General features: G+C 69.3%; 56 protein-coding genes (1 of these 56 cut by a window edge). 28 read left to right on the plus strand and 28 right to left on the minus strand.

Going from position 1 to position 54,798, the window contains the following annotated elements; all coding sequences use genetic code 11:
- Both secB and EDC22_RS06460 read right to left on the minus strand, forming a co-directional pair.
- Positions 1-48 carry the 5' end (the start) of a protein-export chaperone SecB gene (secB, locus tag EDC22_RS06455; RefSeq protein WP_132805799.1) on the minus strand. It extends 444 nt beyond the left edge of the window, so only the first 48 of its 492 coding nucleotides appear in the window; its start codon is at positions 46-48; the stop codon falls past the left edge of the window.
- A gap of 108 nt (positions 49-156) precedes the next feature.
- Positions 157-699 carry an FxsA family protein gene (locus EDC22_RS06460; protein WP_207903718.1) on the minus strand — a complete coding sequence of 181 codons (543 nt, stop codon included), beginning with the start codon at positions 697-699 and terminating at the stop codon, positions 157-159.
- A 139-nt stretch (positions 700-838) separates the two neighbouring features.
- On the opposite strand from EDC22_RS06460, the gene EDC22_RS06465 reads away from it, so the two are divergent.
- From EDC22_RS06465 to EDC22_RS06480, 4 genes are all read left to right on the plus strand, one after another.
- The gene (locus EDC22_RS06465; protein ID WP_132805800.1) at positions 839-1,540 is read left to right on the plus strand and encodes a Tim44/TimA family putative adaptor protein; all 702 of its coding nucleotides are present in this window, start codon (positions 839-841) and stop codon (positions 1,538-1,540) included.
- Between the two features lie 67 nt (positions 1,541-1,607).
- Positions 1,608-2,762 (plus strand): murein transglycosylase A, encoded by a 1,155-nt coding sequence (gene mltA, locus EDC22_RS06470; protein ID WP_245499661.1) that lies wholly within the window; start codon positions 1,608-1,610, stop codon positions 2,760-2,762.
- Positions 2,763-2,790: 28 nt separating this feature from the next.
- Entirely contained in the window at positions 2,791-3,420 is a 630-nt protein-coding gene (locus EDC22_RS06475; protein ID WP_132805801.1) for a Smr/MutS family protein, read from the plus strand.
- Positions 3,417-3,782 (plus strand): helix-turn-helix domain-containing protein, encoded by a 366-nt coding sequence (locus EDC22_RS06480; protein ID WP_132805802.1) that lies wholly within the window; start codon positions 3,417-3,419, stop codon positions 3,780-3,782. Before EDC22_RS06475 ends, EDC22_RS06480 begins: the two co-directional genes overlap by 4 nt.
- A gap of 145 nt (positions 3,783-3,927) precedes the next feature.
- Here EDC22_RS06480 and hslU read toward each other — a convergent pair whose 3' ends face one another.
- The 3 genes from hslU to hslV all read right to left on the minus strand — a co-directional run bounded on the left by hslU (position 3,928) and on the right by hslV (position 6,535).
- The gene (gene hslU, locus EDC22_RS06485; protein ID WP_132805803.1) at positions 3,928-5,235 is read right to left on the minus strand and encodes an ATP-dependent protease ATPase subunit HslU; all 1,308 of its coding nucleotides are present in this window, start codon (positions 5,233-5,235) and stop codon (positions 3,928-3,930) included.
- Positions 5,232-5,789, minus strand: a complete 558-nt coding sequence (locus EDC22_RS06490; RefSeq protein WP_132805804.1) for a GNAT family N-acetyltransferase — start codon at positions 5,787-5,789, stop codon at positions 5,232-5,234. Before EDC22_RS06490 ends, hslU begins: the two co-directional genes overlap by 4 nt.
- 176 nt (positions 5,790-5,965) lie before the next feature.
- Entirely contained in the window at positions 5,966-6,535 is a 570-nt protein-coding gene (gene hslV / locus EDC22_RS06495) for an ATP-dependent protease subunit HslV (protein WP_132805805.1), read from the minus strand.
- Positions 6,536-6,760: 225 nt separating this feature from the next.
- On the opposite strand from hslV, the gene hisB reads away from it, so the two are divergent.
- The 7 genes from hisB to coaA all read left to right on the plus strand — a co-directional run bounded on the left by hisB (position 6,761) and on the right by coaA (position 11,532).
- Positions 6,761-7,387, plus strand: a complete 627-nt coding sequence (gene hisB, locus EDC22_RS06500; protein WP_245499662.1) for an imidazoleglycerol-phosphate dehydratase HisB — start codon at positions 6,761-6,763, stop codon at positions 7,385-7,387.
- 9 nt (positions 7,388-7,396) lie between these two features.
- Positions 7,397-7,885, plus strand: coding sequence for a DUF2628 domain-containing protein (locus EDC22_RS06505; protein WP_132805806.1), 489 nt, complete (start codon positions 7,397-7,399; stop codon positions 7,883-7,885).
- A 13-nt stretch (positions 7,886-7,898) separates the two neighbouring features.
- Complete coding sequence (hisH, locus tag EDC22_RS06510; protein ID WP_132805807.1) at positions 7,899-8,549, plus strand: imidazole glycerol phosphate synthase subunit HisH; 651 nt, start codon at positions 7,899-7,901, stop codon at positions 8,547-8,549.
- Positions 8,550-8,559: 10 nt separating this feature from the next.
- The gene (gene hisA, locus EDC22_RS06515) at positions 8,560-9,294 is read left to right on the plus strand and encodes a 1-(5-phosphoribosyl)-5-[(5-phosphoribosylamino)methylideneamino]imidazole-4-carboxamide isomerase (RefSeq protein WP_132805808.1); all 735 of its coding nucleotides are present in this window, start codon (positions 8,560-8,562) and stop codon (positions 9,292-9,294) included.
- A 107-nt stretch (positions 9,295-9,401) separates the two neighbouring features.
- Entirely contained in the window at positions 9,402-10,175 is a 774-nt protein-coding gene (gene hisF, locus EDC22_RS06520) for an imidazole glycerol phosphate synthase subunit HisF (RefSeq protein WP_132805809.1), read from the plus strand.
- Between the two features lie 44 nt (positions 10,176-10,219).
- A complete protein-coding gene (locus EDC22_RS06525; RefSeq protein WP_132805810.1) occupies positions 10,220-10,546 on the plus strand; it encodes a phosphoribosyl-ATP diphosphatase in 327 nt (108 codons plus the stop codon).
- Positions 10,543-11,532: a type I pantothenate kinase gene (gene coaA, locus EDC22_RS06530; RefSeq protein ID WP_132805811.1), complete on the plus strand. Its 990-nt coding sequence runs from the start codon at positions 10,543-10,545 to the stop codon at positions 11,530-11,532. Before EDC22_RS06525 ends, coaA begins: the two co-directional genes overlap by 4 nt.
- 73 nt (positions 11,533-11,605) lie before the next feature.
- Here coaA and EDC22_RS06535 read toward each other — a convergent pair whose 3' ends face one another.
- The 11 genes from EDC22_RS06535 to EDC22_RS06585 form a co-directional block, all read right to left on the minus strand.
- Positions 11,606-12,607, minus strand: coding sequence for an adenosine kinase (locus EDC22_RS06535; protein ID WP_132805812.1), 1,002 nt, complete (start codon positions 12,605-12,607; stop codon positions 11,606-11,608).
- Positions 12,608-12,856: 249 nt separating this feature from the next.
- On the minus strand, positions 12,857-13,777 hold the full coding sequence (locus EDC22_RS06540; protein WP_132805813.1) for a dihydrodipicolinate synthase family protein: 921 nt from the start codon (positions 13,775-13,777) through the stop codon (positions 12,857-12,859).
- Between the two features lie 298 nt (positions 13,778-14,075).
- Complete coding sequence (locus EDC22_RS06545) at positions 14,076-15,050, minus strand: 3-hydroxybutyryl-CoA dehydrogenase (protein ID WP_132805814.1); 975 nt, start codon at positions 15,048-15,050, stop codon at positions 14,076-14,078.
- A complete protein-coding gene (locus EDC22_RS06550; RefSeq protein WP_132805815.1) occupies positions 15,050-16,135 on the minus strand; it encodes an NAD/NADP-dependent octopine/nopaline dehydrogenase family protein in 1,086 nt (361 codons plus the stop codon). The genes EDC22_RS06545 and EDC22_RS06550 overlap by 1 nt, the downstream gene beginning before the upstream one ends.
- A 228-nt stretch (positions 16,136-16,363) precedes the next feature.
- On the minus strand, positions 16,364-17,653 hold the full coding sequence (locus tag EDC22_RS06555; protein WP_165926815.1) for a TRAP transporter large permease: 1,290 nt from the start codon (positions 17,651-17,653) through the stop codon (positions 16,364-16,366).
- Complete coding sequence (locus tag EDC22_RS06560) at positions 17,646-18,200, minus strand: TRAP transporter small permease (RefSeq protein WP_132805816.1); 555 nt, start codon at positions 18,198-18,200, stop codon at positions 17,646-17,648. Before EDC22_RS06560 ends, EDC22_RS06555 begins: the two co-directional genes overlap by 8 nt.
- A 20-nt stretch (positions 18,201-18,220) precedes the next feature.
- Positions 18,221-19,249, minus strand: a complete 1,029-nt coding sequence (locus EDC22_RS06565; RefSeq protein WP_207903719.1) for a TRAP transporter substrate-binding protein — start codon at positions 19,247-19,249, stop codon at positions 18,221-18,223.
- Positions 19,250-19,300: 51 nt separating this feature from the next.
- Positions 19,301-20,815 (minus strand): class I adenylate-forming enzyme family protein, encoded by a 1,515-nt coding sequence (locus EDC22_RS06570; protein ID WP_132805817.1) that lies wholly within the window; start codon positions 20,813-20,815, stop codon positions 19,301-19,303.
- Between the two features lie 8 nt (positions 20,816-20,823).
- A complete protein-coding gene (locus EDC22_RS06575) occupies positions 20,824-22,095 on the minus strand; it encodes an acyl-CoA dehydrogenase family protein (protein WP_132805818.1) in 1,272 nt (423 codons plus the stop codon).
- Positions 22,092-22,844, minus strand: coding sequence for an alpha/beta fold hydrolase (locus EDC22_RS06580; RefSeq protein WP_132805819.1), 753 nt, complete (start codon positions 22,842-22,844; stop codon positions 22,092-22,094). The genes EDC22_RS06575 and EDC22_RS06580 overlap by 4 nt, the downstream gene beginning before the upstream one ends.
- On the minus strand, positions 22,841-23,887 hold the full coding sequence (locus EDC22_RS06585) for a 2,5-dihydroxypyridine 5,6-dioxygenase NicX family protein (protein ID WP_132805820.1): 1,047 nt from the start codon (positions 23,885-23,887) through the stop codon (positions 22,841-22,843). The genes EDC22_RS06580 and EDC22_RS06585 overlap by 4 nt, the downstream gene beginning before the upstream one ends.
- Before the next feature lie 148 nt (positions 23,888-24,035).
- On the opposite strand from EDC22_RS06585, the gene EDC22_RS06590 reads away from it, so the two are divergent.
- The 6 genes from EDC22_RS06590 to EDC22_RS06615 all read left to right on the plus strand — a co-directional run bounded on the left by EDC22_RS06590 (position 24,036) and on the right by EDC22_RS06615 (position 30,338).
- On the plus strand, positions 24,036-24,980 hold the full coding sequence (locus tag EDC22_RS06590) for a flavin reductase (RefSeq protein WP_132805821.1): 945 nt from the start codon (positions 24,036-24,038) through the stop codon (positions 24,978-24,980).
- 93 nt (positions 24,981-25,073) lie between these two features.
- Entirely contained in the window at positions 25,074-25,496 is a 423-nt protein-coding gene (locus EDC22_RS06595; protein WP_132805822.1) for a GlcG/HbpS family heme-binding protein, read from the plus strand.
- Between the two features lie 13 nt (positions 25,497-25,509).
- Entirely contained in the window at positions 25,510-26,478 is a 969-nt protein-coding gene (locus EDC22_RS18015) for a flavin reductase (protein ID WP_207903720.1), read from the plus strand.
- Positions 26,479-26,695: 217 nt separating this feature from the next.
- A complete protein-coding gene (gene kynA, locus EDC22_RS06605; protein WP_132805823.1) occupies positions 26,696-27,514 on the plus strand; it encodes a tryptophan 2,3-dioxygenase in 819 nt (272 codons plus the stop codon).
- A 339-nt stretch (positions 27,515-27,853) separates the two neighbouring features.
- Entirely contained in the window at positions 27,854-29,008 is a 1,155-nt protein-coding gene (locus EDC22_RS06610; RefSeq protein WP_132805824.1) for an aminotransferase class V-fold PLP-dependent enzyme, read from the plus strand.
- 148 nt (positions 29,009-29,156) lie between these two features.
- A complete protein-coding gene (locus EDC22_RS06615; protein ID WP_132805825.1) occupies positions 29,157-30,338 on the plus strand; it encodes a lytic murein transglycosylase in 1,182 nt (393 codons plus the stop codon).
- A 110-nt stretch (positions 30,339-30,448) separates the two neighbouring features.
- On the opposite strand, the gene EDC22_RS06620 is transcribed toward EDC22_RS06615, so the two are convergent.
- The 8 genes from EDC22_RS06620 to dnaK form a co-directional block, all read right to left on the minus strand.
- A complete protein-coding gene (locus tag EDC22_RS06620) occupies positions 30,449-31,072 on the minus strand; it encodes a 2,3-bisphosphoglycerate-dependent phosphoglycerate mutase (RefSeq protein WP_132806010.1) in 624 nt (207 codons plus the stop codon).
- Between the two features lie 31 nt (positions 31,073-31,103).
- Positions 31,104-31,907, minus strand: coding sequence for a 4-hydroxy-tetrahydrodipicolinate reductase (gene dapB, locus EDC22_RS06625; RefSeq protein WP_165926830.1), 804 nt, complete (start codon positions 31,905-31,907; stop codon positions 31,104-31,106).
- Positions 31,908-32,235: 328 nt separating this feature from the next.
- Positions 32,236-32,541: a DUF1330 domain-containing protein gene (locus tag EDC22_RS06630; protein ID WP_132805827.1), complete on the minus strand. Its 306-nt coding sequence runs from the start codon at positions 32,539-32,541 to the stop codon at positions 32,236-32,238.
- Between the two features lie 47 nt (positions 32,542-32,588).
- Complete coding sequence (gene pyrF, locus EDC22_RS06635) at positions 32,589-33,299, minus strand: orotidine-5'-phosphate decarboxylase (RefSeq protein ID WP_132805828.1); 711 nt, start codon at positions 33,297-33,299, stop codon at positions 32,589-32,591.
- A 90-nt stretch (positions 33,300-33,389) separates the two neighbouring features.
- Positions 33,390-33,971, minus strand: coding sequence for an NADPH-dependent FMN reductase (locus EDC22_RS06640; protein WP_132805829.1), 582 nt, complete (start codon positions 33,969-33,971; stop codon positions 33,390-33,392).
- Positions 33,972-34,068: 97 nt separating this feature from the next.
- Positions 34,069-34,662 (minus strand): class I SAM-dependent methyltransferase, encoded by a 594-nt coding sequence (locus EDC22_RS06645; protein ID WP_132805830.1) that lies wholly within the window; start codon positions 34,660-34,662, stop codon positions 34,069-34,071.
- A gap of 125 nt (positions 34,663-34,787) precedes the next feature.
- Complete coding sequence (gene dnaJ, locus EDC22_RS06650; RefSeq protein WP_132805831.1) at positions 34,788-35,924, minus strand: molecular chaperone DnaJ; 1,137 nt, start codon at positions 35,922-35,924, stop codon at positions 34,788-34,790.
- A gap of 135 nt (positions 35,925-36,059) precedes the next feature.
- Entirely contained in the window at positions 36,060-37,970 is a 1,911-nt protein-coding gene (gene dnaK, locus EDC22_RS06655; protein ID WP_132805832.1) for a molecular chaperone DnaK, read from the minus strand.
- Positions 37,971-38,219: 249 nt separating this feature from the next.
- Between dnaK and EDC22_RS06660 the strand changes: the two genes are divergently transcribed.
- Entirely contained in the window at positions 38,220-38,870 is a 651-nt protein-coding gene (locus tag EDC22_RS06660) for an alpha-ketoglutarate-dependent dioxygenase AlkB family protein (protein WP_132805833.1), read from the plus strand.
- Positions 38,871-39,002: 132 nt separating this feature from the next.
- On the opposite strand, the gene EDC22_RS06665 is transcribed toward EDC22_RS06660, so the two are convergent.
- The 3 genes from EDC22_RS06665 to hrcA form a co-directional block, all read right to left on the minus strand.
- Positions 39,003-40,622: a hypothetical protein gene (locus EDC22_RS06665; protein WP_132805834.1), complete on the minus strand. Its 1,620-nt coding sequence runs from the start codon at positions 40,620-40,622 to the stop codon at positions 39,003-39,005.
- Positions 40,623-40,839: 217 nt separating this feature from the next.
- On the minus strand, positions 40,840-41,505 hold the full coding sequence (gene grpE, locus EDC22_RS06670) for a nucleotide exchange factor GrpE (protein WP_132805835.1): 666 nt from the start codon (positions 41,503-41,505) through the stop codon (positions 40,840-40,842).
- 127 nt (positions 41,506-41,632) lie between these two features.
- Positions 41,633-42,739, minus strand: coding sequence for a heat-inducible transcriptional repressor HrcA (hrcA, locus tag EDC22_RS06675; RefSeq protein ID WP_132805836.1), 1,107 nt, complete (start codon positions 42,737-42,739; stop codon positions 41,633-41,635).
- 143 nt (positions 42,740-42,882) lie between these two features.
- Between hrcA and rph the strand changes: the two genes are divergently transcribed.
- From rph to hemW, 3 genes are read left to right on the plus strand one after another with little or no spacing between them, the layout of a single operon-like run.
- The gene (gene rph, locus EDC22_RS06680) at positions 42,883-43,596 is read left to right on the plus strand and encodes a ribonuclease PH (RefSeq protein WP_132805837.1); all 714 of its coding nucleotides are present in this window, start codon (positions 42,883-42,885) and stop codon (positions 43,594-43,596) included.
- Entirely contained in the window at positions 43,596-44,249 is a 654-nt protein-coding gene (locus EDC22_RS18070) for a non-canonical purine NTP pyrophosphatase (RefSeq protein WP_132805838.1), read from the plus strand. Before rph ends, EDC22_RS18070 begins: the two co-directional genes overlap by 1 nt.
- Positions 44,239-45,417, plus strand: coding sequence for a radical SAM family heme chaperone HemW (gene hemW / locus EDC22_RS06690; protein WP_132805839.1), 1,179 nt, complete (start codon positions 44,239-44,241; stop codon positions 45,415-45,417). The genes EDC22_RS18070 and hemW overlap by 11 nt, the downstream gene beginning before the upstream one ends.
- Before the next feature lie 82 nt (positions 45,418-45,499).
- On the opposite strand, the gene EDC22_RS06695 is transcribed toward hemW, so the two are convergent.
- On the minus strand, positions 45,500-46,708 hold the full coding sequence (locus EDC22_RS06695) for a penicillin-binding protein activator (RefSeq protein WP_245499663.1): 1,209 nt from the start codon (positions 46,706-46,708) through the stop codon (positions 45,500-45,502).
- Between the two features lie 227 nt (positions 46,709-46,935).
- Here EDC22_RS06695 and rsmI point away from each other — a divergent pair, with 227 nt between their 5' ends.
- The 7 genes from rsmI to EDC22_RS06730 all read left to right on the plus strand — a co-directional run bounded on the left by rsmI (position 46,936) and on the right by EDC22_RS06730 (position 54,642).
- Positions 46,936-47,877: a 16S rRNA (cytidine(1402)-2'-O)-methyltransferase gene (gene rsmI, locus EDC22_RS06700; RefSeq protein WP_132805841.1), complete on the plus strand. Its 942-nt coding sequence runs from the start codon at positions 46,936-46,938 to the stop codon at positions 47,875-47,877.
- 37 nt (positions 47,878-47,914) lie between these two features.
- Positions 47,915-48,253: a YraN family protein gene (locus EDC22_RS06705; RefSeq protein ID WP_245499664.1), complete on the plus strand. Its 339-nt coding sequence runs from the start codon at positions 47,915-47,917 to the stop codon at positions 48,251-48,253.
- A gap of 13 nt (positions 48,254-48,266) precedes the next feature.
- Complete coding sequence (gshB, locus tag EDC22_RS06710; protein WP_132805843.1) at positions 48,267-49,220, plus strand: glutathione synthase; 954 nt, start codon at positions 48,267-48,269, stop codon at positions 49,218-49,220.
- 252 nt (positions 49,221-49,472) lie between these two features.
- Complete coding sequence (locus EDC22_RS06715) at positions 49,473-50,063, plus strand: HdeD family acid-resistance protein (protein ID WP_165926816.1); 591 nt, start codon at positions 49,473-49,475, stop codon at positions 50,061-50,063.
- Positions 50,064-50,081: 18 nt separating this feature from the next.
- The gene (locus EDC22_RS06720; protein ID WP_132805845.1) at positions 50,082-50,522 is read left to right on the plus strand and encodes an ion channel; all 441 of its coding nucleotides are present in this window, start codon (positions 50,082-50,084) and stop codon (positions 50,520-50,522) included.
- A 162-nt stretch (positions 50,523-50,684) separates the two neighbouring features.
- The gene (locus tag EDC22_RS06725; protein WP_132805846.1) at positions 50,685-52,217 is read left to right on the plus strand and encodes a YifB family Mg chelatase-like AAA ATPase; all 1,533 of its coding nucleotides are present in this window, start codon (positions 50,685-50,687) and stop codon (positions 52,215-52,217) included.
- Between the two features lie 133 nt (positions 52,218-52,350).
- Positions 52,351-54,642: a PAS domain-containing hybrid sensor histidine kinase/response regulator gene (locus tag EDC22_RS06730; RefSeq protein ID WP_132805847.1), complete on the plus strand. Its 2,292-nt coding sequence runs from the start codon at positions 52,351-52,353 to the stop codon at positions 54,640-54,642.
- Positions 54,643-54,798: the final 156 nt, after the last annotated feature.

Below are 54,798 nucleotides of genomic sequence, written 5' to 3' on the forward strand. Positions count from 1 at the left end.
CTGCGCCTGTGCCGCCGCCGCGTTGCCGTTGCCGTTTTCGTTCGCCATGCAGTGGTCCTCGGTCTGGGAAGGGTCTCGGCCCGTTTCGGGGAGGCTGGCTAGCACGTCGCCCCGTCCCCGGCAAGTTCGTGCGCCGGATCGCGATCCGCCCGGGCGTCAGCCCTTCCGTTCGCGCCAGGGCGAGGGCGCCCGCGGCTGGCCGTTGCCCGCGCCGGTCCGGTCCGTGTCGTCGATCTCGCAGGCGTCGAGCTCGATGATGTCAGGTCCGTAGCGTGCGCCGCTCCGGCGGTCGGCAGCCCGCTGCATCATGCCGTCCGGGCCGATGACGATGGCATGCCGTACCAGCCACCCACCGACTGCGGTGACGAGGCGCGCTCTCAGCGCGGGGATCAGCAGCGCGAAGCCGATTGCATCGGTGAGGAAGCCAGGCGTCAGCAGCAATACGCCGGCGAACAGGATCGCCAGCCCCTCCGCCATCGGGCCGGCGGGTATGCGCCCGGCGTCGAAGTCGGCGCGCGCCCGCTGCAGCGTCGCGAGTCCCTGTCGACGGACAAGTGTGGCGCCCGCGATCGCGGTGAGCACGACGATGGCGATCGTCGCCAGCACGCCGATCTGGCCGCCCACCAGGATGAACAGGGCGATCTCGCAGAGCGGCAACGCAATGAACAGGCTGAGCAGCACAAGCGGCATGGCGGACATCTGTCTCTCCTGGCGCATCCGGATGGCTGCGTCGCAGCGATCGTACTGGATTGCCGGACACTCTAACTTACATAGTGGACAGAGGCGTCGGGCGTATTCATCCTTGGCGCGGGCACCGATTCCCGATAGACGGGTCGCGATGAACGGCTTTTTCGATTTCTACACGATCCTCTTCCTGGTGCTCGCCGTGGTCATCTTCCTGCGGCTGCGCAGCGTGCTGGGCCGTCGCACCGGCAGCGAACGGCCGCCATTCGACCCGTATTCGCCGTCGAAACCGAACGGTGCCGCCTCCGACAAGGTGATCGCGCTGCCGCAGCGCGATTCCGCCGACGCGCCGCCGGCTTCCGAACCGGAGCCCGACTTCTCCGAGATCGCCAAGGCAGATTCCGATCTCGGCAAGGCCCTCGCTGCCCTGCGCGCGGCCGACCGCAGCTTCGATCCGAAGCGGTTCATCGAAGGTGCCAAGCTTGCTTACGAGATGATCGTCACGGCCTTTGCCGAGGGCGATCGCAAGACGCTGAAGAACCTGTTGAGCCGCGAGGTCTATGACGGCTTTGTCGCTGCGATCGCCGATCGCGAATCGCGCGGCGAGACGGTCACCTCGAACTTCGTCGCCATCGACAAGGCCGAGATCACCGAAGCGGCGCTGCGCGGCCGTACCGCCCAGATTACGGTGCGCTTCGTCTCGCAGCTGATCACCGCGACCCGGGACAAGGACGGCACCGTCATTCAAGGCGACCCGAATGCCGTTGCGGAGGTTACCGACATCTGGACATTCGCCCGCGACGTCGGGTCGCGGGATCCCAACTGGAAGCTTGTTGCCACAGAGTCGGCCGAATAGCCGCGCCGCGAGCGGCCTGGCGCCGCCGTCGCGCCGTCGGCAGGCGCCGCTCATCGCGGCGGCGGTCATGGCGGCGGCCGGTATTGCGGGCCTGGTGGCGTGGTGGTGGAGGGCAGCCGATCCGATGTCGGCCCATCCGATCGTGGCCGCCGGGCACCGGCTCATTCCGGTTGCTTTTCGCGATATCCCCGGCTTTGCGGACGACCGCTTTGGTCCGGCCTTCACGGCCTTCCTGAGGTCGTGCGGGCAGGCGCGGCAGACCCGTCCCGAATCGTTCGACGCGGTCTGCCTCAGGGCGCTCGCGGCCGGCACGGCCGTCGACGACGCGGCGGCGCGCACCTTCTTCGAGGCCGAGTTCCTGCCCCATCGGGTCGAGCCGTCCGACGGCGCGGGACTGGTGACCGCCTACTACGAACCGGTCGTGCCGGGTTCGCGCGTGCCGACCGCACGCTTTCGCGAACCCCTCTACCGGCTGCCCGACGATCTGGTGCCGGTCAACGACGCCAACCGGCCGGAGGGCTGGGACGAATCGCTGAGCTGGGGTCGCAGGACGGAGGCCGGCCTCGAGCCGTTTCCGACGCGTGCAGAGATCGATGCGGGGGCGCTCGACGGCGTGGTCGAACCGCTCGCCTATGTCGAGGACGCCGTCGAGGCGTTCTTCATCCACATCCAGGGCTCGACACGGATCGCCCTGCCGGACGGCTCGACCATGCGCATCGGCTTCGCCGGCAAGAACGGCTGGCCCTATACCTCGGTCGGACGCTACATGCAGGACAACGGTCTCGTGCCGCCGCAGGGCCTATCCATGGACGGGCTGCGCGCCTTTTTCCGCGAAGATCTCGCGCGGGCGCGGTCGCTGATGCAGGTGAACCGGTCCTACATCTTCTTCCGCGAGATCGCTGGCCTCGACCTGGAGCTCGGACCGATCGGCGGCGAGGGCGTTCCCCTGACCGCAGGGCGTTCGGTCGCCGTCGACACGGCCTTTCATCGCTACGGCACGCCGGTCTTCGTCGATGCCGCGATCCAGACCGGCCCGGAACGCTCGCTCGAGCCGTTTCGGCGGCTGATGATCGCCCAGGATACCGGTTCGGCAATCAGGGGTCCTGCGCGTCTCGACCTGTTCTGGGGCACCGGGGCGGAGGCCGGATCGGTTGCCGGCGGCATCAAGGCGCCGGCGGATGTCTACGTGCTGCTGCCACGCGGCGGCAGACCTGGCGACTGACCGGTCCAGGGCGAGCGAGTGCCGTGCCATGGGGGACAAGCGCCGCCGACACGATCTGAGCCCCGAAGATCGCGCGCTGTGGCAGCGGGTCACCGAAGGCGTGGCGCCGCTGCGCCGTCCGGGACGCAAGACGCCCGCCGTGCCCAGGCCGGATGACTCCTCCTCGTCTCCTCCTGCTTCGGGATACGCCGGCGGTCAGGACGACGCGGCGCCGCCGCGGATGCTCGCCGCCGGGCCGCCTGCCCCGAAGCCGGCAACGGCGGTGCGTCCGCCCGAGCGCGAGCCGGGCCTGCCGGCACTGGACCGCAAGCTCGCCCGCCGCATCGGCCGAGGCACCCGCCCGGTCGATGCGATCATCGACCTGCACGGGCTGACCCAGCAGGAGGCGCACGCCCGCCTCCTCGCCTTCCTCAGGAACGCGCGGGCCAGCGGCCACCGGCTGGTACTGGTCGTCACCGGCAAGGGCGAGCCGGCGCCGTTCGCCGACTGGTGGGCACCCGGCAGCCGCGGCGTGCTGCGCCGCGCCGTCCCGGACTGGCTCGCGACGCCGGCCTTCCGCCCGCTTATCGTCGCCTATGAGCGCGCGCACCGGCATCGCGGCGGCGATGGCGCGATCTATGTGCAGCTGCGCCGGCCGGAGCGGGAGCGCGGGACATGACCCCGTTCGGCGCCAGGCTGCGGGCGCTGCGCCAGGCGCGCGGGGTGAGCCTGGCGCGCATGGCCGCCGACCTTGGCGTCTCGCCGGCCTATCTGTCTGCCCTCGAGCACGGCCGGCGCGGCAGGCCGCCCTTTGCCTTCGTTCAGCGAGTGATCGTCTATTTCAACGTCATCTGGGACGAGGCGGAGGAACTGACGCGCCTCGCCGAGCTGTCGCATCCGCGTGTCGTCGTCGATACCGCCGGCCTGTCGCCAGAGGCGACGGAACTCGCAAACGTCCTCGCCCGCGACATCTCGAGGCTCACCCGCCAACAGGCTGCCGATCTGTTGAGGCGGGTGAAACGCGAGATCGAGGGACGGTGAAGGCCGAAGGGAAGGGGTTCGCTGCATCCCGCCCGGGCGCGGCCCGGGCCGGGGTCGGAACGTGTCCGCGTCCCTTTCCTTGCCGATCCCCGCGCCTTGCGCATTTCGACAGCCATGACGCGGGCGACCCGATGATCGCCGCGCGCTACAGCACATACCGGCTCAGATCCGCGTTCCTTGCCAGATCGCCGATATGCGCCTGCACATAGGCGCGGTCGACCACCACGGTCTGCCCGCTGCGGTCGGTCGCCTCATAGGATATCTCGTCCAGCACCCGCTCCATCACCGTCTGCAGGCGCCGCGCGCCGATGTTCTCGACCGCCGCGTTCACCTCCACCGCGATCCTGGCGATCTCGGCGATCGCGTCGTCGGTGAACTGCAGGGTGACGCCTTCGGTGCCCATCAGCGCCACGTACTGCTTGATCAGATTGGCCTCGGTCTCGGTAAGGATGCGGCGGAAATCCTCCTCGGTCAGTGCCCTGAGCTCGACCCGGATCGGCAGGCGGCCCTGCAGCTCCGGCAAGAGGTCGGACGGCTTTGCGACATGGAAGGCGCCGGAGGCGATGAACAGGATGTGGTCGGTCTTCACCGGCCCGTGCTTGGTCGAGACGGTGGTGCCCTCGATCAGCGGCAGCAGGTCGCGCTGGACACCCTCGCGGCTGACATCGGCGCCGATTCGCTCGGAGCGGGCGGTGATCTTGTCGATCTCGTCGAGAAACACGATGCCGTGGTTCTCGGTGAGCCGGATCGCCTCCTGCACGACCTTCTCGTCGTCGAGCAGCTTGTCGGATTCCTCGGCGATCAGCAGATCGTAGGACTCCCGCACGGTGACCCGGCGTGTCCTGGTCTGCCCGCCGAACGCCTTGCCCAGTATGTCGCCGAGATTGATCATGCCGACCGAGGCGCCGGGCATTCCCGGCACCTCGAACTGCGGCATCGACAGGCTGGTCTGGCGCAGTTCGATCTCGATCTCCTTGTCGTCGAGCTCGCCTGCCCGCAGCTTGCGGCGGAAGGCCTCGCGCGTCTGCGGACCGGCACCGGGACCGACCAGCGCGTTGAGCACCCGCTCCTCGGCGGCCAGATGCGCCTTGGCCTCCACCTCCTTGCGGCGGCGGGCACGCACCAGGGCGATGGCCGATTCGAGCAGATCGCGGATGATCTGCTCGACATCACGGCCGACATAACCGACTTCGGTGAACTTGGTCGCCTCGACCTTGATGAACGGCGCGTCGGCGAGCTTCGCCAGCCGGCGCGAGATCTCGGTCTTGCCGACACCGGTCGGCCCGATCATCAGGATGTTCTTCGGCAGCACCTCCTCGCGCAGCGACTCGTCGAGCTGCTGCCGCCGCCAGCGGTTGCGCAGCGCGATGGCCACCGCGCGCTTGGCGTCGCGCTGGCCGACGATGTAGCGGTCGAGTTCGGAAACGATCTCGCGGGGTGAGAAATCGGTCATGGCGCCTCGTTGGCGTTGGGGTCGAACTGCATGATCAGCGTCGCGCCGGTCCGGCCCTGAAGGGACGGGACCGGCCGGAATCCGGCCTTGTAGCAGGCGCGCACCGCCCGCGTATTGGCGGGGTCCGGGTCGATGATGATGGTGCGGTAGCCCTGTGCGTGCAGCCCGCGCACGAAGGCTGCGAGCGCCATCGAGCCGATCCCCTGCGACAACAGCTCCGCCTCGCCGATCGACAGATCGACGCCGACCGCGTCGGCAGGCAGCTCGGCAAGCCAGGCATGATCGACGATCCAGGTCTCGTTCTGGTGGTGGCCGATGAACCAGCACTCGATCAAACCGACCGGCCGTCCGTCCAGCGCGATGATGAACGGGCGGGTGCTGTCGCGGCCTTCTACCATATCGCGGATGTAGCCGAATTCCTCGTCGGGATCGCCCCACCAGTCGCGCATGTGCGGGGCCGCGAGCCAGCTGCGCATCAGGTCGTAATGCTCCGGCCCCAGCGGGACGAAGGCCATTTCGTCAGGCTGGGTCGACACCTGGCCGTCTGATCGCATGACGCTCCATCACGTCCCGCACGCCATGTCGGATGCGCGGCCGTCGGGGCGGGCGAGCCACGACCGCGGGCCGCGGGGCATCGGCGATTGCGGCGAACCGATCGCGGACATGCGCGACGTTGCGGGCCTGGATGACGGGGGCATACCCGGAGCGCCTCCACGTCGGCAAGTTGGCCCTATGCGGCATCGAGCGTTTCGACAACGATCTTGTCGTTGGTGTAGATGCAGATCTCGGCGGCGATCGCCATTGCCTTGCGGGCGATCGCCTCCGCATCGAGATCGCTGTCGGCGAGCGCCCGCGCGGCGGCCAGCGCGTAGTTTCCGCCCGATCCGATCGCGGCGAGCCCGTTCTCCGGTTCGAGCACGTCACCGTTGCCGGTGACCACCAGACTCACATCCCTGTCGGCGACGATCATCATCGCCTGCAGGTGCCTGAGATAGCGGTCGGTGCGCCAGTCCTTGGCGAGTTCGACGGCGGCGCGCATCAGGTTGGATGGATACTGCTCGAGCTTCTTCTCGAGCCGCTCGAACAGGGTGAAGGCATCCGCGGTCGCGCCGGCGAAGCCGGCGATCACCTCGCCGCCGCCGATGCGGCGCACCTTCCGGGCGGTGTGCTTCATCACCGTGTCGCCGACCGACACCTGCCCGTCGCCGGCGATCACCACCTTACCGCCCTTGCGGACCGACAGGATGGTGGTCGCGTGCCACTCGCCGTGCCGCCGTCCGTCCGTCTGGCTGGAATCCATGAACACTCCTCGGGCCGGGAGGCCCCTGCGGCGGGGCCGGCCGATCGCTCATGTATGTCTTTGCGGCGCCGATTCAACGCCCGGGCGCGGCGGCCCGGACCCGCAGCCGCGCATCGTCCGGCATCGCGATCGGCTGGCATCGCGGGCGCGCGCCTGATACAACCCGCCACCTGTCGGCCTGCCACATGTCGGGCCGCCACCTGTCGGCAACGAGCAGCCCGAACGATGAGCCCAGCCACCATGCCAGCCAACGACAAGCCCCGCGCCGCCGAGCTGTCGCGCAAGACCGCCGAGACCGAGGTGCGGGTGAGGCTCGTCGTCGATGGCCAGGGTCGCGCCGATGTCTCGACCGGGATCGGCTTCCTCGATCACATGCTGGACCTGCTCGCCCGCCATGCGCTGATCGACATCGAGGTGAAGGCCACGGGCGATCTCCACGTCGATATGCACCACACGACCGAGGATGTCGGCATCGTGCTCGGCCAGGCCCTCGCCGAGGCGCTGGGCGCGCGGGCCGGCATCGTGCGCTACGGCAGCGTCCATCTGCCGATGGACGAGACGCTGAGCCGGGTTGCGATCGACGTCTCGGGACGGCCGTTCCTCGTCTGGAAGGTCGCGTTCCCGACCCAGAAGATCGGCGAGATGGATACCGAGCTGATGCGCGAATGGTTCCAGGCCTTCGCCCAGAACGCCGGCATCACGCTGCATGCCGAATGCCTGTATGGCGAGAACTCGCACCATATCGCCGAGAGCCTGTTCAAGGGCCTTGCCCGCGCGCTGCGCCAGGCCGTGGCGGTCGATCCGCGCGAAGCGGGGCGCGTGCCCTCGACCAAGGGCTCGCTGAGGGGCTAGGCTGCAGGGATGAAGGTTTTCACCGTACACGAGCCGCCGGCGCCGACAGAGGGCTCTGCCCGCTTCGACCGTCATGCCTTCGTCCGGGAGGGCTTCTCCTGGGCGGCGCTGTTCTTCCCCTTCCTCTGGCTGCTGTGGCACCGGATGTGGTGGGTGCTGTTCGGCTGGCTGGCGGTGGCTGTTGCCACCACGCTGATCGCCGAACTCATTCCGGGCACGGAGGTCGCGGTCGGCATCTTCTCCGTGCTGTTCACCCTGTGGTTTGCGCTCGAAGCCAACGAATTGCGCCGCTGGAGCCTCGAGCAGAAGGGCTGGCGGATGGTCGGCATCGCTGCGGGACGCGATCTCGTCGAGGCCGAGCAATCGTTCTTCCGGCGCCAGGAGCATGCCCGGCCGGCTGCGGGGCCGGCGCGCGTGCCGTCGGTAAACGCCGGCCTGGCCGTCCGGACGGTTGGTGTCGGCGAGCCGGTGATCGGCGTCTTTCCACACGCCAACTGAAGACCGAAGGTCCATGCGCGTCGCCATCATCGACTACGGATCCGGCAATCTGCGCTCGGCCGAGAAGGCCTTCGAGCGAGCAGCGCGCGAGCGCGACCTCAGCCTGGAAATCCGGGTGACCGACGATCCCGAGATCGTCCGCCGCTGCGATCGCATCGTGCTGCCGGGTGTCGGCGCCTTCGCCGACTGCCGGCGCGGGCTCGCCCGGGTCGAGGGCCTCGCCGAAGCCCTCGTCGAAGCGGTCGAGGCGAAGGGCCGCCCGTTCCTCGGCATCTGCGTCGGCATGCAGCTGATGGCCGAGCGCGGCCTCGAATACGAGACGTCCTCGGGCTTCGGCTGGATCGCCGGCGACGTGGTGCGGCTTACCCCGTCCGATCCGGGGCTGAAGATTCCGCACATGGGCTGGAACACGCTCGAATTGCGCGGCCCGCATCCGCTTCTGGAGGGAATCCGCACCGGCAGCGACGGCCTGCACGCCTATTTCGTGCACTCCTACCACCTGGCCGCCGCCGATCCCGGCGATGTCGTGGCGACGGCCGATTATGGCGGCCCCGTCACCGCGATGGTGGCGCGCGGCAACGTCGCCGGCACCCAGTTCCATCCCGAGAAGAGCCAGAAGCTCGGCCTGGCGCTGATCGGCAACTTTCTCGAATGGGCGCCGTGAGGATGCTGCCATGATCCTCTTCCCCGCCATCGACCTGAAGGACGGTGCCTGCGTGCGCCTCGTGAAGGGCGACATGGACGCGGCGACCGTGTTCAGCCTGTCCCCCGCCGATCAGGCGAAAGCCTTCGAGGCGGCCGGTTTCCGCTGGCTCCACGTCGTCGATCTGAATGGCGCCTTCGCGGGCCGCAGCGTCAACGGACCGGTCGTGGAGGCGATCCTCAAGGCCGTTTCGCTGCCGATTCAACTGGGCGGCGGGATTCGCGACATGGCCGCGATCGAAGGCTGGCTCGGCAAGGGCATTCGCCGAGTGATCCTCGGGACCGTGGCTGTCCGCGATCCGGATCTCGTCCGTTCCGCCTGCAAATCGTTTCCTGGCCGAATCGTTGTCGGCATCGACGCGCGCGACGGCCGGGTCGCGGTCGAGGGCTGGGCCGAGACGTCAGAGATGACGGCGGTCGATCTTGCCCGCCGCTTCGAGGACGCCGGCGTCGCGGCGATCGTCTACACCGACATCGACCGTGACGGTCTCCTGACGGGCCTCAACATCGAGGCGACGCTGGCGCTTGCCCGTTCGGTGTCGATCCCGGTCATCGCCTCCGGCGGACTTGCCTCCATCGCCGACATCGAGCGGCTGACCCAACCGGATTGTGCTATTCTGGAAGGTGCGATCTGCGGACGCGCGCTCTATGACGGCCGGCTCGATGCGCGTGAGGCGCTGGCGATGATCGCAGCGCGGGCGGCATAGCGGGGGCGGGGTGCGCGGCGCCTGGCGGAGCATGTCGTTGCCACTGAACGAAATGCTGCCGGCCCGTCGGTCGCCTGTCGGCCGGTCGGCGCAACCGAAGGAAAGCAATGCTGAAATCCCGCGTCATTCCCTGCCTCGACGTCAAGGATGGCCGCGTCGTCAAGGGCGTCAGGTTCGTCGATCTGCGTGATGCCGGCGATCCGGTGGAGGCCGCGCGCGCCTATGATGCGGCGGGTGCGGACGAATTGTGCTTCCTCGACATCACTGCCAGCCACGAGGATCGCGGCATCCTGCTCGATGTCGTCCGCCGGACGGCCGAGCACTGCTTCATGCCGCTGACCGTCGGTGGCGGCGTGCGCAGCGTCGAGGATATCCGGATCCTTCTGAAGGCGGGCGCCGACAAGGTGTCGATCAACACTGCCGCCGTTCGCAACCGCGCCTTTGTCCGGCAGGCGGCGGAAAAGTATGGCAATCAGTGCATCGTCGTCGCCATCGACGCCAAGCGGGTGTCGGGGGACGGCGAACCGGGCCGATGGGAGATCTTCACCCATGGCGGTCGCAATGCCACCGGCCTCGACGCGCTCGACTTTGCCGAGGAGGTTGCAGCGCTGGGAGCCGGCGAGATCCTGCTGACCTCGATGGATCGCGACGGCACGAGATCCGGCTACGACATCGCGCTGATCCGCGCGGTCACCGACCGGGTGCCCGTGCCGGTGATCGCCTCCGGTGGCGTCGGCAGCCTCGACCACCTGATCGAGGGCATCCGCGACGGCGGGGCCAACGCTGTGCTTGCGGCCTCGATCTTTCATTTTGGAGAGCATACGATCCGCGAGGCCAAGCACCACATGGCCACCGCCGGAATTCCCGTGCGACTCGACTGACCGGGATGGCGGCCGCCATTGATTCCCCAACCGACCAGTGAGCCATGTCCCGACAGAGTCTGACGATCGAGGAGCTCAATGCCGTCGTCGTGTCGCGACGCGGCGGCGATCCGGCCGCGTCCTACACAGCCCGGCTGTTCGAACGCGGCGTCGCGCAGTGTGCCAAGAAGCTCGGCGAGGAGGGCGTCGAACTCGCCATCGCCGCAGTCGCCGGCGATCGCGACGCGGTACGCGGCGAAGCGGCGGATCTGTTGTATCATCTGGTGGTCCTGCTCGCCGCATCCGGTGTCACGCTCGAGGAGGTCTATGCCGAGCTGGGCCGGCGCGAAGGCATGTCGGGGCTGACCGAAAAGGCGAACCGCCACACATGACGACACGTCCCCAGATCGTTCACAGCCGGGCGACGCCGGACAAGCCGGTGGTACCCTCGCCCTATCGCGTCTTCACTCGCGCCGAATGGGCGGAGCTGCGCGCCGACACGCCGATGACGCTGACCGAGGCCGAAGTGCTGCGCCTGCGCGGCCTCAACGAGCGGCTCTCGATCGAGGAGGTCATCGAGATCTACCTGCCGCTGTCGCGCCTGCTCAGTCTCTATGTCCACGCCACCCAGGATCTGTTCAAGGCGACGCGCTACTTCCTCGGCGCCAAGGACGGCAAGGTGCCTTACATCATCGGGGTGGCCGGCTCCGTCGCGGTCGGCAAGTCGACGACGGCCCGCGTGCTGCAGGCCCTTCTGACCCGCTGGCCGAACACGCCGAAGGTCGATGTGGTGACGACCGATGGCTTCCTCTATCCCAACGCCGTGCTGCAGCGCGAGAACCTGATGGAGCGCAAGGGCTTTCCCGAAAGCTACGACATTCCGGCACTGCTCAACTTCCTGTCGCGCATCAAGTCCGGCGAGCGCAACGTCGCCGCGCCGCTCTACTCGCATTTCATCTACGATGTGCTGCCGCCCGACCAGCAGGTCATCGTCGACCGGCCCGACATCCTGATCGTCGAGGGCCTCAACGTCCTGCAGACCGGCCGTCCGCCGCGCGACGGCAAGGCGGTGCCGTTCGTCTCGGACTTCTTCGATTTCTCGATCTACGTCGATGCCGAGACCGACGACCTGGAGACCTGGTACGTCGATCGCTTCATGACGCTGCGGCGCACCGCCTTCCGCGATCCCGGTTCGTACTTCCACCGCTACTCGACGCTCAGCGACGAGGAGGCGGTCGAGACGGCGCTGTCGATCTGGCGGCGGATCAACCTGGTGAATCTCGAGGAGAACATCCTTCCCACCCGCCAGCGCGCCGACCTGATCCTCACCAAGGGCGACCTGCACCGCATTGACGAGGTCTGGCTCAGGCGGCTGTAGCGACGCCGCCGGCGCGGCCTTCTCCTGTCTCCGGCATACCGGCCGGCGCCAGGGCAGGATGGCAGCGCCGGCGCTACACCCGCAGTCCTGACTGGGCGGCCAGGTCCCTCAGGTCGGCCAGCGGCCGGGCGCCGATATGCGAGATCACCTCGGCGGCGGCCAGTGCGCCGAGCCGCGCGCAGTCGGCGGCGTCGAGGCCGCGGGCGTGGCCGGTGAGGAAACCGGCGGCGAACAGGTCGCCGGCCCCGGTCAAGTCGATGATCGTCTCGACCGGGGCGGCGGGAACCTCGATGATGGTCCCGGATTTCAGGATCGTCGCGCCCTTCTCGCTGCGGGTGATGACCGCGAAGCCGCAGTCCTGTGCGAGCGCCGCCGCCGCTGAGCCGAAATCGGCGGTCTCGTACAGCGATTTCAGCTCGGATTCGTTGCCGAACAGCAGCGTCACCTTGCCGGAGCGGATCAGATCGAGGAATTCCCCGCGGAAGCGATCGACGCAGAACGCGTCCGACAGGCTGAGCGCCACCTCGCGGCCGTTCGCCCGCGCGATCTGCGAAGCGTGCAGGAAGGCCTGCTTCGCCTGCGGCGGGTCCCACAGATAGCCCTCCAGATAGAGGATGCGCGAGGCAGCGATCACGTCCGCGTCGACATCGGCTGGGGTGAGCTCGCGGCTCGCGCCGAGGAAGGTGTTCATGGTCCGCTCGCCGTCCGGCGTCACCAGAATCAGGCAGCGCGCGGTCGCGGGGCCATCTTCCAGCACCGGCGTCGCATAGGCGACGCCGGCGGCACGGATGTCGTGGCCGAATACGGTGCCGAGCCCGTCGGCTGCCACCTTGCCGATGAAGGCGCCGCGCCCGCCCAGCGAGGCGACGCCGGCGATGGTGTTGGCGGCAGAGCCGCCTGAAACCTCGGTCGCCGGCCCCATCGCGGCGTAGAGCCGCTCGGCCTCGGCTTCGTCGATCAGCCGCATCGAGCCCTTGGCGAGACCTTCGCGGACAAGGAAGTCATCCTGGGCGCGGGCGATCACGTCGACGATGGCATTGCCGATGCCGACGACGTCGTAGCGGGTTTCGGGCATGTCGGTGGCTGTCCTTCTGGCGGGCCGGCTCGGCGATCGGCCCGCACTATACGGACGCGCCCCGCGCCGGCAACCCCGGGGCGCGGCAGGATCTGCCGTCGCCGGGCCGGCCGCTGCAGGAGCCGCGATCGGCACGCGGGGGCGAGGCGCTGCGCGGACCGTAGAGCATATCCGCCGGCAGGGCCTTGCGCAGCGCGGGGAGAAGGCGGACAACGCGCCGCCGGGATGGCGGGGCGAACGCGGCGACGCCTACCTTCCCCACCGCAGCGCCAGGACATCCAGTTCGCGGGCCAGCTCCAGCAGGCCGGCCCGCGTCTCCGGGGCGAGCGGGCTGAGCGGATGGCGCACCGCATCGGAGGCGATCACGCCGCCTTCCATCATCACCGTCTTGCAGGCCCTCAGGCCGCACTGGCGGTTCTCGTAGTTGATCAGCGGCAGAATGCGCGCATAACCTGCCATCGCCTCCTTGCGCCGGCCGGCCTTGTGGTCTGCCAGCACCGGCTTGATCAGTTCGGGCAGCAGCGCGCTCGACATGGTGCCGGTTGCGCCCGCATCGAGATCGGCCATCAGGGTGATCCCCTCCTCGCCGTCGAACGGGCCGACGATCGCGTCCCCACCGGCCGCGATCAGCGCCCGCAGCTTGGCCGCGGCGAACGGGACCTCGATCTTGAAGTACGAGGCCTGCGGCACCTCGCGGGCGAGACGGACGAGAAGCGGGACGGGCAGTTCAACGCCGCTCAGCGGCGCATCCTGCACCATGATCGGAATGTCGATCGCCTCGGCGACGCGGGCGAAATGCTCGATCAGCAGGGCCTCTGGCGCCCGCAGCGTGGCGCCGTGATAGGGCGGCATCATCATCACCATCGCCGCCCCGCGCTCGGCCGCGCGCTTTGCCCGCGCCGCGGCGATCCGCGTCGAGAAGTGCGAGCAGGTGACGATCACCGGCACCCGGCCGGCGACATGCTCGAGACACACATCGATGAGCGTGTCACGCTCCTCGTCGCTGAGCAGGAACTGCTCGGAGAAGTTCGCCAGGATGCAGATACCGTCGACGCCCTGGTCGATCATGCAGTCGAGCGCCCGGCGCTGGCTGTCGAGATCGAGATCGCCGTTGTCGTGGAAGGTGGTCGGGGCGACGGGATAGACCCCGGCGTGAACGCGGCTCGACATCAGCGAATTCTCCCTGTGCGCTTGGTCCTCGGCCCGCTGCCGGGCCTGCCATTATCCGGCGATCCTATGGGCGGGGCAGCCGCGCGCAAGCGCGGCGGCGGCAAGGCAGTTTCATCGCGCGGGAGAGAGTCGGGCAGGATCGAGGGTGCCTGAAGCCTGCACGAACCCGTCGCCGTCGTCCGTCCGTGCCCGCCCGTCTCTGCGCTTCGCCGGAGTCCGGCCCGGCAATCCGGCATCAGGCCCGGCAATGACGTCAGCGGGGCGGCGACGAGCAGGCCCGATCCGGATGCCCTGTCCGCTAGACCACCGGCGGCCGCGCCGCGCCCATGTGCTTCAGAAGGCCGACGAAGGCCGCCAGCCGCTCCCGCTGGTAGGTCGGGATGTCGATCTGCGAATAGTCGAGGAAGCCCTGCCGTGTCCGCAGCCCGATGCGGCCGGCGGCCATGTTGTCCTCGATGATCTTCGGAGCCGCGTAACGGTCGGTCGCAAGCGCCTGCGACATGTAGCGGTCGGCGTGGAACAGGATGTCGCCGCCGCCCCAGTCGATGAATTCCAGCACGCCGAGGATGGCGAAGCGGAAGCCGAGGCCGAATCGGGTCGCCTTGTCGATTTCCTCGGCGCTGGCGACACCCTCCTCGACCAGACGCGCCGCCTCGTTCATGGCCAGCGCCTGCAGCCGCGGCACGATGAAGCCGGGGCTCGCCTTGCACACCACCGGAACCTTGCCGATACCCTCAAGCAGCGCCACCAGCCGGCCGGTGACGGCAGGATCGGTGTCCCGTCCCGGCGAGACCTCGACGAGTGGCACCAGGAAGGCCGGGTTCAGCCAATGCGCATTGAGGAAACGTTGCGGAGGCGAAACGAACGCCTGCAACTCGTCGGACAGCATGGTCGACGTGGTCGAGGCGATGATCGCGTCCGGCCGCGTCATGGTGGACAGCGCCGCGAAACAGGCGCGTTTCGCCTCCAGCGTTTCCGGTACGCCCTCGAACACGATGTCGGCGCTGGCCAGTGCGGCTGGGGCCGCCTCGCAGGCCGCGAACGACACGCGTGCGAGGATCGGCGCGACGGCGCTTTCCGCCATCAGGCCGATGCCTGCCAGCATCTTCAGCGTGGCTTCGATCTCGCCGAGCGCCTCCGCCTTCAGCCTGGCCGCGTCGTCGGACGGGCGATCCTTCAGATCGACCAGAGTCACCGGATGGCCTGCATAGGCGAAGACGACGGCGATGCCGCGACCCATCCGGCCAGCACCGACGGCGGCGATCGTCTCCATCACACGCCCTCCGCCAGCAGCCGGGTCATGCCGGCACGGTCGAGACCGGCCAGGCCGAGACCGCCGAGCGTGCGACCGGTCTTCAGGAAATCCTCGCCGCAGATTGCCGAACCGATGGCAAGAAGGCCGGTCGCGACGGGCGCGCTGACACCCGCCCATTGCGCCACGGAGACGAGGAAGGCGAGTCCCTGCTGCACGTCCTCGCGCATGTAGCGGTGCTGGGTGAGGACGATGTGCTCGCGCCAGTCGCCCGAATCGACAAGCCGCTCGTGGCCCTTGCGGCCATACATCCATTCCTCGCCGTCGCGCGCATAGTGATCGGCGAGCGGGAAATGCGGCGCCCCGTAGCCGAGGGCTTCGCGCACCGCCACCCGCTCCGCATCGAGCGCGTCGGTGACGCGGCGGATCGAGGGCTGCGTACCCTCGTTGTGAATGTCCCAGTGCTCGAAATGTTCGAGCGGTCCGGCGTTCATGATGATCAGCGGCGGATGGATGATCGGGCCGGCATTCATCAGCGCCCCCGACAGGCCGTCTCCGCAGTCCTCGACGCTCGGATAGACGCGGGCGATCACCCGAAGCGCATGGTCGTGCAGCGACAGCGGGAACACACCGGTCGGCAAGCGGGTTGCACGCACGGTGATGGCGACCGTCTCGGGGCCGTGCTTGCGGGTCAGATAGGGCAGCGTGCCGGTCTCGGCGAAGGCGACCGTCGCGCCCGAACCCGCCTCCCGCACCGTCTTTGCCATCAGGTAGCAGCCGAAGGTCCCGGGGGCAAGGAATACCACCTGACCGTCGCTCAGATGCGGCGCCAGGGCTGCGGCGATGTCGGCCTGCGCGAAGGCTGGCGCCGGGCAGACGATCAGCTCGGCGCCGCGGACGGCCTCGCCGATGTCGGCGGTGACCAGCGGGATCGTGACCGCGCGCGACCCCCTGAAATCCTTCAGCGTCAGCCGGTTGCCGGCCGCCTTGAGCGCCGCGACGCCTGCGGCATCGCGGCGCCAGAAGCGCACCTTGTGGCCCTGTTCGGCGAGATCGGCGGCGGCGGCGTGCGAGCCGTTGCCCCCGCCCAGTACGGCAATTTCCATGAATTCCGGTTCCCTGCTCTCATGCAATGGTGGACATGCTGGCTCCTGCGTCATCCCGGACGGCGAAGCCGATCCGGGATCGGGGCGACGGAACATCGTCCGTCTGCGCGACCCGGTTCCGGTTGTCCTTGCCTAGCGCCGGGAGGACGGCCGGAACGATGGGATGACGCCCCGGGGAGCGATGACGGGGATGACTGCGATGCGGGTTTGGCACGATCACGCGGTCCCTCACATCGTCGCCGGCAGCACCAGCGCCATCCATGGCAGCGCGATCAGCAGCATGATGCGCACGATGTCCATGGCGATGAACGGCACCACGCCGCGGAAGATGGTGCCGGTCGGCACCTCCGGCACGATCGACTTCAGCACGAAGACGTTGAGGCCGACCGGCGGCGTGATCAGGCTGATCTCGATCGCCACCACGACGAAGATGCCGAACCAGATCGGATCGACGCCGAGGCTGACGATGACCGGGAAGAACACCGGTACGGTCAGCAGCATCATCGAGATCGATTCGAGCACCGCCCCGAGCAGCAGATAGATCATCAGGATCACCAGCAGCACCGCCGTCGGATGCGCGCCGAGCGCGGTGATCCAGGAGCGCAGATCGCCCGGCATGCCGGCGAGGTTGACAAAGTTCGAGAACAACAGCGCCCCGAACAGGATGAAGAACAGCATCGCCGTCATCCGGCCGGTCTCGACCAGCACCTCGTAGAGCGTCCGGAGGCTGAGCCGGCGACGCACGAGCGCGATCAGGAACGCGCCGAAGGCGCCGATGCCGGCGGCCTCGGTGGCGGTGAAGATGCCGAGATAGATGCCGCCCATGACACAGGAGAACAGCGCGAGGATGCCGGCCACGCCCCTGGTCGCCTTGATCCGCTCGATCAGCGGCAGCGGATCGGCGTGACGGGCCTGGTCTGGTCTGAGCAACAGCGAGAGGCGGACCGCGATCAGATAGCCGAGCACGCCGACGAGGCCCGGAATGATGCCGGCGAGGAACAGCTTGCCGATGTCCTGCTGGGTGATGACGCCGTAGAGCACCAGCACGATCGACGGCGGGATCAGGATGCCGAGCGTGCCGCCGGCGGCGATCGAGCCGGTTGCCAGCGCCTCGGTATAGCCGTAGCGGTGCATCGAGGGCATCGAGACGCGCGCCATCGTGGCGGCCGTGGCGAGCGAGGAGCCGCAGACCGAGGAGAAACCGCCACAGGCGACGATGGTCGCCATCGCGAGTCCGCCGCGATAATGCCGCAGCCACGCATTGGCCGCGGCATACATGTCGTCGGCAAGCCCGGCCTCGAGCACGAAATTGCCCATCAGCACGAACAGCGGCATCACCGAGAGCGTGTAGCTCATGCCGTTGTCGTAGAAGACCTGGCCGAGCATCGACAGGGCTGGAGACATGCCGATCTCGGCGATGATGCCGACCAGCGCGACCGCCGTCATCGCGAAGGCGATCGGCACGCCGGCAGCGATCACCGCCAGCAGCACGACGATGCCGGTGATCCAGTCAATCATCGCGGATGCCGCCGGCCGGTGGGACCGTTTGCGCGGACCGGGCCGCGGCGATGTGCTCGCGCGCCACCACGAGCAGCGCCAGCGCGCCGAGCAGGGTGAAGCCCGCCATGGTGTAGCCGATCGGCCCCTTCGGCATCCTGAGGAAGATCGTCACATCGCCGTAGGAGGCGAGCTGCAGCGAATGCCTGACCAGCCGCCAGGCGATGACGAGCAGGACCCCGGCGCAGGCCAACGAGACGATCGCCGCGTGGACATTGCGCAGCCGCGGCCGGAACCGCTCGGTGAGAAGCGTCACCGCGACGTGTTCCTCCTTCAGGCAGACCAGTGGCAGGCCGATGAAGATCGTCATCGCCAGCATGATCTCGGTGATCTCGAAGGCGCCCGGCAGCGGCCGTGACAGCAGGTAGCGGCCGAACACGTCGATGGTGGTGACGAGCATCATCGCCATCAGCAGCACGACGATCATCAGGCCGAGCACGAATTCTGCCGCACGCAGGGCGCGGCTGCGCCCCGCGTGCGGGCCGCCCGGATCCGGCAGGCCGGACATCGCGGTTCAGCCGGGGCCGGTCAGTTGCCGGCCTTGACCTTGGCGATCTCGGCGACCAGCGCGTCGTAGACCTCCTGGCCGTTGACGCCCTTGGCGGTGATCTTGGCCAGCACCTGCTCCTGATAGGGCTTGATCGCTGCCTTGATGGCGTCGAGCTCGCCAGGGGTCGGCTCGTGCAAGGTGATCCTGCCCTTCTGCTTGATCAACGCGATCGCTGCCGCGTCGGCCCGGTCCCATACCTCGCCGGCCATCTTGGCCAGCGCCTCGCCGGAAACGCTCAGGATCGCGTCCTGATCCTCCTTCGGCAGGGCGTCCCACTTGGCCTGATTCATCACCAGGAACATAGAGGCGGTATAGAGCCCGCCCGGCACGATCAGGCCCTGGTCGAGCACCTCGTCGATCTTGAAGGCAGTCACCGATTCCGGCGGGAACTGGATGCCGTCGGCGACGCCGCCCGACAGGATCTCGTAAGCCTTGGTCACCGGTGCCTGGATCGGCACCAGCTCGAGCGCGTTGGCGACGGACTGGGCGAAGCCGCCGCCGATGCGGATCTTCGCGCCCTTGATCTTGTCGAGCGAGGTGACGTCACGGCCGCGCGTCCACAGCTGGCCGGGACCGTGCGTCCAGACGCCGAGCAGCTTGGCACCGCGATGCTCGTCGAGCTTCTCGAGATACTGCGAGTGGATCCGCCACCAGGCCGGCGACAGATAGGCCGACTTCTCGCACAGGAACGACATCTCGGCGAGTTCCGTCACCTCGAAGCGGCCGGGCGTGTAGTTGTGGACGCCGAAGGTGACGTCGGCGACGCCGTTGACCGCGAAGTCGAAATGCGCCGGCGGCGGGCCGAGCGGTGCGTCGAGGATCTGCATGACGACGCGGCCCTGGGTCGCCTCCTCGACCTGCTTGGTCCACGGCACGATGATCTCGGCGAACAACGGATGCTGCGGCGGCAGCCAGTTGGCGACGCGCAGCGTCGTCTGGGCGGAGGCGGGCAGGCCCGTCAGGGCGACGCCCGCGGCCATCAGCAGAGCAGCGAAAGTCTTCTTCATCAGAACCATCCCCTCTTGTTGGATGTGTGACGCGAAAGCGCCGTTCCCCCGTCAGGCGGGGGTTTGGGTCGCCTCCAAGACCAGTCTGGAAACCTCCTCGACGCGAACCTTGCCGAGCGCGCTCTTCGGCAGCTCGTCCACGAATATCACGTCGCGCGGCTGCTTGAAGCGGGCGAGACGGCCCTGGAAGTGGGCGATCACCTCCTCCCGGCCGATCGTCGCATCGGCGCGCACGACGACCGCCACCGGCACCGCGCCCCAGCGCGGATCGGGGCGGCCGACAACGCAGCAGTCGGCGACGCCGGGCAGCTCGCGCAGCAGGCGTTCGGCCTCGGCCGGATAGATGTTCTCGCCACCGGAAATGATGACGTTCTTGATTCGGTCGCGGAACCAGTAGTCGCCGTTCGCGTCCATTTCGGCGACGTCACCGGTTCGGAACCAGCCGTCCGCGAAGGCGCGCGCGGTCTCGGCCGGATCGTTCCAGTAGCCGGTTGCGACGTGGTCGCCGCGGACCAGAACCTCGCCGGGAATGCCGGGGCCGACATCGTTGCCGGCGGCATCCACCAGCCGGATCTCGGTGTTGAGGCCGGGTCGGCCCATCGCGCCGGCGGTGGCGAAGGCGCGGTCGGGACGCTGGTAGATGGCAATTGGTGCCGTCTCCGAGGATCCGTAGATCTGGATCACCGGCACGCCACGCGCATGGAACGCCTCGATCAGCTCCAGTGGCACCGCCATCGAGCCGGTCGCGATCGCCCTGAGGCAGCTGAGGTCGGTCGACGGCCAGTCGGCATGGCCGACCGCTGCCGCCATCGTTGCCGGCACCAGGACGCTCAGCGTCGGGCGCTGATCGCGCACGGCTGCCAGGAATGCGCCCGCCTCGAACCGCTCGTGCAGGATCACGGTGGCGCCGAGATGCAGCGCCGGCGTCGTCTGGATGTTCAGTCCGCCGACATGGAACATCGGCAGCACGGTCAGCACCGTGTCCGCCGAACTCATGTCATGCATGTGGATGGCGTTGACCGCATTGCAGGCGATGGCCGATTGCGTCAGCACCGCCCCCTTCGGCCGGCCTGTGGTGCCCGAGGTATAGACGATCAGCAGCGGATCCCCGGGCATCCCGGCGGCATCCGGCGGCGGACCGGCCGCGGCGATCAGGCCGGCGAGGGTTTCGCCGGGCCCGTCGAGCGCAACCACCCGTACCTCCTCCGGCAGATCGCTTCCCGCAAGTGCGTCGAGGAACTGGCGCTGGCCGATCAGCGCCCGGGCTCCCGAATTCTGCAGGATGAAGACATGCTCCGGCGCAGCCAGACGCCAGTTGAGCGGCACCAGGATCGCCCCGATCCGGGCCGCGGCGAACAGCAGCGCCAGCATGTCGGGATGGTTGGTCGCGAGCCAGGCGATGCGGTCACCGCGGCCGATGCCGAGATCGCGCGCCAGCACCGCCGCCAGCCGCTCGATGCGGGCAGCGAGCGCCGCGTAGGTCAGGACCTCCGAGCCGAATCGGATCGCCGGCTTCTCCGGCTGGAAGCCCGCATGCGTCACGATCCAGCGCGAGATGTCCCGCATGGCACGCGTCAGTCGTCTGTCTCGCCGGGATTGTACAGTGCCTCGCGGCCGATGCGGTCGAGGCACAGTTCGGCGGTCCAAGGCAGCATGAGCGATCCGCAGCGGCTGTCGCGGTAGAGGCGCTCGAGCGGCAGGCTCTTCAGCATCGACTGGCCACCGCAGGTCCGGATGGCGAGCTGGGCGAGCTCGTTGGCATTCTCCATCACCGTATACTGGGCCGCATAGGCGCGCAGCACCTGTTCCTTCGTCGGATCGGCGCGGGCTTCCGAGACCGCCTGGAACCACAGCGCCTTGGTCTGCTGCAGCATCACGAACATCTGGGCGACGGCGATCTGCTTGGTAGGGAACTTGCGACGCTTCTCCGGGCCGGTACCGGGGATCTCGCCGCGCAGGTATCGCACCGTGAAATCGAAGACGGCCTGGGCGATGCCGAGATAGGTCGGGGACAGTGTCATGAACATGTGCGGCCAGCGCGCGGCGGCCTGATAGTAGACGCCGCGCGGCATCAGCGCCTGGTCGTCCTCGACGAAGACGTCCTTCAGCAGCAGCGTGCGCGAGACCGTGCCGCGCATGCCGAGCGGATCCCACTCGCCGACCACCTCGACGCCCTCGGCTGTGGCGGGGACGGCGATATACATGGTGTCCTTGCGCGAGGGACGCTCGCCGGACTTCATCTCGCCGCACAGAACGCCGTAATAGTCGGCCGCGCCGGACAGCGAGGCGAAGATCTTCTTGCCGTTGATGATCCAGCCGCCGTCGACCCGCTTCGCCGAGGTCGAGAACGGAACGACGCCGGCCGCCGCCGCACCGCCTTCCGAGAATGGCTGGGCGAAGATCGCACCATCCCGGACGATCCGCTCATAGTGCTTGGCGCGGCGCCTGAGATGCGTTGCCCGGGTCTCCTCGTCCATGTCGAGATCGTCGGACAGCGGACCCGACCACAGGCACGAGCAGACATGCATGTTCCAGGTCAGTGCCGTCGCGCCGCAATAGCGGCCGATCTCAGCAGCGGTCGTCGCATAGGCACGGAAGCCAGCGCCGAGACCGCCATGCTCCTTGGGCACGCTGATGGCGAGCAGCCCCGTCTCATGCAGGTCCTTGTAGTTCTCGGTCGGGAACGTCGCGTCGCGATCGTATCTGGCCGCGCGCGGGGCGAACCGCGCCTTGCCGATCCGGCGCGCCAGCGCGTTCAGCTCGGCTTCCGCCTCGTCCAGCCGGAAGGCCGACGGATCGAAGATCGGCGCGTCGACGTCGATCTGGTCGAGGTCCATGACGTTCATCGGGCGTCCTCCCGTATCGTGTCCAGAAACCGCCGCACCGCGTCGGCGAAGCGGTCGGGGCATTCGAGCGGGGCCATGTGGCCGGTCTTCTCGAGCACCTCGAGCCGGGCGCCCGGGATGATCTCGGCCATGCGCATCATCGTCTTCAGCGGCGCATTGCGGTCCTCGTCGCCGGCGATCAGCAGGGTCGGCACGGCGATCGCGCCGAGTTCGTCGCGCCGGTTGAAGGTCACCAGGCATTCGAGCCCTGCCCGGTAGCTCGCCTCGGGCAGCTCCGCCAGCAGCCGCTCGACGGTCACCGCAGCGGTTGCATCCGGTGCCGAGCCGAGCAGTTCGCCGGGCGCGGCCGCGGCCAGCTCGGCCATCGTCCGACCCTGATCGAGCGGGCCGAGCCGCGCCTTCAGGAAGGCCTGCTGGAACGATCTGTCGCGGCTGCCGAATACCGGTGTCGTGCCCGACAGGATCAGCGCCGCCAGCCGGTCGGGATGACGGTGCGCGAGCTCCTGGGCGACCATTCCGCCGATCGAATGGCCGAGCGGGATCGCCCGCGCGATGCCGCGCGCGTCGAGATCGGCGACGATGCGGTCGGCGAGGCTCTCGAACGTGAACGGACCATCGAGCGGCCTGCCGCCATAGCCCGGATAGTCCCAGGCGATGATCGGGATGGCGCCGCCGAGCCGTCCGACCACCGCATCGAACATCCGGCAGTCGGAGCCGACCCCGCTGAGCAGGACAAGCGGAGCGCTCACGATGCGGCCTCCACCAGCCGCCCCTCCTCGACCACGGCGACGCCGTCGAGACGGATCGTGCAGTTGCGGGTCGGCAGGTCGAAATGACCCTTGGTGAACCGACCCGCGAACTCGTTCGCGCCGGTCGAGAACAGGAAATTGCCGGCGAACGCCCGGATCTCGGTGCCGTTGGTATCGCGCTGGTCGTACATGGCAAGCGCCTCGTAGCGGGCGCCCTCGTTCAGCCCCCAGCCGACATGGCTGACGGCATAGGCATTGCGGTCGCCCCAGGCGGCGAAGTAGCGACGCATCAGCTCGGCATCGGTGCCGCTGCCGGCGATGTCGACCACATAGTCGTCGGCGATGGTGAGCCGGACCGGGCTTTCCAGATAGCGCTTGAAGGTCAGGTTGACATCACCGGCATCGAGAACCAGCGTGCCGTTGACCGAACCGGCCTTCGGGAACGAGACGACGATGCCGCCCGGCCAGTGGGCGACCGTCCCCGGCCGGTCGGTGTAGCCCCAGACACCGGCGGTCGCAGCCTCGCGCATGTTGACGGTAAGATCGGTGCCGGCCCTGGAGACGACGCGCATCTCGCTGGCGCGGCGCACGGCCTTGACCGCGGCCTTGACCCTCGCCTCCATCGAGGGATGCGGCACCAGCCGTTCCAGCGCCTCGGGATGCTCGTTGGAGATCATCATGATGCGCGCCCCGCCGGAGATGATCTCCGGCAGTTCCGGCGCGTGCAGCAGCCCCTCCAGCGTGCAGTCGACGACGAGCGAGGCCGCCTTCAGCCCCGCGATCGCCGCGCGCTGGCCCGACAGCGCGCAGGAGGCGCCGGTGGAGCGCACCGGAACCGGTGCGTCCTGCGGCGGGGTCGGCACGACGATGTGGAAGACGGTGGCACCAAGGCGCGCGAGCGCCAGCTCGCAGAGATGGACGTTGAGGGCACGCGACTGGGTTTCGGACAGAATGACCGCCATCTCTCCCGGCGCGACCCTGCAGAGCTCGAACACGCGCGTGAAGGCGTCGATCCACTTCGCCTCGATCCGATCGCTCAGCATCGGGCCTCCATTCGTCCTCTGGCGGGGCTTCGCACCCTTGTCTTGCGGATGAGCCTAGCACGTCGCATTATTGTATGAAAAGTGATAATTTGAGGTTTGAAGTATTGGTGCCGTCACGCGGCGCCCCGGAGCAACCGCGGAGATCCGCATGAGCGATCCAGTCGCCTTCCGCATGGCGCTCGGGCGCTTCGTCACCGGCGTCACGGTGGTGACGACGCTCGACGCGGCCGGCGCGCCGATCGGGCTCACGGCCAACTCGTTCAACTCGGTGTCGCTCGATCCGCCGCTGGTGCTGTGGAGCCTGTCGCGCCGCTCGATGAACCTGCCGGTGTTCGAGGCGGCATCGCATTTCGCCATCAACGTCCTGTCGATCGACCAGAAGCACCTGTCGGACCGCTTTGCCCGGCCGGTGGAGGACCGCTTCCGGGATGTCGACTGGACGCCGGGTGCCGGCGGCGTTCCGGTTCTGCGTGATTGCGCCGCGGTGTTCGAATGTGCCAGCCACGAGCGCTACGAGGGCGGCGACCACGTCATCTTCATCGGTCGGGTCGAGCGGTTCGACCATCAGAACCGGGTGCCGCTCGCCTATCACGCCGGCGCCTATGCGACGACGGCACGCTACACCGGTACCTTCACCGAAGGCCCGTTCACCGATGACTACCTGCTCTATCTGCTGGCGCGCGCCTCGAGTCTTGCCTCCGGCGAATTCCACGCCGAGCTTGCCGAACTGGGTGTTCCGGTACCGGTGTGGCGGGTGCTGGCAATCCTGGCTGGCGCGGAGGGCGGCCGGACCATCGGCGAGATCGCTGCTCGGGCGCTCCTGAAGCAGCCGACCGCGACCAGGATCGTGGACCGCATGCAGGAACAGGGCTACGTGGTGCGCTGCCCCTCGTCCGACGACCGGCGCCGCGTCGTCGTGCAGCTCACCGCGCTCGGCAGCGAGCTCGTCGCCGACCTGATCGCGCGGGCGCAGGCGCACGAGACGGCGCTGCTCGCCACCCAGACGCCCGCCGAGGCGGAGATCCTGAAGCGCGTGCTTGGCCAGCTCATCGACCGGCTGGTGGAGCGTCGCGACGGACGGGTGCCGCGCTGACCGGCCGCTGCCAATGGTGGCGTCGCGGGACCGCCGCGCTATAGTCCGCCGGCCGCCGCCGCGACGGATGGTGCAACAGGAAAGACGAAGCCGATGCTGACGCGACGCTCGACCAAGCTCACCCATGCCGGCGCGCTTGCCGCGCTCGCTGCCTGCGTGGCCCGGGCAGAGGCGATGGGCGTGCCGCAATGCATCGCTGTCGTCGATGCCTCGGGCGTGCTGCTCGCCTTCGTGCGCATGGATGGCGCGCGGTTCCTGTCCAACGAGTCGGCGATCGCCAAGGCGACGAGCGCCGCATCCACCCGCATGCCCACCTCGCGGCTTCCTGTCGACATGGAGGTGAAGCTTGCCCTGGCAACAGGCGGCAGGCTGACCAATCTCAAGGGCGGAGTGCCGATCATCGTTGAGGGCGAGTGCATCGGCGGCATCGGCGTCGGTTCCGGCACCGGGTCGCAGGACCTGGAGGTCGCCCGCGCCGGCCTCGCCGCGATCGGCGCCGAAGACCAGACGGCCTGACAAGACCCAGCAGATGAGCGCCACGTCCGCCGCGCCTGCCCCGGGTTCGCAGGACAGCTCCGGCGACAGCCGCGAGCTGCGCCGCGCGCTCGGCCAGTTCGCCACCGGGGTGACGGTCGTCACCACCCGCGATCCCGCCAGTGGCCACGCCGTCGGCATGACCGCCAATTCCTTCTCCTCGGTCTCGCTCGAACCGCCGCTCATCCTGTGGTCGATCACCCGTACCGCACGCAGCCTGCCGGCCTTTCTGGCCGCGTCGCATTTCGCGGTGAACGTGCTGTCGGCCGAACAGATCGACCTGTCGGTGCGCTTCGCGCGCCCCGCCGAGGACAGGTTCGCGGGCATTGCCTGGCGGGAAGGTCTCGGGGGCGCCCCGCTGTTGCCCAATCTGTCGGCCCTCTTCGAGTGTCGCCGGGTTGCCAGCCACGAGGGCGGCGACCACATCATCCTTGTCGGTAAGGTCGAGCGGTTCGCGCGTTTCGAGCGTCCGGGCCTCGTCTTTGCCCAGGGTCGCTACGGGCTGGTGGCCGACCATCCGATGCAGCAGCCGGCCGCCGCGCCGGAGTCCGGTCGCGATCCCCATCCCTATGACGATTTCCTGATCCCGCTGCTGTTCCGCGCCTACGAGACACTGTTTGCGGCCTTTTCCGAGGAACTGGAGGCGGCCGGCACGAGCGGGCCTGAGATGCGCATCCTCGCCGTGCTGTCGATCCGGCCGGGGGCCAATTTCGACCGGCTGACCCGCGCCGCCTATCTCGGCGAACAGACGACCGAGGCGGCGCTGGCGCGGCTGATTGGCGCCGGCCATGTCGCCGGCGACCGCCGGACAGGGCTCATGCTGACCGAGTCCGGCACCGCCCGCCTCGCCTGGCTGATCCGCATCGCCGAGCGGTTCGAGGCGGGCCGCATGGGCGAGCTCGGCCCCGGCGAGGTCGACCGCCTGAAGGCGATGCTGCGCCGTCTCGCAGGCACCGGCGGCTGACAGCGGACGGTTCGCCCGGGCTGCCCCCATCCCAAAGGGCCGCTGTCTGGCGTCGGGAATCACGGGGTGACCTGTGCGCGGGATCGCGGCGGCGATGATATTTGAGGCTTGAAGTACATCGGTGCCAGTGCGACCTTTCGCACCATGCCGAAGAACCGGGCAGCCGGCAGCCCCGGCGGTGTACCGAGCCGGCGGTGTACCGAGAAGGACATCCGCGATGACGACCGGTGGGATCGAGACCGACTTCCGCGACCGGATGAGCTACGGGGACTACCTGCAGCTCGATCTGCTGTTGTCCGCGCAGACACCGCTGTCGCCGGAGCATGACGAACTGCTGTTCATCACCATCCACCAGGTCAAGGAGCTGTGGATGAAGCTGATGAACCACGAACTCGACGCCGCCATCCGCTTCATCCGCGCCGATACCCTGCAGCCCTCGTTCAAGTGCCTTGCCCGGGTCGGGCGCATCCAGGAGCAGCTGATCCAGGCCTGGGACGTGCTGTCGACGATGACGCCGGCCGATTATCTCGCCTTCCGGTCCCATCTTGGCGCCTCGTCCGGGTTTCAGTCGTGGCAGTATCGGCTGCTCGAGTTCAAGCTCGGCGCCAAGAACGCCGGCATGCTGGAACCGCATCGTCATCGGCCCGACATCCTTGCCATGCTCGAGGCCGCCTACGCGGCGCCCAGCATCTACGACGAGGCGCTCAGCGTGCTCGCCCGGCGCGGTTTTCCTGTTCCGGTCGAGGTGCTCGCCCGCGACGTCCGCCGGCCCTATGTGAAGAATGACGCAGTCGAGGCGATCTGGCTGGAAATCTACCGCAACCCCTCACGCTGGTTCGACCTCTACGAGCTCGCCGAGGAGCTGGTCGACATCGAGGACGCGTTCCAGCGCTGGCGCTTCCGCCACATGAAGACCGTGGAACGCATCATCGGCATGCGCGCCGGCACCGGCGGCTCGTCCGGCGTGCCCTATCTGAAGCGCGCCCTCGACCAGTCGTTCTTCCCCGAACTCTGGTCGGTCAGGACGCTGATCTGAGTCGGATGCGGCAGCGTTGCACCATCGGCGCTGGCACAGTCCGTCTCATCCCGGCCGCCATCGCCCGTCGTCGCCCCTTCACCGCCCGTGGTCCCGGCCAAGCGCCGCACGATCCCGCATCAGCGTCCCCGGATCAGGGTCGCCGTCCGGGACGAGCCGCAGGAGATGGTCTCCGGGACGATTCAGGAATGGCATGCCGGGGATGATGGCGATGAATGATGGAGGGAGCGGTCGAGTCCGGGCATGGCCTGGATCGAGCTCCGGCGACCCGCAGGTTGAACCGCGCGGCAATCTGCTGCGCAGTGCGCGACCGCGGCCGGAGGCGTCGAGGGATCGGCCATGCTCGACCTGAAGGCGCACTTCTCGCGCTTCCTGATGTGCGAGCAGGGTCGGCTGCATTTCGCCGCGCACAGTCATCATCCCTGGCCGGATGTGACCCGCAACGCGCAGCTCGAGGCGTGGGACACCGCCGCCCGGCTGATCGATGACAAGTGGGACTACGTGCTGGGGCCGCTTCTCGACGAGGTTCGCCGTCATGTCGCAGGGCATCTGAACCTGCCGGATCCGGCAACGCTGGTCTTCGCGCCGAACACGCACGAGCTGCTGAACCGCCTCCTGTCCTGTTTTCCGGCCGGCCGCCGGGTGCGGATCGTCGCCAGCGACGGCGAGTTCCACTCCTTCTCCCGCCAGATCGCCCGGCTCGCCGAGGACGGCCTCGTCGATCCCGTCGTCGTGGCGGTCGAACCCTTCGAGACGTTCCCCGACCGCCTGGCGGAGGCGGCGCGCGCCCGAGCCGACCTCGTTTTCGTCAGCCAGGTGTTCTTCAACTCGGGCTTCGCTTGGGAGGATTTTGCCGCACTCGCCGCAGCGGCCGGCGAAGCGATGGTGGTGATCGACGGCTATCACGGCTTTCTCGCCCGCCCGACCGACCTGTCCGGCGTCGCCGGGCGCTGCTTCTATCTCGCCGGCGGCTACAAGTATGCGATGTCGGGCGAGGGAGTCTGCTTCCTGCACTGCCCGCCAGGCTGGGCGCCGCGCCCGCGCGACACCGGCTGGTTTGCCGCATTCGGTGCGCTGACCGCGAGCGGCGACGGTCGCGTCGCCTATCCCGCCGACGGCTGGCGGTTCATGGGGGCGACGTTCGACCCCACCGGCCTGTTCCGGATGCGGGCGGCGATGCGCTGGCTCGCCGACCAGGGACTCGATGCCGCCCGCATCCATGCCCATGCCCGCGCACTCGGCGACCGCTTCCTCGCCGCCCTGCCGCTTGCCGGTCTCACGACCGAGCGCCTCCTCGTCGATCCGTCCCGTCATGCGATCGGCAACTTCCTGACATTCGATCTCGACGGCGCGGCGGCGCTCTATCGCCGCCTGCACGATGCCGGCATCCTCACCGACGTGCGCGGCCGCCGGCTGCGCTTCGGCTTCGGCCTCTACCAGACGGCCGGCGATGTCGATGCGCTGATCGCCCGGATGGCTACCCTTTCCGCGTGAGAGCCGGCCGGCAGATCGCCGCTTTGGTTACCCGACCTTAAACATTCTCGCGCCTTTTTTGTCGGCCAGTCGATGTTCCGGCGTGCCCGTCGCGCTACAGTTTTCCCCGATGACCCGCCCGTCCATGAGCCGAGGAGGAGTTGCAGGCATGCAGACGACAGCGACAGTCGCCATCGCGCTCACCCTCACCCTGGCCGCCGGCCCGGCCGCCGCCAGTTTCGCAGGCTGCGTCGCCGCGCTGAAGAGCGCCGCCCTCAAGTCAGGTGTCAGCCAGTCGGTTGTCGATCAGGCGTTCAACTTCAACGCGCCCAACGACGTGGTCCTGCGTCTGTCCAAGGTCCAGCCGGAGTTCAAGACGCCGATCTGGGACTATATCGGCTTCCTCGTCGACGAGCAGCGTGTCGCCGACGGGCGGGCGATGATGGCGAAATACGATGCGGTGCTGCGCCGCGCCGAGCAGCAGTTCGGCGTCAACCGCTACGTCATTGCCGCCGTCTGGGGTGTCGAGACGGATTACGGCCGCGAGTCGGGCAGCCATTACCTGCCGCACGCGCTGACCACGCTGGTCTGCGAGGGCGGGCGGCGCAAGGATTTCTGGCAGGCCGAGCTGATCGCCGCCCTGAAGCTGGTCAGCCGCGGCGACCTCGAGCTCAGCGAACTCTATGGGTCGTGGGCCGGCGCCTTCGGCCAGACCCAGTTCATTCCGACGACCTATGAGCGGCTGGCCGTCGATTTCGACGGCGACGGCCGCCGCGACCTCGTCAGATCGGTGGCCGACGCGCTCGGCTCTACCGCCAACTACCTGAAGCGCGGCGGCTGGCGGCCGGGCGAATCCTGGATGATCGAGGTGAAGGTGCCGCGCGGCTACGATGGGCCGTCCGGGCGCACCAACCGCGCCTCGCTGTCGAGCTGGGGCCAGCGCGGCATCGTGCGGGCCGACGGGGCTGCCTTGTCCGGCAGCGCCCAGGCTGGCCTGCTGCTGCCGGCCGGACCGAACGGGCCGGCCTTCCTGGTGTTCCCGAACTTCGATGCGATCTATTCCTACAACCGCGCGGAATCCTACGCGCTGGCAATCTCGCATCTCGCCGACCGGCTGGCCGGCTACCCGGCCTTCCGCACCCCCTGGCCGACCGACGATCCCGGGCTGAGTCGCGCCCAGCGGCTGCACCTGCAGAAGCTGCTGCTCGCGCGCGGCTACGACATCGGCGAAGCGGACGGCAAGATCGGCCCGGCAACGCGGGCCGCGATCGCCGACGCGGAGAAGCGGCTCGGCATGCCGGAGACCGGCCGCGCCGGCATGAAGATCTACCGGGCACTAGGCGGCGGATAGCCGCCGGACCGCCTGGGGTAAGTCCCGCAGACGCGGAGAGCCGTTCTGCATCCGGTACTGTGACGAAACCGAGATGCAGAGCGGCTCGCCGCATCCAAAGATGAACCGCGTCAGGCCGCGAGGTCGAGCCGCTCGGCGACGGTCGAATCCGCCGCCAGCCGGTAGACGATCGGCACGCCGGTGGCGAGTTCGCGCTTGACGATGCCGTCCGGGCCGAGCCGCTCCAGCACCATGACGATCGAGCGCAGCGAGTTGCCATGCGCGGCGACCAGCACGCGCTCGCCGCGCAGCACGCGCGGCAGGATCTCCGACACGTAGTAGGGAAGCGTCCGCGCCACCGTGTCCTTCAGGCTTTCCCCGCCCGGCGGCGCAATGTCGTAGGAACGGCGCCACAGATGCACCTGCTCCTCGCCCCACTTCGCCCGCGCGTCGTCCTTGTTGAGGCCGGTCAGGTCACCGTAGTCGCGCTCGTTCAGGGCCTGATCGCGGATCACCGGCAGGCCGGTCAGCCCCATGTCGTCGAGGATGATGTCGAGCGTCCGTTGGGCGCGCGACAGCGCGCTGGTGAACGCCACGTCGAAGGACAGCCCGGCGGCCTTGAGCTGGGCTGCCGCCCGGTGCGCCTCGGCCACGCCCTGCTCGGTCAGGCCGGGATCGCGCCAGCCGGTGAACAGGTTCTTGAGATTCCACTCGCTCTGTCCGTGGCGAACGAGCACCAGCAGTCGATCCATCAGCAAACACTCCCTGCGCGCAAACCGGAAGAAATCAGTCGCCCAGTCCCAGCACGTCGGCCATCGCGTAGAGGCCGGGCTTGCGGCCGCGCGCCCACAGTGCCGCCTTGACCGCGCCGCGCGCGAACAGGCTGCGGTCCTCGGCGACATGTCTCAGCTCGATCCGCTCGTGGGGGCCTGCAAAGATCACCGTGTGGTCGCCGACCACGCTGCCGCCCCTGAGCGTCTGGAAGCCGATGTCGCCGCGCCGGCGGGCGCCGGTATGGCCGTGACGGGTCCAGACCGCATGGTCCTCGAGTGCGATGCCCCGGCCGGCGGCCGCCGCCTCGCCCAGCATCAGCGCCGTGCCGGACGGCGCATCGACCTTGTTCCTGTGATGCATCTCGACGATCTCGATGTCGAAATCCGCATCCAGCGCCGCCGCTACCTTGCGCACCATTGCCGCGAGCAGGTTGACGCCGAGGCTCATGTTGCCGGAGCGCACCACCACCGCGTGGCGGGCAGCGGCCTCGAGCCGGGCCAGGTCATCCGCCGACAGGCCGGTGGTGCCGACGATGTGGGCGATGCGCGCCTGCGCGGCAAGTTCGCTGAACGCCACCGTCGCTGCCGGCGTGGTGAAGTCGAGCACGCCGTCGGCGCGGGCGAACACCGGCAGCGCATCGTCGGTCAGCGGCACGCCCAGTTCGCCGATCCCGGCGAGCATCCCCGCGTCCTGACCGAGTTCCGGCGCCCCCTCGCGCTCGATCGCGCCAACCAGCGTCGTCCCCTCCGCCTCGACGACGGCGCGCACCAGTGCCCGGCCCATGCGGCCGGCCGCGCCCACCACGATCAGTCGCATGTCGGTCATCGCGCCCTCCCTGTGGCCGAGCGGTATATCAGGCGTCCGCCGGCGGACAAAGCTGTCGCGGTTCGCGCGGGCCCGGCATCGAACGTGAAGACGAAACGCGGATTGGACCGACAGCCATCATCATCCCGCCTAAGCGGCGACCGGACCGGAACCGGGGCGCGATCGGTCCGTCCTGCCCTCCCGATCCCGGACCGGCTGCGTCGTCCGGGATGACGCTCGGTATCGTGCAGGATGACGCAACAGCGCTGCCCTCCGGACGACGGAGGGCGTTTCGTCCGGATGGACGGAATCCTTGTCCGGCCTTCGCGGGGAGGCGCAGTCAGGACGGCTGCTCGCCGTCATAGCCCTCGACGACGACCAGGTCGACCTCGCCCGCATCGCCGCGCACGGCGAGGGCGTGCTGGTACTCGGGCGAATGGTAGCAGTCGAGCGCCGCTTGGTAGCTGGGGAATTCGATCACCACGTGCCGTGGCTTCAGGTCACCGAGCTTGGATTCTGCCTTGCCGGCCCGTACCAGGAAGCGGCCGCCATACTTGGCGAAGGCGGCGCCATTCGCAGCCTGGTACTTCCTGTATCCGTCGGGGTCCTTCACCGTGACGTGCCCGACCCAATAGCCCTTTGCCATGTCTGTTCTCCCGTGCTGACAATGGTTGTGCGCGACCGCAGGCCGACTCAGCCGACGGCCGCTGCAATCTCGGCGATGATGGACCGTGCGGCCGCGTGCGGGTCCGCCGCGCTGATCACCGGACGCGCCACCACGAGGCGGTCGGCTCCTGCGCGGATCGCGGCGGTCGGCGTCGCCGCCCGCTTCTGGTCGCCCGCCGCAGCGCCGGAAGGCCGAATGCCGGGTGTGACGAGCTCCAGCGCATTGCCGATGCGCGCGCGGATCGCCGCCACCTCCTGCGGCGAGCAGATCAGGCCGTCCATGCCAATCGCCGCCGCCTGCTCGGCGCGTCGCAGCACCAGGTCGGAGACATCGCCTGCATAGCCCGCCTCGGCAAGATCGCCAGCGTCGAGGCTGGTCAGCACCGTCACACCGAGAAGTCTGAGCCGGGCATCGCCGCGCGCGGCGACCGCCGCCCGCATTGCCTGGGGATAGGCATGAATGGTGGTATAGGTGACGCCCATCGCAGCGATCGCCTCGACGGCGTGACCGACGGTGTTGGGGATGTCGAGCAGCTTCATGTCGAGGAACACGTCCTTGCCGGCAGTGGCGAGACGGCGCACCAGCGGCAGGCCGCCGGAAAAGGCGAGCTGCATGCCGATCTTGTAGATCGAGACGGCCTCGCCGAGCCGCTCGACCATCCGCTCGGCCGCCTCCGGCGTGCCGATGTCGAGCCCGATGATCAGCCGCTCGCGCGCTGTCATGCTCGCAGAGCCCATGAGGCCACTCCGTGTCGCGGGGGACAGATGCCGGCCGGCGCAGCGGTTGTGAATCGCCTCCGCACGCCTGTCAACCGCATCGGCGGCAGGTCAGGCCGCGAATGTCCTTGCCATCTCGACGAGGCGCTGCGACACCGTCCTGAGCATCGCCATCGGCCGCTCGGCGATGAGCCTGCCCTCAGCGTCGAAGGCAGAAGCGGCTGCCGGTACCGAAACCATTTCCGGCACCATCAGCGCGCCGAGCGCATTCTCGAGCGTATGGCGCAGCTGCAGGAGCCCGCGATAGCCGCCGAAGCCGCCATCCGACGCCGCGCCGAGCGCGAACACCCGTCCCTTGTAGGGGCCGGGCCTGCGGTCGGTGGCGCCGGGGCGCGACACCCAGTCGATGGTGTTCTTCAGGAGCGGCGTGATGCCGCCATTGTATTCGGGCGCAACGATGAGGATGCCCTGGTGTTCGGTGAACAGGTTCGCCAGCCGCTTCGCGGCGTCGGGGATACCCTCGGCCTGCTCGAGGTCGCCGTTGTAGATCGGCATCGGATAGTCGGCGAGCGAGATGTGCGAGACGTCGCCGCCCGCCTCGGCCAGCGTCCCGGCTGCCACGACGGCCAGTTTCTCGTTGATCGATCCTGTCCGGATGCTTCCGGCGAAAAGGAGGATCTTCGGCTTCGACACGTTCGCTCTCCCCGCTGCCAGTCCCTGCTGCCGGCAGCATCTAGCGCCGACGTGCGGTCCGGCCAGCCCGGTGGCCCGGGCGCGGCATGCGGCCGGGCTATTTGCGGCTGTAGACCCAGACCGTGGCGGGCGGCAGATTGAGCAGCACCCTGCGGGCCAGACGCACGTCGAAATCGCCCGCGCCGGCAGGCACCGGCGGCTGGACCGCGTAGCTGAACTGGATCAGCGGCATGCCAGGCCCGCCTGCCGCGAGGCAGGCCTCGATCAGCTCGACGCGGCGGCGCAGCGGGCGGCTGAGCAGCGGCAGCCCGGTGACCACCGCGGCGAGCGGGCCGACCTCGAGCGCATCGAGATGGCTGCGGATCGCGTAGGCATCGCCCTGGATCACCCTGACATTCGGAAACCGCTCGCCGAGCAGCCGGCAGAAGTCGCGGTTGTACTCGATCAGCAGCAGCCGTTCGGGCGGGATGCCGCGATCGAGCAGCGCCCTCGTGAACACCCCGGTGCCGGGGCCGAGCTCGACGACCATGCCATCCCGGTCGAGGTCCACTTCCGCCGCCATGGCGCGGGCGAGCCAGCGCCCGGACGGGCTGACGGCGCCGATCTTGAGCGGATTGCCGATCCATTCCCGCACGAAGCGCAGTTCGTCCAGGATGTCCTGCTTCTTCAGGTCGCTGCGGCTGGTCGTCATGCTGATCCGTCGTCCGTGGGGTCAAACCAAACCGACGTAAGGGCAGAATTGGGACAGAATGGGGCTGGAGACCTTGCTTTGCGTGGCTGTCCGAGCAGTACGATCACCCGCGCCCTCGCCCCCGGTCAGCCGCCGAGCCCGCCCCAGAACTCCCTGACCTTGGAGAAGAAGCCGGAGGATTCCGGGTTGGTCGTCTCGGAGGAGACCCGCTCGAATTCCTCGAGCAGCTCGCGCTGGCGGCGCGACAGGTTGACCGGTGTCTCGACCACGGTCTGGATGTAGAGATCGCCGGACTGCGCGCTGCGCAGCACCGGCATGCCCTTGCCCTTCAGGCGGAACTGCTTGCCGGATTGCGTGCCGGCCGGAACCTTCACCTTGGTGCGACCGCCGTCGAGAGTCGGCACTTCCAGCTCGCCGCCGAGCGCCGCCGTGGTGATCGAGATCGGCACCCGCCAGAACAGGTCGGCGCCGTCGCGCTGGAAGATCTCGTGCGGCTTGACCGAGAGGAAGATGTAGAGGTCGCCGGGCGGACCGCCCCGCAGCCCGGCCTCGCCCTCGTTGGAGAGGCGGATGCGGGTTCCGTCCTCGACGCCGGCCGGAATGTTGATCGACAGGGTGCGCTCGCGCGCGACGCGCCCGGCACCGCCACAATCGGCACAGGGCGTCTCGATGATCTCGCCACGGCCCTGGCAATGCGGGCAGGTCCGCTCGATGGCGAAGAAGCCCTGCGTCGCCCGCACCTTGCCCATGCCGCCGCAGGTCGTGCAGGTCCGCGGGCTGGTGCCCGGCGCCGCCCCGCTGCCCGAGCAGCTCTCGCAGGCGACGCTGGAGGGCACGCGCACTTCGGCGGTCTTGCCGGCGAACGCCTCCTCCAGCGTGATCTCCATGTTGTAGCGCAGATCGGCGCCGCGCTGCCGGCCGCCCCGCCCGCGCCCGCGTCCGCCGCCCATGAAGTCGCCGAACAGGTCGTCGAAGATCGAGGACATCGAGGCGGCGAAGTCCGAGTTGAAGCCGTGCCCGCCGCCGGCCGCCATGCCATCAAAGGCGGCGTGGCCGAACTGGTCGTAGGCGGCCCGCTTCTGGGGATCCTTCAGGATCTCGTAGGCCTCGTTGATTTCCTTGAACTTCTGCTCGGCCTCAGCGTCGCCTGGATTGCGGTCCGGGTGGTACCGCATCGCCAGCTTGCGGAAGGCGCTCTTCAGCTCGTTCTCGCTGACGGTGCGGCTGCAGCCGAGGATCTCGTAGTAGTCACGCTTGGACATGGCGCGCCTTGATCTCCCGCCTCGTCCGGCTAACGGCCAGGGCGCGTCCCTGCCGGGACGTGGGAACGAAGCGGCCCCCGATCAGGTGGAGCATGCGCTCTACGCGATCGAGGGCCGTCATGCTGGACCTCCGGATCAGGCCGACTTCTTGTGGTCGTCGTCCTTGACCTCCTCGAAATCGGCGTCGACAACGTCGTCGCCGCCCTTCGTGCCGGCTCCGCCGCCGGCATCGGTGCCGGACTGGGCGGCGGCATACATCGCCTCGCCGAGCTTCATGGCGGCCTGGGCGAGCGTCTGCGACCTTGCCTCGATCGCCGCGACGTCGTTGCCCTCCAACGCCGACTTGAGATCGGCCACCGCCGCCTCGATCACCGACTTGTCGGAGGCCGGCACCTTGTCGCCGAACTCGGCGAGCTGCTTCTCGGTCGAATGGATGAGCGCCTCGCCCTGATTCCTTGCCTCGACCAGCTTGCGCCGCTGCTTGTCCTCCTCGGCGTGCGCTTCGGCGTCCTTGATCATCCTCTCGATGTCGGCGTCGGAGAGGCCGCCGGACGCCTGGATCCGGATCTGCTGCTCCTTGTTGGTCGCCTTGTCCTTGGCCGAGACATTGACGATGCCGTTGGCGTCGATGTCGAAGGTGACCTCGATCTGCGGCACGCCGCGCGGCGCCGGCGGGATGCCCACCAGATCGAACTGACCGAGCAGCTTGTTGTCGGCCGCCATCTCACGCTCGCCCTGGAAGACCCGAATCGTCACTGCCGTCTGGTTGTCCTCGGCGGTCGAGAAGATCTGGCTCTTCTTGGTCGGGATCGTCGTGTTGCGCTCGATGAGACGGGTGAACACGCCGCCCAGCGTCTCGATGCCGAGCGACAGCGGCGTCACGTCGAGCAGCAGCACGTCCTTGACGTCACCCTGCAGCACGCCGGCCTGCACCGCCGCACCGATCGCCACCACCTCGTCCGGGTTGACGCCCTTGTGCGGCTCCTTGCCGAAGAAGGTCTTCACCACCTCCTGCACCTTCGGCATGCGCGTCATGCCGCCGACCAGCACCACCTCGTCGACCTCGCCGGCCGAAAGCCCCGCGTCCTTCAGCGCCTTGCGGCACGGCTCGATGGTGCGCTGGATGAGGTCATCGACCAGCGCCTCGAACTTGGCGCGGGTGAGCTTCATCGTCAGATGCTTCGGGCCGGTCTGGTCGGCGGTGATGAACGGCAGGTTGATCTCGGTCTGCGTGGCGCTCGACAGCTCGATCTTCGCCTTCTCGGCGGCCTCCTTGAGGCGCTGCAGGGCGAGCTTGTCCTTCCGGAGATCGATGCCGTGCTCCTTCTTGAACTCGTCGGCCAGATAGCCGACCAGGCGCATATCGAAGTCCTCGCCGCCAAGGAAGGTGTCGCCATTGGTCGACTTAACCTCGAACACGCCGTCGCCGATCTCCAGGATCGAGATGTCGAACGTGCCGCCGCCGAGGTCGTAGACCGCGATGGTCTTGCCGTCCTTCTTGTCGAGCCCGTAGGCGAGCGCGGCCGCCGTCGGCTCGTTGATGATGCGCAGCACCTCGAGGCCGGCGATCTTGCCGGCATCCTTGGTCGCCTGGCGCTGGGCGTCGTTGAAATAGGCCGGAACGGTGATGACCGCCTGATCGACCTTCTGGCCGAGATAGGCCTCGGCCGTCTCCTTCATCTTCTGCAGGATGAAGGCGGAGATCTGCGAGGGCGAATACTTCTTGCCGCGGCTCTCCACCCAGGCGTCGCCGTTGTCGGCCCTGACGATGCGATAGGGCACCAGCCCGATGTCCTTCTGCGTCATCGGGTCGTCGAAGGTCCGGCCGATCAGCCGCTTGATGGCGAAGAAGGTGTTCTCGGGGTTGGTGACCGCCTGGCGCTTGGCCGGCTGACCGACGAGGCGCTCGCCATCGTCGGTGAACGCCACCATGGACGGCGTCGTGCGCGCGCCTTCCGAATTCTCGATGACCTTGGGGCTCGAACCTTCCATGACGGCGACGCACGAATTGGTGGTGCCGAGGTCGATGCCGATGACTTTACCCATGTCGTACCTCTCTTTCCGGCAGGCCGCCGGGGCCCTCGGACGAGGCACCCGGCCCTTCGGACATGATTTCGAAGGGGTCTGCGAACGGCCCCCATTGACGAATGGAGTCGTCGCCACGCAGGGCGACGTTCCGGGCTGATATAAGGAGGGGCCCGAGGGCACGCAAGGCGGGAGAGCGATGACGCGTGCGATGCGCCGGGGCCGTCGGGCGGTCGGGCAGGCCGTGCATCAGCCGAGCCGGAGGACGCGATGGGACACGCGAGGATCGAACTGCGACCGGGGTGCTTGCATGTGCCCGGCTATCTGGACCGGGAGGCGCAGGAAGCGCTCGTCGCCGATCTGAGGCGGATCGTCGAGGCGGCGCCGTTCTTCACGCCGCGGATGCCACGCACCGGAAGGCCGTTCTCGGTGCGGATGACCAATTGCGGACCGCTCGGCTGGGTTTCGGATGCCGCCGGCGGGTATCGCTACGTGGCGACGCATCCCGAAACCGGCGCGCCCTGGCCGCCGATGCCGGCGCTGGTGCTGCAGGCCTGGCGCGAGCTGGCGCCGGCAGCCGCACCGGCCGAGGCCTGCCTCGTCAACCATTATCTGCCGCAGGCCCGCATGGGGCTGCATCGCGACGAGGACGAGGAGGACATGACGGCACCGGTGGTGTCGCTGTCGCTCGGCGACACCGCCATATTCCGTATCGGCGGGACCGGGCGCAGGGATCCGACATTCTCGATCCGCCTCAAGTCCGGCGACGCGCTGGTGCTCGGCGGCCAGAGTCGGCTGGCCTTCCACGGCGTCGACCGGATCGTGGCCGGCAGCTCGACGCTGCTGGCGGGCTGGCCGCCCGGCGGCGGCAGGCTCAACCTCACGCTGCGCCGCGTCAGCCGGACCGAATCTCGGCCGTGACCGGACGTCCGCCCGGACGCGACAGCAAACGAGCCGCCGCAACGTCGCCGGTCCCGCAGATGGCAGCGCCCGCTGTGGCGGGAGCTGCCGGGGGATGCGGTTACCGGGATGGAACTGCCGGGATGGAACGCCTCAGGGGCCGCGGAAGGCCTGCATCAGGCCGGCGCGGGTCGTCCAGCGCGACTGGTTGGCAGAACCGGTTCCGTCGACGAGCTGGTTGAAGCCCCAACCGAGCCGGGCGTTGCCGGGCTCGATCTGGGTCGAGGAATAGTCGCCCCAGCGGCACACGCCAGCAGGCTGGCGGGCACAGCCGGTCATCTGCGCCTGCGAGCTGCCGATCAGCGCGTAGCGCCAGCGCGCCGAGTCAGCCGAATCGGCCGGACCTGAGAACAGCAGCTGCGAGGCCCGGCCAGCATTGCGGTTGCCGGGGATCGTCCGCGTCGCCGAGATGAAGACCGGGGCATCCGCCGTGCCGTAGCTGGTGGCGACAGAGGCGTTGAACAGGTTGTCGGACTCGTCCTCGACCGTGGTCGGCGTGAAGATCAGCGTCGGTGACACCGCATCGTTCAGGGTTGAGATGTGGTAGAGGCGGATCTTCGCGGTATCCCGCACTTTGATCGAATGGACGTTGACGATCTTCTGCTGGTTCTGGATGCTCGGCGCCACGAACCGGCCATCGAGTGTGTCGAGCAGCTGGCCGTTCGGCTGGGCCGCCGCCGGCGGCGCCCACCAGGTCGGGATGACGACCGGCGCGATCGGCGTGAGCGTGTCGTTGGCCACGCCGCCGCCGACCGCGGTCACCACGCGACGCTCGATCCGGCTGCTCGAGCCGCTGCCCGGCGACAGGAACGCGGTCGCTGCCGAGGCGTCGAGCGAGATCGTCGCGGCCAGGTTTGCCGGCAGCTGGTTGAAGCACTTCACCGTCATCGGCGCGCCGCTCAGCGACGCCCGCTTGTCCATCGACAGGATCGCCCCGCGTACGCCGCCGGCCAGACCCTTGTCATTGGCCGTCACGAACCAGCGCGCATTGCTGACGCCGGCCATCGGGAAGTCCCAGGTGGAGCCGACGCTGCGCTTGCAGAAGCGCGCCGTGCCCTCGCTCAGCATGATTCGGTAGAGGTTGTAGGTGCGCCCGGTGGCGTCCGTCGACACCGCGACGTACTGATACTGGTCGGAATTGCCGGAATCTGTCGACACCGCGGTGACGAAGAACCGCCGGCTCCTGCGGTCGTAGATGACCCGCGGATCCTTCAGCTGCGCCGTGGCCGGAACCCCGACGCCGGCGAAGAAGGCCGCGAGCGACTGCTGGCCCACTCTCGCGCAGTTGTTCTTGTTGTAGCGGCTGATCGCCGAATTGGTGACGACCACCATGATCTGCGGGCCGACCGCGCCATTGATCCCGGAGGGAGCCGCGCCGGTGGAGGCATCCGTCTGGCAGACGCGCCGGCGGTTCTCGTTGCGCACCCTGACGGTCAGTTCGGTGGCCTCTCCCGCCGCGACCAGGCTGGTCGCGCCCTCGGACCCGCCGGCCAGCGCCTTGATCCGCAAGAGCTCGGCCTCGCCGGCCGGAATGATGCGCGGTGCGCCGGCATTGGCGGCGACGGCCTGCGCCCGGCTGCCGGCCGGAATGCTGTGGCTCACCGCGCGGATCGTCTGCACCTCGGCCTCGTCCTCGGCCTGCGCCGACGGTACCGTCGCAGCGAAGGCCGTCAGGAACGCACCGAGCATCAGAGCCCGGCGAGTGGAAAGCATGGACATGAATCCCCCGATTCGGGTTTGCAATGTTCATCGCTCCGCGGCGATCGCGGCGAAGCTACTATGGGCGCCGGTTCGCGGCAAGCGCGGCAATGCCCCTCCCGGCCGCAAGGCTACGACCTAGAGCGCTGAGAATACAGCAACTTCTTCCAGGCCTACGCGGCCAGGGCCGACCTGTTACATAAAGGCGACAGCCGTCCCTCCGGCCGGCGGATCAGGCGGTGCGGTCGATCCGACCGCCGGTTGCCTCCTCGCCCGCGGCCGGCTCGCCGTCCTGCCGGGCCGCCGGCCGGGGCCCGCCGCGCGAGATGCCGACCATGGCCGGCCTCAGGCAGCGTTCGCCGATGGTGTAGCCCGGCTGGACCACCTGGACGACGGTTCCGGCCGGTACCGACTCGTCCGGCACCTCGAACATCGCCTGGTGCAGGTTCGGATCGAAGCGGGCGCCCTTCGGATCGATGCGCTTGACGCCGTGCCGTTCGAGCACGTTCAGCAGCTCGCGCTCGGTCAGCTCGACGCCCTCCAGCAGCGCGACGAAGGTGGCGTCGGCGGCGGCACGCGCCTCCGCGCCGACCGTGTCGAGCGCCCGGCGCATGTTGTCGCCGACGCTCAGGATGTCGCGGGCGAACTTCGAGATCGCGTACTGGCCGGCATCGCGCACCTCGCGCTCGGCGCGCTTGCGCAGGTTCTCCGCCTCGGCGATCGAGCGCATCAGGCGATCCTTGAGATCCGCAATCTCGGCCCGCAGGGCCGCGGTCGGGTCGATGTCTGCCTCGGCGCGGGCGGGTTCGCCGTCCCCGGACGCCTGTGGCGCGGAGGGCTCGGCGGCCGTCTCCGGCGTGCCGGCCTGCGACTCGGCATTGTGCTTGTGTTCGGTCATCGCTGCCTCTGAGCGGAAGTCTCGGTGAAAGGGTCGCCCCCGATATCGAGGCTTGCGGGCGAGAAATCAACCGCTCTGGCGTCAGCGCCCGCGCCGCAGCGCGTCGCGGCCGCCGCGACCGTCCGGCTCACTCCCGGTCGATCAGCCTCCCGACCACCTGGGCAGTGTATTCCACCACCGGCACGATGCGCGCATAGTTGAGCCGGGTCGGCCCGATGACGCCCAGCACGCCGACGATCTTGCGGTTGGCGTCGCGATAGGGCGTCGCCACCACCGTCGAGCCGGACAGCGAGAACAGCTTGTTCTCCGAGCCGATGAAGATCTTGACCCCCTCGCCGCGTTCGGCATGCGCCAGCAGTTCGATGATATCGTTCTGCTTCTCGAGATCCTCGAACAGCAGGCGGATGCGCTCGAGATCCTCCAGCGCGTTCAGGTTCTCGAGCAGGTTGGCGTGGCCGCGCACGATCAGCGTGTGCGGGCGCTCGCTGCCCGAGCCGGCCCAGGTCGCCAGTCCCGCCTCGACGACGCGGCGGCTCAACGCGTCGAGCTCGGCTTCCAGCGCCTTGCGCGAGCGCTCCATGTCGGCCTTCAGGTCGTTGAGGGTGCGCCCCTGCAGCCGCGCGTTCAGGTAGTTCGAGGCCTCGACCAGCGCCGAGGGGGGGATGTCCTCGTCCAGCGTCAGGATGCGGTTTTCCACAGAACCGTCATCGCCGACCAGGATCGCCAGCACCCGGCGCGGTTCGAGCCGCACGAAATCGATGTGCTTGACGCGCGGATCGGCCTTCGAGGCGAGCACCACGCCGGCGCCGCGCGACAGGCCGGACAGCAGGTTGCCGGCCTCCGCCAGCACTGCCTCCGGCGAGCCGTCATGGGCGTGCGCGCGCACCCGGCTCTCGATATGGCTGCGTTCTGTCTCGCCGAGGTCGCCGATCTCGAGCAGCGCGTCGACGAAGAACCGGAGGCCGAGCTCGGTGGGCAGCCGTCCGGCGCTGGTGTGTGGGGCGTAGATCAGCCCGAGGCCTTCCAGATCGCTCATCACGTTGCGCACCGAGGCCGGCGACAGGCTCATCGGCAGGCTTCGCGACAGGTTGCGGGAGCCGACCGGCTCGCCGCTTTCCAGATAGGCTTCGACGATGCGCCGGAAGATTTCGCGCGAACGCAGGTCGAGCTCGGCCAGCGGCGAGCGGCTGCCGGCTGGCGTGACGGAACGTCCAGGCGGTCTTATCTGGTTCATGGCAAAGGATTATGTGAGGAGCCGGCACGACCGCGTCAAGCACATCACCGGCGCCGATCGGGTCGGGGTGGCGAAGCGGGGGGGAAGCCGCTAGAACGACGCTCGCCGGCCGCCGTGCCGGCCAATTCCAGGGAGACCGGACCATGCGACCCTCGAAGCGCGCCGCGGACGAACTGCGCCCCGTCAGGCTGGAGCGCGGCGTCTCGCGCCATGCCGAGGGCTCCTGCCTCGTCCGCTTCGGCGACACCGAAGTGCTGTGCACCGCCAGTCTCGACGACAAGGTTCCCGGCTGGTTGCGCGGTTCCGGCAAGGGGTGGGTGACGGCCGAGTACGGCATGCTGCCGCGGGCCACCACCGAGCGGATGCGGCGCGAGGCGGCCGCCGGCCGCCAGAGCGGACGCACCATGGAGATCCAGCGCCTGATCGGCCGCAGCCTGCGCGCGGTGACCGATCTCGTCGCACTCGGCGAGCGCCAGATCGTCGTCGACTGCGACGTCATCAATGCCGATGGCGGCACCCGCACGGCGGCGATTACCGGCGGCTGGGTGGCGCTCAGCGACTGCATCACCTGGATGATGCGCCGCGAAATGCTGGCCACAAGCCCGCTGCGCGACCATGTCGCCGCCGTCTCCTGCGGTGTCTATGCCGGCACGCCGGTACTCGATCTCGATTATCTGGAGGATTCCGAGGCCGAGACCGACGCCAACTTCGTTGTCACCGGTTCGGGCAAGCTCGTCGAGGTGCAGGCAAGTGCGGAGGGCGCGCCGTTCAGCGAGGCTGAACTCGTCGCCATGCTCGCCCTGGCCCGCCGGGGCATCGACCGGCTCGTCGATCTCCAGCGCATGGCGATCGCCTGATGGCGGCCGGCCGGCGCCGGCTCGACCCCGGCAGACTCGTCATCGCGACCCACAATCGCGGCAAGCTCGCCGAGATCGCCGCGCTCGTCGGCCCGCTCGGTTTCGACCCCGTCGCCGCCTCCGATCTCGGCCTGCCCGAGCCCGAGGAGACCGGCGACAGCTTCGAGGCGAATGCCGCCCTGAAGGCGCTGGCCGCGGCCACCGCCGTGAGCCTTCCGGCACTCGCCGACGATTCCGGACTCTGTGTGGCCGCGCTCGGCGGCCAGCCCGGCATTCACTCGGCCCGCTGGGCCGGCAGCGACCGCGATTTCGCGCGCGCCATGCGCAATATCGAGGAACGCCTGCAACAGAAGGGCGCCACCGGGCCGGACGCGCGACGCGCCTGTTTCGTCGCCGTGCTGGCACTTGCCTGGCCGGATGGTCATGTCGAGACGGTGCGCGGCGAGGTGCACGGCACGCTTGTCTGGCCGCCGCGCGGCAGTGCCGGCTTCGGCTATGATCCGATGTTCCTCCCGGACGGCGAATCGCGCACCTTCGGCGAGATGTCCGCGGCGGAGAAGCACGGCTGGTCACCGGGCGATCCCGAGCGTCCGGGACTGTCGCATCGGGCCCGCGCCTTCGCCGCGCTGGTGGAGGCCTGCCTTGCCGGATAGACCGAGCTCGCCCCGCCCGCAGGATGCGGATCCGGGCTTCGGCGTCTACGTACACTGGCCGTTCTGCGCGGCCAAATGTCCCTATTGCGACTTCAACTCGCATGTGCGGCGCGAGATTCCGCAGGTGCGCTATCTTGACGGGCTGGTCGCCGAGCTCGGCTACATGGCGGCGCTGGCACCCGGCCGCACGGTTCGGTCGGTGTTCTTCGGTGGCGGGACACCCTCGCTGATGGATCCCGAGACGGTCGCCGGCGTACTTGACGCGGTGGCCGCCAACTGGCCGGTCGCCGCAGACGTCGAGGTCACGCTCGAGGCCAACCCGTCCAGCGTCGAGGCGGACCGCTTCGCCGGATATCGCGCGGCAGGTGTCAACCGGATCTCGCTCGGCATCCAGGCGCTCGACGATCAGGCGCTGCGCCTTCTCGGCCGTCTGCACGACGTCGCCGCCGCCCGCGCTGCGCTCGACATCGCCCATGCGACCTTCGACCGGGTGTCCTTCGACCTGATCTATGCCCGGCCAGGCCAGACGGTCGCGGCCTGGACGGCCGAACTCGACGAAGCCTGCCGGATGGCCGGCGAGCATCTGTCGCTCTATCAGCTCACCATCGAGCCGGAGACGCCGTTTGCGGCGCTGCACGCGCGCGGCAAGCTCGTCGTCCCGGACGACGAGCTCGGTCGCGCCCTCTACGACGTCACCCTGGAGACGACCGATCGGTACGGGCTGCCAGCCTACGAGATCTCCAACCATGCGCGCCCGGGTGGCGAGTGCCGGCACAATCTCGTCTACTGGCGCGGCGGCGAATGGGCCGGTGTCGGACCCGGCGCGCACGGCCGGCTCGACGTGATGGGCGTGCGCACGGCGCTGTCAACGGTGCGCGCCCCGGAGGCATGGCTGGCCGAGGTCGGCCAGCGCGGTCACGGCGTCGTCGAGCGGATCGAGCTGACCCGCGAGGAGGTGGCCGACGAATATCTGGTGATGGGCCTGCGCCTGGCCGAGGGGGTCGATCCGGCCCGCTATCGCCAGCTCGCCGGCCGCGAGCTGACCGCAGACCGCATCGGCGATCTGGTCGGTTACGGCCTGATCGAGCGGCTCGCCGACGGCCGCTTGCGGGCAACGCCGGCCGGATTTGCCGTGCTCAATGCTGTGGTCGGCGACCTGGCTGCCTGACGCCCCGGCTGCCTGACGCCCGGTGCGCCCGATCTGATGATCCGGCGCCCGGCGCAATGGCCCTGTGCTGGCCCCGGACGCTTCAGCCGCCCGCCGCAAACGAGCGCGGCGCCGGCTCGCGGATGCGCACCTGGCCGTTGCCGATCTCGAGGATGGCAAGTCCGCGCTGGATCGTACCATTCTGGCGGAACCGGAAGATGCCGTCGACCCCGGAGAAGCCGTCCGGATTGGTGAGTGTCTGATTGGTGAAGGCGTTGGCGCCCTGGATGCGCGACAGCGCAGCGGCCAGCGTCACCGCGTCGTAGGCCAGTGTGGCGTTGCGCGGCGGCTCGACACCGTAGCGGTCACGGTACTTTGCCTGGAAGGTCTGCCAGCCGGTCGGGTCGGGCCCGGCGAACCAGCCGCCGGTCAGCGCACCGAGTCGCCAGACGGCGGCATCGTTCCACTGGCCGGAACCGAGGAACTGCACCCGCCGCGCACCGACATTGGCGGCCGACAGCTGCGCCAACAGGGTGGCGAGCGCCGGCGGCCCCTCGGGCATCAGCAGCGCGTCGGCCTGCGGCGCCGCGCCGCTTGCCACCGGCGCGACCTGCGCCACGGCGGCCTGCATCTGCGCTTCGTCCGCACCATAGCGGGCAACCGTGACGACCCGCCCGCCTGCCGCAGGGGCCGACTGTTGCAGCGCTGCCTCGGCGATCGAGCCGTAGGGGCTTTCCGGCAGCAGTGCCGCAAACGACCGCTTGCCCTGTCGCACCGCGTACTCGACGATCCGTTCGATATCCTGCTCGGGCAGGAAACTCAGCAGATAGACGCCCGGCCCGGCGACGTTGGCATCGCTCGAGAATCCGATCACCGGAACGTTGGCGCTGCGCGCGACCGGTGCGACGGCGCTGACCTCGGCGGCGAACAGCGGGCCGACGATCAGCCGCGCGCCGCCGGCTATGGCCGCCCGGGCACCGGCCTGTGCGCCTTCGGTGGTGCCGCGCGTGTCGATCGGCACGAGCTGGATGTCCGCGGTCGGCAGTTCGGCCAGCGCCAGTTCGGCGGCGTTCTGCATGGCCTTGGCGACATCCGCCGAGCCGCCCGGTCCCGACAACGGCAGCAACAGCGCGATGCGGTTGGCTCCGGTGCCGAGCGCATCGCCGCTGACCGGACCGGTGCCGGGGCCGGAGTCCAGACCCTGGCCACAGGCGCTCAGGATGATTGCCGCGCCGGCCACTGCGGTGGCCGTGATCAACCGGCGGCAGGCCGATGTTGCCGCGATGGCTGTCCAGTCGAGAATGTGACGCACGTTGCCGACAGGTCCCTCGTCGTGTGGTTGCCCGAACCGCTGCACCCCGTCAGGCGCGCGCGGGCTCTGCCTCGGCCGCGTATGGTAGTGGCTCGACCGATGGAAAGCAAAGCCCGCCCGCCTTGCCGCCGGCAGTGCCGCATGCATCGGCCCGCGCAACCGGTGCGCACACCGGGCCCGTGACGTGCTAGTTTCACAGGCGTACGACCCGCCACCCCGGAGACAGCTTGGCCCGCCGCCCCGATACCCGGCCGGACAGCGCCCCGCCCGCGGCCGACCTCGCCGCCGTGGCGGCCGCGCTCAGCGGCGACCGTCCCGACCCTCCCGGCCTCTACGTGGTCGCCACGCCGATCGGCAATCTCGCCGACGTCACCTTGCGGGCGCTCAGGGTGCTGGCCCAGGCAGACGTGATCGCCTGCGAGGACACCCGCGTCACCCGACGGCTGCTCGAGCGCTACGGCATCCGCACGCGGCTGGTTTCCTATCACGACCACAATGCCGAGGCGCGCCGGCCGGAACTCATCGCCCGCCTTGCCGCCGGCGGACGCGTCGCCCAGGTGACCGACGCCGGAACGCCGCTGGTCTCCGATCCCGGCTTCCGGCTGGTCGCCGCCGCGATCGCCGCCGGACATCCGGTGTTCCCGGTGCCCGGGCCATCGGCGCTGATGGCCGGCCTCGTCACGGCGGGGCTGCCGACCGACCGGTTCTGGTTCGAGGGGTTCCTGCCGGCCAGGGCGGCGGCGCGCCGCGCCCGCATCGCCGAACTCGCCGCGCTGCCCGGCACGCTGGTCGTGTTCGAGGCACCGCAGCGCACGGCGGCCGCGCTCGCCGATCTTGCCGCCGGGCTCGGCGGCGCCCGACCGGCGGCGCTCGCCCGGGAACTGACCAAGCGCTTCGAGACGGTGGTGCGCGGCACGCTCGCCGATCTCGCGGCGGCCTTTGCCGCAAGCCCGCCGAAGGGCGAGATCGTGCTGGTGATCGGCGCGGCGCCGCAAGCTGCCGACCGTCCCGAGGTCGGCGATCTCGACGCCAGGCTCGCGGCGCTGGTCGCCGCCCACGGTGTCAGCCGGGCCGCCGCGCTGCTGGCGGCGGAGACCGGGCTGAAGCGGGCCGACCTCTACCGGCGGGCATTGGCGCTTGCGGGCGGCGGCTGCGGCGATGACGCGTGAGCGGCGGCGTCGAGAACGTGCCGGCCGTGTCGCCGAGATGGCGACCGCCGTGTGGTATGTCTGCCTCGGCTTCCGGCCGCTGGCGCGCCGGTTCCGCACCCCGCGCGGAGAGATCGACCTGGTGGTGCGGCGCGGGGCGGTGCTGGTCTTCGTCGAGGTCAAGCTGAGGGCTGACCAGACCGCTGCGGCCGAGGCGGTGCTGCCGCGCGGCCGGCGACGCATCGTCGAGGCGGCGCGCTGGTGGCTTGCGAAGCACCCGGCGCATGCCCGATACACGATGCGCTTCGACGTAGTGACCTGGGCGCCGCGATCGTGGCCGCGCCGGCTGACGGGCGCATTTGCCGACGACCAGGTGCATACGACCCGACGCGGATGAACAGGAGGCGGCAATGGCGCTCGACGTGGCGGTCCAGATGGACCCGATCGAAGCGATCTCGATCAAGGGCGATTCGACCTTTGCGCTGATGCTGGAGGCGCAGGCGCGCGGCCACCGCCTGTACTACTACACACCCGACCGGCTGGCGATGCGCGACGGTCGGGTCAGCGCCGCCCTGGCGCCCGTCGAGGTCCGCGACGTCCTCGGCGACCACTTCACGCTGGGGCCCGCCGAACGCCGTGATCTCGCCGAGATGGACGTGGTGCTGATGCGCCAGGATCCGCCCTTCGACATGGCCTACATCTCCGCGACCCACATGCTCGAGCGCATCCATCCGCACACGCTCGTGGTCAACGATCCGGCCGGGGTGCGCAACGCGCCGGAGAAGATCCTCGTCACCACCTTTCCCGACCTGATGCCGCCGACCCTGATCACCCGCGACAGGAGCGAGATCGAGGCGTTCCGCCGCGAGTTCGGCGACATCGTCATGAAGCCGCTCTACGGCCATGGCGGCGGCGCAGTGTTCCGCATCGCACGCCACGACCTCAACTTCGGCTCGCTCTACGACCTCTTTGCGGTCACTTTCCGCGAGCCGTGGGTGGTCCAGCGCTTCCTGCCCGAAGTGAAGCATGGCGACAAGCGGATCCTGCTGGTCGACGGCGAATTCGCGGGCGCGGTGAACCGCGTGCCGGCCGAGGACGATCTCAGATCCAACATGGTGCGCGGCGGCGCCGCTGAGGCGACCGACCTCACACCCCGCGAACGGGAGATCTGCGAACGACTGGCGCCGGAAATGCGTCGCCGCGGCTTCGTGCTGGTCGGCATCGATGTCATCCACGGGCATCTGACCGAGATCAACGTGACCTGCCCGACCGGCCTGCGCGCGGTGAAGAACCTCGGCGGTCCGGACGTCGCGGCGATCGTCTGGGATTCGATCGAGGCGAAGCGGGCGGGACGCCAGATGTGAATTCCCGGAAGCTTGTCCATCCGGCTCCGGTGCGCTTCATCGTCTCGCGGACCTCATGATCCGCTCCGTCTCCCTGAGCCTACACTCCTTGAATCGTCGCCAGCCCTGTCCGGGAACCGAAGTCCGCGTCGCCGGGAAGGGCGCTGGCTGCCGGCCGTCCGGCGGGCTGTCATGCCTTCGGGCGGAACCGCCCACTGGACGAAGCCGTGGCGCGGTGGGATCCTGCAAGGGCATGAATCGGGGAGGCCAGTCATGCAATCCAGCAATGCCGCACTGCCGTCCGCTGCCGAGATGACCGAGCGGGCCCGCGAGGCCATCCGGGAGAACCGCACGCTGTTCATGATCGAGGGCGTGGTCCTGGTTGTCCTCGGCCTGTTCGCCGTGCTCTGGCCGCAGATCGCGACCCTGACGACCGCCGTCTTCGTCGGCTGGCTGTTCATCATCGGCGGCATCGTCCGCCTGGTCTCGACCGTCCGCCACCGGCAGGCGCCCGGCTTCTGGTGGTCGGTTTTGACCGGTGTGCTCGCCATCCTCGTCGGCCTTGTTCTTGCCGCCGATCCCTTCGCCGGAGCGCTGTCGCTGACCATGGTGCTGATCGCCATGTTCGTCATCGAGGGCATCTTCCAGATCATCGCCGGTCTCGAGTTCCGCAAGGCGGCGGCGTCGAGCTGGGTGTGGATCATCATCTCGGGTGTCATCGACCTCGCGCTGGCGGTCCTGCTGCTGGCCGGCTGGCCGGGTACGGCCGTCTGGGCGGTGGGACTGCTGGTCGGCATCAACCTGCTGTTCGCCGGCCTTGCGCTGTTCATGACCGCCATGGCGGCGAAGGATCTGCCGGCGTGAGCCGGCCCCCCGGCCGACATGCTCGTGGAACTCGGCCTGGGGATGGGTATCAGCCTGCTCAACATCGCCGTCCATGCGGCGGCGATGTCTGCGCTGGTGCGGGCACTGCGCACCCGTCTGGTGATGTCGTTCCACCGCAGCGCGATGGTGCGGCTGGTGGTGATCATGGTGACGGCCGTCGCCGTGCTGATGGTCGCCCACATCGTTGAGATCGCGACCTGGGCCATGCTCTATGCAGCGGTGGGCGTCACGCCGTCCGGCGCCAACGGCTTCTCCTTTGCCTTCGTCAACTACACCACGCTCGGCTACGGCAACGTGCTGCCCGAACCGCGCTGGAACCTGATCGGGCCGATGACGGCGATGAACGGCGTGCTGCTGTTCGGCTGGTCGACCGCCGTGCTGTTCCAGGTGCTGTCGGTCTCCTATCGCGAGTTGGAACGGATCGCGGTGGATCAGTAGGGCTGGCAGCGGCGGCGCGGTCGGACGACGGTTCGAATCGCGCCTGCTATGTTCGCACAATGTTCTTGCGTGCAGCAGCCGCCCGGCGTAGACTTCCGATTGCGGACTACCGCTAGGGCTGCAGGAGGCGGAAGCCTTCTGCGGGGAAGGGGGCAATCGGAGATGGTCGCGCGCGTCACCACGGTCGCCTTCGTCGGCATCGAGGCCCGCCGGGTCGACGTTCAGTGCCAGGTGGCGTCGGGCATTCCCGGCTTCGCGGTCGTCGGCCTGCCGGACAAGGCGGTGGCCGAAAGCCGCGAGCGGGTCCGCGCGGCGCTGGCCGCGGTCGGCCTGGCGCTGCCGCCCCGGCGCATCACCGTCAATCTCGCGCCGGCCGACCTGCCCAAGGAGGGCAGCCACTTCGATCTGCCGATCGCGGTCGGGCTGATGGCGGCAATCGGCGCGCTGCCGGCCGATGCGCTTTCCGGCTGGTGCGTGCTCGGCGAACTGGCGCTCGACGGCCGGATCACGCCCGTCAGCGGCGTGCTGCCGGCGGCGATCGGCGCCAACGGCATGGGACTGGGGCTGATCTGTCCGGCCGAGTGCGGTCCGGAGGCGGCCTGGGCGAGCCCGGACATGGACATCGTGGCGCCTGCCGACCTGATCCAGGTCGCCAACCATTTCAAGGGCACGCAGCTGCTCGCCCGGCCGCGGCCGGCGGTGCGCGAGCCGGCGGCGGCCCGGCTCGATCTCTCCGACATCCGGGGACAGGAGACCGCCAAGCGCGCCCTGGAGATCGCCGCGGCCGGCGGCCACAACCTGCTGTTCGTCGGTCCGCCCGGCGCCGGCAAGTCGATGCTCGCCCAGCGGCTGCCGTCGATCCTGCCGCCACTGTCGCCGGCCGAACTCCTCGAGGTTTCGATGGTCCAGTCGATCGCCGGAACGCTCGCCGGAGGACGGCTCTCGGCAGAGCGGCCGTTCCGAGCGCCGCACCATTCCGCCTCGATGGCCGCGCTGGTCGGTGGCGGCACGCGCGCACGGCCGGGCGAGGTCTCGCTCGCCCACAACGGCGTGCTGTTCCTCGACGAACTGCCCGAATTCGCGCCGCAGGCGCTGGATGCCTTGCGCGAACCGCTCGAGGCCGGCGAGGCGGTGATCGCTCGCGCCATGCACCGGGTCACCTATCCGGCCCGTTTCCAGCTGGTCGCGGCGATGAATCCCTGCCGTTGCGGCATGGCCGGCGAACCGGGTCATGCCTGTCGGCGCGGCCAGCGCTGTGCGGCCGACTACCAGGCACGGGTCTCCGGGCCGCTGCTCGACCGCATCGACATCCGGCTCGAGGTGCCGGCGATCAGCGCGAGCGACCTGATCCTGCCGCCGCCGCCCGAAGGCAGCGCCGAGGCGGCGGCGAGGGTCGCGGCCGCCCGTGCCGTGCAGGGCGACCGTTATGCCGCGCTCGGCCTTGATGGCGTGCGCACCAACGCCGCCTGCCCCGCCCGTCTACTCGAGGAGATCGCCCGTCCCGATGCCGCCGGCCTGGCGTTGCTGCGCGATGCCGCGGAGGCATTGAAGCTGTCGGCGCGCGGCTTTCACCGTGTGCTGCGGGTGGCGCGTACCCTGGCCGATCTCGAGGCGAGCCCCTCGGTCGGCCGGCTCCACATTGCCGAGGCGATCGGCATGCGTGTGGCCGGCTCGACGGTTCTGGCCGCGGCGTGATCGGCGGTCCGGCGCGCCGTCCCGTCCCGACCTGCCGTCCCCGGCGGGCAACGCGATCTTAATCGCGATCGTGTAGCGGTCGACCGATCGCGCGTCGGGATGATGCGCCAAGCCCGGGACCTGTCGACCGCCGATGCCGCCCCGCCGAGCCGAGTCCTGCCGGGACCCGTCACGCCCGGACCCGTCGCTCCGTCAGCCTCGGGCATTTGCGGGTCGACGCATCGACCCGGGTGCGGTCCTCGTCGCGATTGGCCTGGCGGCGACGGTTGTCTGGCTTGCGGGGGCGGCGGTCGCCGCTGCAGCGCCGTCCGCCTGGCAAACGGCGCTGGCCGAGCTGCAGTCCTGGTCGCTGGCCGCGCTGATCGCGACCGTTCCGCTGATGGCCGGGCTGCTCCTTCTGGCCATGCGCCGGACGCGCGCCCTCGCCGCGACCGCCGCCCATCTTGGCGGCCGCCTCGAGGACGCACAGGATCGCATCTGGGAACTGTCCGAGGACCTGCGACACCATCGCGATCTGCTCGACGCGCAGGGCGCGATCATCGTCCGTCGCGACCGCGAAGGCCGCCTGATCCACGTCAATGACCGCTTCTGCGCGCTGTTCGGCTTCGACCGCGCCATCGTCCTCGGCACCCGCGCGATGCCGCATCCGCTCGACGAGCCCAACCGGCCGGGGCCGATCGGCACCCCCGTCGCTGCCTTCGAGGCGCGCTACCGCACCGCCGACGGCATCCGCTGGATCCACTGGCAGGACGTCCCGGTGCGCGACGATGCCGGGCGCCTCGTTGCCGTGCAGAGCATCGGCCGCGACGTGACCGCACGCAAGGAAGCCGAGGCGGCGTTGCGGCGTGCCCGCGACGCGGCGGAAGCCGGCAACCGCGCCAAGTCACGCTTCCTCGCGGCGCTCAGCCACGAGATCCGCACGCCGATGAACGGCGTCATCGGCATGGCCGACCTGCTGCTCGACACCGGGTTGACGCCCGAGCAGGCGACCTATGCCCGCGCGGTGCGCACCTCGGCGGCAAGCCTGCTCGGCATGATCGACGAGATCCTCGACTTCTCCCGCATCGAGGCGGGCCGCATCGAGCTCGCGTCGGAACCCTTTGCCGTCGCCCCGCTCATCGAGGACGTCGCCGAGCTGCTGCAGCCGCGTGCCGAGGAGAAGGGCCTGGAACTGTGCGTCTTCGTGTCCGCCGATGTCGGGCCGGCACTCGTCGGCGACGCCGACCGGGTCCGCCAGGTGCTGCTCAACCTCGCCGGCAACGCCGTGAAGTTCACCGACCGCGGCGGCGTCTCCATCGAGGTCCGCCCGCTGCCCGGCCGACAGGGCGTCGCGATCGCGGTCCGCGACACGGGAATCGGCGTGCCGGCCGAAGCGGTCGACCGCATCTTCGAGGAGTTCGAGCAGGCCGAGGGCGGGCCATCGCGTCGGCACGGTGGCACCGGCCTCGGGCTTGCCATCTGCCGGCGGCTGGTGACGGCGATGGGCGGCGACATCACGGTGTCGTCCCGCCCCGGCCGCGGCAGTGTGTTCCGGGTCGCCCTGCCCCTTGCCCCTGCAGGTGGTCCGCAGCCGGCGAGACGCCGCCGGCTGCTCGAGGGACGCTCCATCCTGATCGCCGCCGCACAACCGCTGCTGCGCCAGACGCTAGCCGCCACGCTGCGCGAGGAGGGCGCCCGGGTCGAAGCCGTCGCCCGCGGCGCGACGCTCGCTGCCCGCCTCGCCGCTCCCTGTCGCCACGACGCGGTGCTGGTCGACCTGCCGCTTGCCGACGCGGCCGAGCCCGCCCGCTTGCCGACCATCGTGCTGGTCACGCCGGCGCGCCGCCAGTCGCTGCCCGCCCTGATCGAGGAGCGGGGATTCGCGGGCTATCTCGTCAAGCCGGTGCGGCGCCAGTCGCTTGTCACCCGGCTCGGTGTCGCCTGCGGCGCGGGCAGTGCGGCAGCGCGCGAACCGCGTTCGGGCGAAGCCATGCCGGACCCGGCTGCGGCGCGGGGCAGCCGCACCGCCGTGCGCGCCCTCGACATCCTTCTGGCCGAGGACAACGACGTCAACGCCCTCCTGACCGAGGCGTTGCTCGCGCGCATGGGACACCGGAGCGAACGGGCCCGCGACGGTCTTGCGGCCGTGGACATGTATCGGGCCGCGCGGCGGCGGCGGCGGCCGTTCCCGGTCGTCCTGATGGATATCCACATGCCCGGTCTCGACGGGCTCGAGGCCGCCCGGCGCATCCGCGCGCTCGGCGGCGAGCATTCGTCCGGTGGCCCGCTCATCGTCGCGCTCACCGCCAATGCCTTCGCCGAGGACCGCAGCGCCTGCCTTGCGGCGGGGATGGATGGTTTCCTGGTCAAGCCGCTGACCCGCGAGGCGCTGGCCGCATGGCTTGAGCCCGACTCGACGTCTGCCACGCGGTCCGCCCGGCGCTGACGCGTGCCCGCGCCGTCGCGCCGCGGCGTCCTGCACCGGCCCCCGACCGGACGGCGCACCGACCGTACGCCGCATCCCGTGAGCATGCACACCCGCCCCGGCACGGGACCCGCAGCAGCGTTCACGATTGTCACGCAACTGTCGGCGAACTATGTT

Origin of the sequence: Tepidamorphus gemmatus, assembly GCF_004346195.1 — a bacterium.
Taxonomy (GTDB): domain Bacteria; phylum Pseudomonadota; class Alphaproteobacteria; order Rhizobiales; family Tepidamorphaceae; genus Tepidamorphus; species Tepidamorphus gemmatus.

What these genes read in the sequence shown, in the direction of transcription:
- EDC22_RS06610 (WP_132805824.1), top strand. Translation starts at nt 27,854, where the DNA reads ATGCTCGACCTGAAGGCGCACTTCTCGCGCTTCCTGATGTGCGAGCAG.
- EDC22_RS06460 (WP_207903718.1), bottom strand. Translation starts at nt 699, where the DNA reads ATGTCCGCCATGCCGCTTGTGCTGCTCAGCCTGTTCATTGCGTTGCCG.
- coaA (WP_132805811.1), top strand. Translation starts at nt 10,543, where the DNA reads ATGACGACACGTCCCCAGATCGTTCACAGCCGGGCGACGCCGGACAAG.
- gshB (WP_132805843.1), top strand. Translation starts at nt 48,267, where the DNA reads ATGGCGCTCGACGTGGCGGTCCAGATGGACCCGATCGAAGCGATCTCG.
- EDC22_RS06570 (WP_132805817.1), bottom strand. Translation starts at nt 20,815, where the DNA reads ATGCGGGACATCTCGCGCTGGATCGTGACGCATGCGGGCTTCCAGCCG.
- EDC22_RS06465 (WP_132805800.1), top strand. Translation starts at nt 839, where the DNA reads ATGAACGGCTTTTTCGATTTCTACACGATCCTCTTCCTGGTGCTCGCC.
- mltA (WP_245499661.1), top strand. Translation starts at nt 1,608, where the DNA reads ATGGCGGCGGCCGGTATTGCGGGCCTGGTGGCGTGGTGGTGGAGGGCA.
- hrcA (WP_132805836.1), bottom strand. Translation starts at nt 42,739, where the DNA reads ATGAACCAGATAAGACCGCCTGGACGTTCCGTCACGCCAGCCGGCAGC.
- EDC22_RS06505 (WP_132805806.1), top strand. Translation starts at nt 7,397, where the DNA reads ATGAAGGTTTTCACCGTACACGAGCCGCCGGCGCCGACAGAGGGCTCT.
- EDC22_RS06715 (WP_165926816.1), top strand. Translation starts at nt 49,473, where the DNA reads ATGCAATCCAGCAATGCCGCACTGCCGTCCGCTGCCGAGATGACCGAG.
- EDC22_RS06590 (WP_132805821.1), top strand. Translation starts at nt 24,036, where the DNA reads ATGAGCGATCCAGTCGCCTTCCGCATGGCGCTCGGGCGCTTCGTCACC.
- pyrF (WP_132805828.1), bottom strand. Translation starts at nt 33,299, where the DNA reads ATGGGCTCTGCGAGCATGACAGCGCGCGAGCGGCTGATCATCGGGCTC.
- EDC22_RS06545 (WP_132805814.1), bottom strand. Translation starts at nt 15,050, where the DNA reads ATGGAGACGATCGCCGCCGTCGGTGCTGGCCGGATGGGTCGCGGCATC.
- EDC22_RS06540 (WP_132805813.1), bottom strand. Translation starts at nt 13,777, where the DNA reads ATGTCGAGCCGCGTTCACGCCGGGGTCTATCCCGTCGCCCCGACCACC.
- EDC22_RS06560 (WP_132805816.1), bottom strand. Translation starts at nt 18,200, where the DNA reads ATGTCCGGCCTGCCGGATCCGGGCGGCCCGCACGCGGGGCGCAGCCGC.
- hslV (WP_132805805.1), bottom strand. Translation starts at nt 6,535, where the DNA reads ATGGATTCCAGCCAGACGGACGGACGGCGGCACGGCGAGTGGCACGCG.
- EDC22_RS06565 (WP_207903719.1), bottom strand. Translation starts at nt 19,249, where the DNA reads ATGAAGAAGACTTTCGCTGCTCTGCTGATGGCCGCGGGCGTCGCCCTG.
- EDC22_RS18015 (WP_207903720.1), top strand. Translation starts at nt 25,510, where the DNA reads ATGAGCGCCACGTCCGCCGCGCCTGCCCCGGGTTCGCAGGACAGCTCC.
- hisB (WP_245499662.1), top strand. Translation starts at nt 6,761, where the DNA reads ATGAGCCCAGCCACCATGCCAGCCAACGACAAGCCCCGCGCCGCCGAG.
- EDC22_RS06660 (WP_132805833.1), top strand. Translation starts at nt 38,220, where the DNA reads ATGGGACACGCGAGGATCGAACTGCGACCGGGGTGCTTGCATGTGCCC.
- EDC22_RS18070 (WP_132805838.1), top strand. Translation starts at nt 43,596, where the DNA reads ATGGCGGCCGGCCGGCGCCGGCTCGACCCCGGCAGACTCGTCATCGCG.
- hisF (WP_132805809.1), top strand. Translation starts at nt 9,402, where the DNA reads ATGCTGAAATCCCGCGTCATTCCCTGCCTCGACGTCAAGGATGGCCGC.
- EDC22_RS06550 (WP_132805815.1), bottom strand. Translation starts at nt 16,135, where the DNA reads ATGGAAATTGCCGTACTGGGCGGGGGCAACGGCTCGCACGCCGCCGCC.
- EDC22_RS06475 (WP_132805801.1), top strand. Translation starts at nt 2,791, where the DNA reads ATGGGGGACAAGCGCCGCCGACACGATCTGAGCCCCGAAGATCGCGCG.
- EDC22_RS06525 (WP_132805810.1), top strand. Translation starts at nt 10,220, where the DNA reads ATGTCCCGACAGAGTCTGACGATCGAGGAGCTCAATGCCGTCGTCGTG.
- EDC22_RS06630 (WP_132805827.1), bottom strand. Translation starts at nt 32,541, where the DNA reads ATGGCAAAGGGCTATTGGGTCGGGCACGTCACGGTGAAGGACCCCGAC.
- hisH (WP_132805807.1), top strand. Translation starts at nt 7,899, where the DNA reads ATGCGCGTCGCCATCATCGACTACGGATCCGGCAATCTGCGCTCGGCC.
- EDC22_RS06725 (WP_132805846.1), top strand. Translation starts at nt 50,685, where the DNA reads ATGGTCGCGCGCGTCACCACGGTCGCCTTCGTCGGCATCGAGGCCCGC.
- dnaK (WP_132805832.1), bottom strand. Translation starts at nt 37,970, where the DNA reads ATGGGTAAAGTCATCGGCATCGACCTCGGCACCACCAATTCGTGCGTC.
- EDC22_RS06720 (WP_132805845.1), top strand. Translation starts at nt 50,082, where the DNA reads ATGCTCGTGGAACTCGGCCTGGGGATGGGTATCAGCCTGCTCAACATC.
- EDC22_RS06490 (WP_132805804.1), bottom strand. Translation starts at nt 5,789, where the DNA reads ATGCGATCAGACGGCCAGGTGTCGACCCAGCCTGACGAAATGGCCTTC.
- hslU (WP_132805803.1), bottom strand. Translation starts at nt 5,235, where the DNA reads ATGACCGATTTCTCACCCCGCGAGATCGTTTCCGAACTCGACCGCTAC.
- EDC22_RS06730 (WP_132805847.1), top strand. Translation starts at nt 52,351, where the DNA reads ATGCCGCCCCGCCGAGCCGAGTCCTGCCGGGACCCGTCACGCCCGGAC.
- EDC22_RS06535 (WP_132805812.1), bottom strand. Translation starts at nt 12,607, where the DNA reads ATGCCCGAAACCCGCTACGACGTCGTCGGCATCGGCAATGCCATCGTC.
- EDC22_RS06665 (WP_132805834.1), bottom strand. Translation starts at nt 40,622, where the DNA reads ATGCTTTCCACTCGCCGGGCTCTGATGCTCGGTGCGTTCCTGACGGCC.
- kynA (WP_132805823.1), top strand. Translation starts at nt 26,696, where the DNA reads ATGACGACCGGTGGGATCGAGACCGACTTCCGCGACCGGATGAGCTAC.
- EDC22_RS06480 (WP_132805802.1), top strand. Translation starts at nt 3,417, where the DNA reads ATGACCCCGTTCGGCGCCAGGCTGCGGGCGCTGCGCCAGGCGCGCGGG.
- hisA (WP_132805808.1), top strand. Translation starts at nt 8,560, where the DNA reads ATGATCCTCTTCCCCGCCATCGACCTGAAGGACGGTGCCTGCGTGCGC.
- dapB (WP_165926830.1), bottom strand. Translation starts at nt 31,907, where the DNA reads ATGCGACTGATCGTGGTGGGCGCGGCCGGCCGCATGGGCCGGGCACTG.
- grpE (WP_132805835.1), bottom strand. Translation starts at nt 41,505, where the DNA reads ATGACCGAACACAAGCACAATGCCGAGTCGCAGGCCGGCACGCCGGAG.
- EDC22_RS06585 (WP_132805820.1), bottom strand. Translation starts at nt 23,887, where the DNA reads ATGCTGAGCGATCGGATCGAGGCGAAGTGGATCGACGCCTTCACGCGC.
- EDC22_RS06555 (WP_165926815.1), bottom strand. Translation starts at nt 17,653, where the DNA reads ATGATTGACTGGATCACCGGCATCGTCGTGCTGCTGGCGGTGATCGCT.
- EDC22_RS06575 (WP_132805818.1), bottom strand. Translation starts at nt 22,095, where the DNA reads ATGAACGTCATGGACCTCGACCAGATCGACGTCGACGCGCCGATCTTC.
- EDC22_RS06595 (WP_132805822.1), top strand. Translation starts at nt 25,074, where the DNA reads ATGCTGACGCGACGCTCGACCAAGCTCACCCATGCCGGCGCGCTTGCC.
- dnaJ (WP_132805831.1), bottom strand. Translation starts at nt 35,924, where the DNA reads ATGTCCAAGCGTGACTACTACGAGATCCTCGGCTGCAGCCGCACCGTC.
- EDC22_RS06615 (WP_132805825.1), top strand. Translation starts at nt 29,157, where the DNA reads ATGCAGACGACAGCGACAGTCGCCATCGCGCTCACCCTCACCCTGGCC.
- EDC22_RS06705 (WP_245499664.1), top strand. Translation starts at nt 47,915, where the DNA reads ATGGCGACCGCCGTGTGGTATGTCTGCCTCGGCTTCCGGCCGCTGGCG.
- EDC22_RS06645 (WP_132805830.1), bottom strand. Translation starts at nt 34,662, where the DNA reads ATGACGACCAGCCGCAGCGACCTGAAGAAGCAGGACATCCTGGACGAA.
- rph (WP_132805837.1), top strand. Translation starts at nt 42,883, where the DNA reads ATGCGACCCTCGAAGCGCGCCGCGGACGAACTGCGCCCCGTCAGGCTG.